Genomic DNA, 44,188 nt, shown 5'->3' with positions numbered 1-44,188 from the left:
CTGCCGGCTTAGGCTGGTCTGTGGTGAGATTATTGAATTATTGATTATGAATTAAAAATTACTACCGTGGCCCCATTCCTAATTCCAAATTATTAATTTTTAATTATTTTACGTTTAACACACTTACTTCAATTTTATTCACCGACCAGCTCTCATCGCACCTTTGGTCCTGGGCGTTCCACTGGACCAGTTCGTCCAGGCAGGAGATGGTGAGGGTGCTGTTGTTGTGGGAGATGAGTTTGCTGATGCGGTAATGGCTGGTCCAATTGGGAATGCCCGCATATTGGCACCTGCCCGGCAGATTGCCTCTTACCGCCCCGGTTTTGGGGACAAACTGTCTCACGTAATTCTCAGGATAGGATTGATAAAGGCAATAAGCGCTTTCGCAAGGGGAATTGGAAAAGGTGGTGTTCAGTACCTCCTGTTCATCCAAAAACATCCTCCAGATATCAGGTCCGCCCGGATCCTGCATATTACCATCCCATGAATCGTGCAAATATAAATCAATCGTAACTCTAACCATATTATGGGAGGGCAGATTTCTCAATTTAACGCTGAAGCCCTCATTGTTGAAAAACCCCAATACCGAATCCCCATTATAAAAGTCTATGCCCCGACTGGTAATAAAATCTTCCAGGTTACCTGTGGTAAAGTCGTTTGAATAAATGGTCTGTTCTTCCAATAACTCTTGCTGGCAGGAGAAAAATGCCATTATAGCCAGGCCGAAGGCCAAAATACTAAGTGATTTCATTTCAATTCAGGTACTTAGATAAATAATACCGACAAATATAGGAATAATTAGGTATTACATGATGGGAAAAAGGGATTACGTGGTGGTTGATAGGTTAAAGGGATTAAAGGATTAAGGAGCTTCGCCACGGATTGAGCACTTGCAGTTTTAATTTTTTTGCCACGAAGACTCTAAGACGCTAAGTTTTATTCTAGAGAGGCCTTCTTTCCCTGTGTGGCTCTTTTTTAAAAAGTTAATCCTATAATCCGTCCCGCTGCGCGTCAGCGCCAAGCGGGACATTCAACCATTCAACCACCTTGCACAAAATAATTATTCCGCTCAAATAAAATTCATCTTCCGATCAGTTTCGTTCTAAGTGCAGATTTCAGTATTTAAACAGGTTATTTCCTAAACTGATAAGCAATTGACTAAGCGTTAGTTTCTCATGAAAGTAAATAAACCTCTTCAAACCTGCAATTTAGGATAACTATGGTTAAATTTGCAGGAATTTTACTGCGCAACTATTCTCCATACTACATTTTTGCTTGAATCGTTACCCTTGCTAGGACAGCGGAAGCTGGGACCAACGGGGCGAAGCTGTGCGCGGATCGTAAAGTAAGCCCCTTCGCGGAAAAAATGGTCACGAAGGACACAAAGTTCAAAAAAAGTCGCATAGAGGCTTCTTCGCGGAGAAAATAGGTCACCAAGGGCACAAAGTTTAAAAATAAGGACACAAAGCCCCGACGCGGCGAGAAATTAGCCCACGAAGTCGCACTAAGTTTAAAAAGAAGTCGCACTAAGTTAAAAGGGGCACCAAGGGCACCAAGTTAAAAAGAAGGACACAAAGAGAAGAGATAGGACTCAAAGTTGATTAAAGTGCCTTTTATCCAATGTAGGCTCACTCTCTGAGACCTCTGCGCCTCCCGATACGCTCTACTACTCGGGACAAGTTCTGCGTTTAAAATTGGAAGTAACTGAGCAGTACAGCCGTGGAGGCTATTCATATAAAGTTAATAAAACTAAAGGCTTAACGTTCTTTGCGATTTCTTTCTTTTCTTTGCGGATAGTTTTCCTATTGGTGAATGCAGGTAGCTTAATCGTCAAACTTGACGTGTTAGGCTTTAAGTAACAAATAAATAACTACAGAAATCCATTTCTGTTTTCTCTATAAATAGTAAATGAAACAATTATCATTATTTCTCTTATTCTTTTTAGTAAGTGTAATAGCCTATGCCCAGTCCTTACAGGATATTCAAAACGTCAAAGTAGATAACCTTTCCGATGCGCAGATAGAGCAATTGATCAAGCGGGCGGAGCAGCAGGGAATAGGCGAGCAGCAGATCCCGCAGATGGCCCAAGAGAGGGGTATGCCTCCTCAAGAGGTAAATAAACTCCGCCAAAGAATTCAGGAATTGAGATCCGGTAGAAGAGGGGATCAAGCCCAGCAACAACGGGGTGATAGGAGAATGCAAGGTCGAGACAGTAGAACAGTGGAAGGGGAAGTAGATGAGTTGGAGGCCATATTTGACTCGCTCCGCCGCTCAGACCCTTATTATGACCTCACCCCCAAGCAGAAAAAGATTTTCGGTTATACCTTGTTTCATAACAGGGAATTGACATTCAACCCCAGCATGAACATCCCCACACCCCAAAATTATACCATAGGAGCGGGGGATCAGCTTTTAATTGATGTGTATGGGGCATCCCAACAGGAATATGACTTGACGGTCAATCCAGAAGGAAGGGTTTTTATTCCCAATGTGGGACCGGTTCAGGTGGGCGGACTTTCCGTGGAGGCTGCCACTTCTAGGTTGTCAAACTCCTTATCCAATATATATAGTGGACTGAGGGGATCAAACCCCAATACTTTCCTACAAATCAGATTGGGTAACATCCGCACCATTAAGGTTTCGATGGTAGGTGAACTTAGAAAGCCGGGAACTTATACCTTGCCCTCATTTGCCTCTGTATTTAATGGCCTTTTTGCAGCTGGTGGACCTAATGAGAATGGTTCATTCAGGCATGTGCAGGTGTATAGAGACAGTAAGATGATCGGTGAAGTGGATATCTATGACTTCTTGGTAAGAGGCGGACAGGATTCCAACATCATGTTGCGGGACAACGATGTAGTTATTGTGCAACCAGTGCGCAGACGAGTAGAAATTGACGGTCCGGTCCGTAGACCTGGACTTTTTGAAATTAAGCCTGATGAATCTCTAGAAGACCTAATTGAGTTTGCAGGAGGGTTTTCAGATAGGGCATTTCAAAACAGAGTGACAGTAAGAAGGTCCACTGGATCAGAAATGCAAGTGGATGATATAGGATCTGACTTTTATGCAACTTTTACCCCCAGAGATGGGGATGTATATAAGGTAGGGGAAATCCTGGAAAGATACGAGAACCGAGTACAAGTTTCGGGTGCGGTATTCAGGCCAGGGGAGTTTGCACTGACCGAGGGATTAACTTTGAAAGAGTTGATTGAAAAAGCAGGTGGACTTAGAGGGGACGCTTTCACCAATAGGGCCACACTGTATAGAACCAAAGAAAACTTCAAACAGGAAATTCTTTCCATTGATTTGGAGCATGTAATGGATGGATCGATCGGTGATGTTAAATTGAGAAGAGAAGATATCCTAAACATAGCCTCCATCTACGACATCAAGGAAGAATACTATGTTCAGGTCTCGGGTGAAGTTAACCGAACTGGGGTTTACCAATATGCAGAGAACATGACTGTGGGAGATTTGGTGGTGAAATCTCGTGGCTTTAAAGAGTCTGCTACTAACTCCTTTATTGAGATCGCAAGAAGGGTTAAAAACGACCCTAGTGGTAAGATCGCCGAGATCTTAACTATAGAAATTGACAAAGATCTTAATGTAAGGGCAGAGGATGCGGGTATTACCTTGGAACCTTTTGATCATGTCTTTATCAGAAAGAGCCCTGGTTTTCAAAGAGAGAAAGTGGTAAAAGTTGAGGGAGAGGTTTTATATCCAGGGGATTTTGCGTTGGGCAAAACTGATGAAAGGATTTCTGATGTACTAAAAAGGGCAGGAGGAATGAACCAGTTTGCTTATCCAAAAGGAGCCACTTTAATTCGTAGGACTGAATTTTACAAAACTCTTGAAGAGGAAGAAAGAAAGCTCAAAAATCTTCAATCTCTTTTGGATCATATTGATAGAGGAGACAATATTGACAATTCTGAAACTGAGGTTGAATTGCTAAGAAGATTGGAGAAGCGGGTAGAAGTATTGAGAGAAGAAAGGGACAAACGCCGTGAGGAGGATAAGGATGCCAATCTTGGATTTATTGAGGACCGGTATGCAGCATTAGATGGAGCGGATACAAGTTCGGTTAAGCTTTCCATTAGAGAAACTGAATTGGTAGGTATAGAGTTGGAAAAAATTATTCAGAATCCTAGATCTAAATATGACCTTATATTGCAAGAAGGAGATGTACTTAGTATCCCTAAAGAGTTGCAAACAGTAAGGATGAGAGGCGAGGTTTTATATCCCACCACTGCGAGGTATGATAACAATAGAAGTTTTAGAAATTACATTTCCAGAGCAGGAGGATATACTGAGCAGTCAAGAAGATCCAGATCCTATGTAGTATACGCAAATGGAGATGTGCAGAGGACCAGGTCATTTTTGGGATTGAAGTTTTATCCGAATATTGAACCTGGAGCTGAAATTATTGTACCTGAAAAACCAGAAAGACCCCCAATGCCGCCACAGGCATGGGTTGCAATCGGAACGGGGCTAGCCACTATGGCTTTGGTGGTAACTCAAGTGTTAAATAACCTTAATTAAAATTTGGCTATTCATTGGATTAATAAATGGAAATTACACTTAAAGAAATTGTTGAAAGAATTATTAGCCAGAAATGGTTAATTGTTAAAGTGGTGTTAGTTTTCATTCTCTTGGCATTAGTTATCATATTCACAACAACCAGAGAGTTTACCGCATCTTCAAAAATAATAGTGGAAAACCCTGGAGCCCAAAGGGGAATGTTAAGTCAACTGGGAAATCTTCCAGGCCTTAATCTTGGTAATTTAAATCAGAATGATAATATTTTATCTCATGAGATTTATCCCGAGATCATTAATTCCAATGATTTCTTTCTAACTGTTTTAAATTCAAAAATTGCTTTAGATGGAGATTCTTTAATACTTAAGGAGTTCGTGGAATCGGTTTATTCACCTTCATTGCTTCAACAGGTTAAAAAATATACCATCGGCCTTCCGCAGTTGTTTAAATCTTCCACAGCCTTAAATCATGATGGTAGTAGAATAGAGAGTGGCATTACTTTTTTAAGTGGTGAGGATGGAAGAAATATTGGCTGGTTGAGAAAAAGAATAAATTTAAATGTCGAAAGAGGAACCCGTATTACGACGATTTCATTTGAATCGCCAAATTCTGAAGTGTCAGCTCAAGTTGTGCAATTAACATCTAATTACCTTCAATCTTATCTTGATGAATACCAAACTCAGAAGGAGGTAAGGAATTTGGAATTTGTAGAAGAGCGGAAAGAAGAGGCTAGGAAACAATATCTACAAGCACAACAAGAATTAGCCAGCTTCAGAGATCGGAATAGAAATGTTATGTCAGAAGTATCAAGGACTAGAGAGGAAGTTCTGGTTCAGGATTTTAATTTGACTAACCGTATTTATTCGCTTTTAGCTGAGCAAACTGAACAGGCGAGAATTAAATCCAAAGAACAAGGTGTAATGTTTAAGGTTTTGGAAAGGGTTCAATTGCCAGCTCCTCAAACCAAACCTCAACCTGTCTTATTGTTAATGCTTTTTATTTTAACAGGTTTAATTTTATCTATTAGTTATATTTTATTCCCAATTATTTTCAATGAATTTTATGAGAAAGATCCAGATGGTAGATCTAAAGTCACAGTATGAGAAAATCAGGGACGAGGTAAATGAAGCGATACAGGAGGTTATAGATCAAACGGCCTTTATTAATGGCCCTCAAGTGAAGGACTTTGCTAAAGAACTAGCGGAGTTTAATCAAGTCAAGCATGTGATTCCCTGCGCAAATGGGACTGATGCGCTTCAGATTGCTATGATGGCGTTAGGTTTTCAACCTGGTGAAGAAGTTATTGTCCCGACCTTTACTTATGTGGCAACCGTGGAGGTAATAGCTCTGCTTGGGCTAAAGCCTGTTTTTATAGATGTCACTCCTGATACTTTTGAGCTTCGGGTAGATCAGTTAGAAAGCTGTCTTACATCTAAAACCGTTGGAATCGTACCAGTCCATTTATATGGCCAATGTTCTAATATGGAAGCTATCTTAGAATTTGCCAGTAGACACGGCTTGAAGGTTATTGAAGATACTGCTCAAGCCATTGGGGCAGATTATACTTTTTCTGATGGAAGAGTGGCAAAAGCGGGTACGATGGGTGATGTGGGTACCACCTCTTTTTTCCCTTCCAAAAATCTTGGCTGTTTTGGGGATGGAGGGGCTATGTTTACCAACGATGATGAATTAGCCGGTAAACTTCAAATGATTGCCAACCATGGACAGAAGAAAAAGTATTATCATGATAGTATTGGGGTAAATTCTAGGCTAGATACTCTTCAAGCAGGAATTCTCCGAGTTAAATTGAAACACCTCAACCGTTATTCGAAGTCTAGAAATGAGGTGGCTGACAAGTATGATAAAGCTTTTTCAAATCATTCTGATATTCAGACACCGGTAAGGGTGAAAAATTCAACCCACGTATTCCATCAGTACACGATTCAGGTAAATAATGGAAAACGTGAGGAGCTTAAGGCCTACCTTCAGGAGAAAGGCGTGCCGTCAATGGTTTATTACCCTGTTCCTTTGCACCAACAGACTGCCTATTTGGAATTTGGTTACAAGCAAGGAGATTTTCCAAATGCTGAGGAGTTATGTAGCAGAGTTCTCTCTCTACCAATTCATACAGAAATGAAAATTGAGGAACAAGATTATATTATTAACACCATAAAATCTTTTTTTGATGAATAATTATTTTGCCCATGAGACGGCCGTCATTGATGAAGGTTGTCGAATAGGAGAGGGTACAAAGATTTGGCACTTTACCCATATTATGTCCAAATGTAAGATTGGTAAGAATTGTAATTTTGGTCAAAATGTGGTTGTTTCGCCTGAAGTTGAGCTTGGGAATAATGTTAAAGTTCAGAATAACGTTTCTATATACACTGGCGTAACTTGTGAAGATGATGTATTTTTGGGTCCGTCTATGGTTTTTACCAACGTTACCAATCCAAGGAGTGCTGTCAATCGCAGGTCTGAATATTCCAAAACACATGTAGGAAAAGGAGCAACAATCGGAGCCAATGCAACTATTGTATGTGGTCATGATATTGGACCGTTTGCTTTTATTGGCGCTGGAGCTGTAATAACTAAGACCGTACCTGCATATGCTTTAATGGTGGGTAATCCAGCTAAACAAATTGGCTGGATGAGTGAGTATGGCCACAGGCTTGAGTTTGATCAGCAAGGAGTGGCTATCTGTAAAGAAAGCCAAGAAAAATATTTATTAGAAAATAATCAGGTAAGAAAAGCATAACATGAAAAACTTTGCCCTAATAGGAGCTGCAGGATATATAGCTCCAAGACATATGAAAGCTATTAAGGATACTGGAAACAACCTTTTAGCAGCTTATGATAAATTCGATAGTGTTGGTGTAATTGATGGTCATTTTCCAGAAGCCGATTTTTTCACTGAATTTGAAAGGTTTGACCGTCATGTTGAAAAACTTAAAAGGAGTGATAATAAAATAGATTATGTAAGTATTTGTTCTCCTAATTATTTACATGATTCCCATATTCGTTTTGGACTTAGAGTTGGAGCTGATGTCATTTGTGAAAAACCATTGGTATTGAACCCTTGGAATATCGATGCTTTACAAGAAGTAGAAAAGGAGCACGGTAAGCGGGTTTTTAATATTTTACAATTGAGGCTTCACCCTTCTATTATTGCTTTGAAAAAGAAGATTGATGAAGGGCCCTCTGATAAAATTTACGATATAGATTTAGCTTATATAACCTCAAGAGGTCATTGGTATTATACCTCTTGGAAGGGTGATGTTACCAAATCTGGGGGAATAGCAACTAATATTGGAGTGCATTTTTATGATATGCTCACTTGGATTTTTGGGGGAATCAAAGAAAATATGGTCCATGTTCATACTCATGATAGGGCTGCAGGTTATTTCCAACTTGAAAAGGCTAGGGTAAGATGGTTTTTGAGTATTAATGCTGATACTTTACCAGATGCGGTCAAAGCAAGAGGTGGAAGGACTTTTAGATCACTTACCATGGAAGGTGAGGAAATTGAATTTAGTGATGGGTTTACCGAATTGCATACACATAGCTATGAACATATTTTAAGCGGACAAGGATATGGGTTAGATGAAGCAAGGAATTCCATTGAGATAGTTCATGATATTCGACATAAAAAACCAATTGGGTTAAAGGGAGAGTTTCACCCTTTGGCACAAGGGGAGGTTGCTCAACATCCTTTTGAATCTAAATTTTAGTAGGATGATTGAAAGAAAAAAAAAGATTTTTGGGAAGAATTATACTTTTGTAGCAGAAGAAACTTTTGAGCTTGCGCTTTCAGAAAGCACGGCTCTATACCCTGAGAATTATGGGGAATATGAGGATGTATTAATTGAAATTCTATCGACAGATAATCAAGAGTTATTATTGTCAAGAAACCCTGAAATATTTTCTAAATATGAAAATTCAATTGGGACTAAATTTTCACAATGTAACGTTTATTGGAAAAAAGTAGGCAAGAAATTGGAAATCAGGGTCATTATGAATGAGGGATTACTGAATTTCAGCACCTTTTCTAGATTTAGGTCTATGGAGTTTCCAACTAGTGTTGAAATTTTTATGCAGATTCTGCATGAGCTGGTATTAATTCCTTCAGTATATTTTTTTGAGGATTTAAGTTTGGTTCATGCAGCAGGATTTTCAGTTAGAGATGAAGGAATTCTGTTGGCTGGTACAGGAGGAACAGGTAAAACTTCAGCATTACTTGCACTTCGAAAAAATGACAAACTTAGTTTTATTACAGATGATATAGCGGTGATTTCATCAGATGGTCTGGTATATCCAAATTTAGCTTGGCCTAAAGTGTATGGGTATAATTTATCATCTTACATTAAAAAAGAAGAATTACTTAGTGGTAGGTCTTTTTTGGATAAAGTTCATTTTGGTTTAAAGCTTAAAGTCAATCCAAAAAAAGTCAGAAGGAAAATCCGTCCAAATATTTTATATGCCAATGTTAATTTAGAGCCTGTTAAGCTTAGTAAAGTAATATATTTATTTAGGGATAATGTTGAAAAATTAGAATTCAGAAAACTTGATAAAAATAAAGCTATTGAAGCAGGTCTTAATGTTATTAAAACTGAATATGAAGTATTTAATAAATTTTTAGAGTGGGATAATTATAACAGTATTATTAAAAATGTGCACCCGATTCTTCGTCTTGAAGAAGTTTTTAAAAACTGGAATAATACTTTAAATTCAGCATTTTTGGATTCAGAAGTTAACTCTTTACATATTCCATATAAAATCCCTCATGAAGATTATCTAAAATTCATTGAAAACCAGTTGATTAATGAGTGATAAAAACTTATTATTAATCACTGAGGTTTTTCCTTATTCACCTGGTGAAGAATTCTTAGAAAAGGAGATAATTTATTGGGGAAGGGAATTTAAAGGTGATCTAATCATTCTTCCTAAAAGAAAGTCCAGGTTTAAAAGAGATATTCCCTCAAAAATTGTTGTAAATAACTCTTTAAACCAGCCTTTAAGTTTTATCAATTATTTTAGTATTTTTATAAAATCTCTAACCTCGAAGATTTTTTTAAATGAATTGTTGTACTTAATAAAAAATAGCAAATTTGAATTTAATAATTTTAAATCTGCTTTATATGCAACTATTAAAGTGTTTAAAATTCGTCATCATCTAAAAATTTTTATTAAGGATCTGGATACTCCTCCAAATGTATATTGCTATTGGAATGATAATAGTTCTTATGCGGCAGCTTTGCTCAAACAGGAAGGAATAATTAATAAACTTTTTTCAAGAATTCATCGATTTGATTTATATGAAGAAGAACGTAGAAATAATTATATGCCTTTAAAAAGGCAATTAATTCAAGTATTCGATAAAATTTTCCCTATTTCACTCGAAGGAAAAAATTATCTTATAAATAAATATTCGATGAGTGAAAAAAATATATGTATTCAAAAGCTAGGTGTGGAGCTTAACGGGTTCATGTGTTTGGCTAGTCCTAGAAATGTTTTAAAAATTTTGTCTGTATCTTATTGTGTGGATGTAAAGAGGATAGATAAGATAATAGATTCGGCTCGAAATTTGGCTAGCACTTTTCCTGATATTAAAATTCATTGGGATCATTTAGGTGGTGGCATTTTAGAAGAGGAATTAGTAGAATATGCGAATAAAATGATGCTGGCTCCAAACCTTAGTTGGAAATTTCATGGAATGGTTTCTAATAAAGAAATATTGAAATTTTATAGTGAAAACTGCATTGATGTATTTATTAATACTTCTTTATCTGAAGGTGTTCCTGTTTCAATAATGGAAGCATTGAGTTTTGGGGTACCAGTAATTGCCCCTAATGTAGGAGGCATTTCAGAATTAGTTGAACAAACTCATGGAATCTTACTTTCTGAAGCTCCTTCTATCGAAGAAATAACAAATGCTTTAAGAAATATTGAAATGTTTAAATCATACCCAGTTCGAAAAAATGCTTATGAGTTTTCTAAAGCCCATTATAATTCCAAATTGAATTATTCTAGGTTTATAAGTTTATTTAATGATGAGTTTTTTAGTGTTGAACGAAAAAACTGATATAGTTGATGCAATTTAAGTTTGGGGACACATTTGTCAAAAATATTTCAATTACTCTTTTTAGACAAATTTTTTCTGCTATACTTCAATTATGTTCTGTAGTTGTTCTGGCTAGGATTTTAGGGCCGGAAGGTATGGGTTTATATACCCTGACAATTTTAATTCCACAGTTTTTAATATCAATTCTTAACTTAGGCCTTCCTTCTTCTTTAGTGTATTATGTTGCTAATGGCTCATACACACTTAAGGTTTCTCTTTACCATACCAATAAGTTTCTTCTTTTTTACCTTCCCTTGGTATTAGTGGTGGCAGGTATTTGTTTGTTCTTTTTTTCTGAACAATGGTTTCCTGAACTTTCAAGCAAATTGATTTTTATTGGTCTGTTATGCCTTCCCTTTATGCTTGCTCAAAATGTTCAAATATCTCTTCTCCAAGCATTATCCGACTTCAAAAGTTTTAATCTCCTAACCATCCTTCAGCCCCTTTCTTTCTTACTAGGTGTTGGAGTTACTGCTTTACTTGGATCGGTAGATGTGATAGCTGTATTAAGGTTGTTTCTGCTCAGCCAGATTCTTGTTTCTATTGCCACTAGAGGAAGAGTGCTCAAGCTTGTTCCCCAAGCATTAGAAGAAAACTTTAACGACAGCACTTTTGAATTTCTTAGTAAAAATCTAAAATATGGCTTGAAAGCATTCTTTAGCAATATTACGGCTATGATAAATTATCGTGCGGACCTGTATTTGGTTGGACTACTTACTAATGCTGCCTCAGTAGGGATATATGCTATTGCTTTACAAATAAGTGAAAGATTGTTTATTATTTCTCAGGCTGTAAGTACAGTCCTCCTACCAAAATTAAGTGGGCTTCAAGAAAAAAAGGAACTGCAAGTGCAGATTACTAATGTAGTTGCCAAATGGTCATTTCTTATTTCCATTCTAGGTGGAGTGTCTTTATTCTTACTTACCAAGATGCTATTGGTGCCTTTTTTTGGAGAAGATTATCTGTCCTCTCTTCAACCTCTTGCCGTTCTTGTAGTAGCCGCTTGTTTTAGTAGCTATTCAAGAGTTCTATCTAATGCTATTGCTGCCAAAAATAAACCTGAATGGAATCTTTATGTTGGAATAATTACTTCGGTGGTAAATGTTGGTTTCAACATTTGGCTTATTCCCAATTACGGTATAATGGGGGCAGCATATGCCACTTTGGCTTCATTTACTTTGAATTTTTTGCTTAAAATTTTGGTTTATACTGGAATTTTCCAAATTAATTTAAAAAGCCTAATTGACTTTTCTATTGAGAAAAAAGTAATAAGGTCTTATATGATGAAAGAGTAAGAATAATGAGAGGGCTTCACTACATCATTATTTTGATTTGTTTGTTTTTCCCTATAAAACATTTTGAAGCTTTTCATTTATTGTTGATAGCTTTCACAGGGACTCTGTTGATCCTTCAAAAGAAATTTCTTTTAAAAGATACTGTTAAGGTATTTATTGGGCTTATCTTGTTTATTTGGGTTTCAAATTTTTTGAGGTCGATTTTTTTTACTGGCTATAATCTTCGAGATTACATTGAGGTGATTCGATTTATTCCTATGGTTCTTCTTTTATCTGGAGGATTTAAATTTAAGTATGCCATAGTTTCTAAAATATTCCTAATTTACGTTATTATTGATCTTTTTGTGAGTCTATTCCAATTTTTAGGTTCTGGTTTAGGTGATGCTTTGACCTCTCTATATGGTTCTCCCTTCCATATTGATGCTTCTCTTGGAATAAGCTCGAGAGCTTTAGGCCTTAGCAGTGGTCCAGGGCAACATGGATCTATCATGACTTTTTTTTACATATTTTTCCTATTTTCTTTTATTTATCTCGATAGAGGGAAGGTTCTGTATTTTTTTGGTGTTGTTTCTACTCTTATTGCTGTATTGCTCTCTCAATCTCAAACCTCCTTTATTTCAGTTGTTTTAATTTCTGGATTTATGATAGTTTATACTCTAGTAAAGGGTAATTCAATACAGAGAAAATATAGTATGGTTACACTTGGTTTATTGCTTGTTTCAGGGACAGCATTTTTTATAATTTTTTTTGATGAACTACGATACCTTTACACCCTAGTTGAATTTGGGTTGGAAAGAAACTCCTTTCAGCGTAGAGTTGGTAAAACAGATTTCGTATGGGGATTGGCTAAAGATAATCCAGAACTTCTTTTAATTGGGTATGGGAAAGATTTTTTTGGATCCCTTTCAACGGCTATGGATAATGAATATCTGTATATTTTCTTCATATATGGCTTTATTATTGGTATAATATTTCTTCTGGTTATATTAATTTTTCTTTTCAAGGTTTTCTTCCTTGGGAATTTATTTCCTGTTCAGTATTTGATGATAGGTTATTCTTTTTTGGTAGGGTTGATTTTTGCTTATCCGACTTCTTTTTTTACAGAACCAAGATTACTCCTTTTACTGACTCTTTATTTTTTATTGGATTTGACTGGAGTAAATACCAAGACACTTCTAACTTTCGACAAAGAATGAAAAAGATAATATTTTATTTGCCATTTGCAATAGATTTAAATAGATTTTCTGCTAGTCAAATAAGACCTGCTAAAATTCTGAAAAGTTTTAAAGATTCAGGGTATGAAGTATTTGAATTAACTGGGAATTCTTGCCAACGGCGAATTAAATATAATCAGTTAAGGGAGAATTTAAGTAATGGTGTAAAATATGAGTTCTGTTATTCGGAATCTTCAACCATGCCTTCCTTAATTACAGATGAGAATCATCTTCCTAACTCTCCTCTACTTGACTTAGGTATATTTAAATTGTTAAAGAGAAATAATATTTCCATAGGTGTCTTTTATCGTGATATTTACTGGAAATTTGATTCGTATAAAAAAAACGTTGGAAGATTAAAATATGCCTATGGCACTTTGTTTTATAACATAGATCTTTGGATGTATAGGAAATACGTGGATGTTCTGTTTTTGCCTTCATTGAGTATGGCTGAATATCTTTCACCAAATTTAAGGTGTAAAGTTCAAACACTTCCTCCAGCATGTGATTGTGGATCTGATGAAATAGAAAACGAATCCATTAGTGTTTTAAAAACTTCTAAGAATCAAAAGCTAAGCTTAATTTATGTTGGGGGTGTAACCCCACCCCATTACGACCTTGGACCTCTTTTTTTTGCCGCGAGTAGAAATCTCCAATATACTTTCAAGATAATCTGTCGGAAAGAGGAATGGGATGTAGCAAAAAAGTTTTATAAGTTAAGTAGCAATGTTGAAATTATTCATGCTTCAGGAAGAAGTCTTGAAATAGAATATAAAAACTCCGATTTATTTTTAAACCTTCGAAATCCAGATCCTTATCTCAATTTTTCTATGCCTATGAAAATATTTGAAGCAATTCAAGAAGAAAAACCTATTATAACTTCTAATTTATTTGAAATTGCCAAATTTGTTAAAGAGAATAATATTGGGTGGGTAATCGATGGACCGAATGATTTAGATGTTATTCTTACGTCCTTGGAAAACGACAGTGATATTCTCAAAGTTACCAAAGAAAATCTTAGAACCACTAAAGCATATAATACTTGGAAAATGAGAGTTGAAAAAATACAAACTTTATTAGCTAAATGAAAATTCTTACCGTTATCGGGGCTAGGCCTCAATTTATAAAAGCATCTGCAGTATCTAGGGCCATCCAACAAGTGGGGGGGCTTGAAGAAGTTATCGTTCACACAGGACAGCATTTTGATGAGAAAATGAGCCAGATTTTTTTTGATGAGCTATCTATCCCCGTGCCTAAATATAACTTGGATATCCATGGGCTCAATCATGGGGCTATGACTGGCAAAATGCTTGCAGGTATAGAAGAGATCATTCTTTTAGAGAAACCTGATTATCTTTTGGTATATGGAGACACAAATTCTACTTTGGCAGGGGCACTGGCAGCTTCTAAGCTCCATGTAAAAGTAATTCATGTGGAAGCCGGCTTAAGGTCCTTTAATATGAAAATGCCTGAAGAAATTAACAGGATACTAACAGACAGGGTCAGTCATCTGTTGTTCTGTCCCACTGAAACGGCAATGAATAACCTGGAGAAAGAAGGTTTTGACCAGATGAAACTTATTTATTTGAATTCCGGAGATGTAATGTATGATACCACCTTACATTACAGTCAATTGGTCAAATGGGATTCCCCTGTTTTGGAAAACTTTAAAAATGAATCATTCGTTCTTTGTACACTTCACAGGGCAGAAAATACAGATAATTTAGAAAGGCTGCGTAACATCATTGAGGGATTAAATAAAATCTCTCAATCCATAAAGGTTCTTGTGCCACTCCATCCTCGAACAAAAAATATAATTGAAAAGCTTCAAGTTCCGGTTCACTTTGAAATTATAGAACCCGTTGGATATTTGGATATGCTTGGTCTTATCCAAAGTTGCGCTCTGGTCATGACTGACAGTGGCGGGCTTCAAAAAGAGGCTTTCTTCTTGAAGAAATATTGCATCACCATGAGGGATGAAACCGAATGGGTGGAACTGGTGGAGAACGGATATAATTTTCTAGTTGGCGCTGATCAAGACAAAATGGTTGAAAAATTTTTGGCTCTTTCCCAAAAAGAAATCAATGATGGCCTGAATTTATATGGAGAAGGGACCGCAGCTGATTATATTGTAAAACAAATAAAAGCGACTATTGATGAAGGTCCTGGTTTTAAGTGATCCTTCTTCTATTCATACTGTAAAATGGGTCAATTCCTTAGCTGATCGGGAGCTGGAAATTGTTTTGTTTGGACTTGGAAAGAAGAACTCCCAGATTTCCTCTAAGGTGAGGCAGGTTCCATTTGATATCGAAGTGAGTAGAGGTAATCTTTTAAAGAAAGCAGGGTATTTAAAATCTTTTTCCCATCTTAAATCCGAGTTCCAGAAATTTCAGCCGGATTTAGTACACGCTCACTTCATCAGTAGTTATGGTTTGTTGGGTAAATTATTAAATCCCCCGAAATATGTGGTTTCCGTATGGGGGAGTGATATTTTCAATTTTCCACAAAAGTCACCTTTACATAGGGTTTTGGTTAAGAAGATCCTTAAATCTTCTCAGGTTGTTTTTTCCACCAGTGAAGTTATGAGGGAGGAAACCGGAAAATATACTAATAAACAAATTTTTGTTACTCCTTTTGGTGTTAACCTTGATAGATTTAAGCCTGGTGTGAAGAAAGAAGAAAGTGATGATACTTTTAGGTTAGGTATAGTGAAGTCTTTGGAGGAAATCTATGGAATAGATGTTCTTATTAAGGCTTTCAGATCAGTTGTACAGAATTATAAAAAACCCATCAGCCTGACGATTATCGGAAAGGGTTCTCATGATAAGCAGCTAAAGGATTTAAGTGAAAACTTATGTCTAGGTAATTATATTAAGTTTACCGGATATTTGACTCAAGAGGAAGTAATTAAATACCATCAAAAATTTGACCTTGAGATTTTCCCCACTATGGTTAATGAAAGCTTCGGCGTATCAGTGGTAGAAGCAATGGCCTGTGGTACGCCCGTAATTGTATCAGATGTTAGCGGGTTTAAAGAAGTAATCAACTATGGAGAATGTGGGCTGATTGTAAAGAGAGGTGATGTGAATGCATTAACAATGGGCATATTAAAGTTGATCGAAAATAAGCAATTAAGGGAAGAATATATTTCCAAAGGCCTAAATAGAGTACAACAATTTTATAATTGGGACTCCAATGTTGATTTGATGGTTAAGCATTACAAAGAAGTGCTAGCAAGCTAAATTCATGAAGATATTATTTTTGACTGACAATTTCCCTCCGGAACTAAATGCTCCAGCCACAAGGACCTACGAACATTGTAAAGCTTGGGTCAATGCGGGGGTGGATGTAACTGTAATAACTTGCTTTCCCAACTTTCCTAAAGGCGAAATATTTCCAGGATACAAGAATAAACTGTACCAGAAGGAAGAAATTGATGGTATTAAAGTTATTAGAGTCTGGTCTTTAATTTTTGAAAATAAAGGAATTTTTAAAAGATTCCTTGACTTCATATCATTTTCAGTCACTGGATTTATAGCAGGATTATTTGTGAGGAAAATTGATAAGATTATTATAACCTCTCCTCAATTTTTTGTTACCTTTTCTGGCTTCTTTCTTTCCCTATTTAAGCGAAAGCCCTGGGTTTTTGAAGTCAGGGATCTTTGGCCGGAAAGCATAATAGTTCTGAACAATTACAATAAAAATTTCATGTTCAGAGTATTTGAAAAGTGTGAAATGTTTTTTTATAAAAATTCTTCACAAATAATTGCTGTTACAAAGGGTATCAGGGATAATATTATAGAAAGGGGAATTGATGCTGATAAGATTATTCTTATTAGAAATGGTTTTTCCTTTGAAAATCTGCCAGAGGATATCCAGGATAAATCGGCCTTAAAAAAGAGTATTGGATTAGAAGATAATGAAAAGTTAATTTCCTATATAGGCACTCATGGCCAAGCTCATGCCTTAGACTTCATAATTAAGACAATTGCTAAGGTTAATGATTTAAATATTAGGTTTCTATTTATAGGCAATGGTGCTGAGAAGGATAATCTAATTCAACTATCAAGTGATTTGGGTATTTCAAGAATTACCTTTTTAGACTCAGTTCCTAAGGAGAGCGTATTTGAATTTATTAAATTATCCGATTGGGCTTTGGTCAATCTAAAGAATGATCCCTTATTCGAAGGAGCAATACCCTCCAAAATTTTTGAGAATGCGGCTCTTAGAACTCCTATTCTTCTGGGTGTAAATGGGGAGGCAAAAGAATTAATTAATAAATATCAAGCAGGTATAACATTTGAGCCGGAAAGAGAATCTGATTTTATTAGGGTTTTGCAGCTTATCCATAATGATGAATTAAATTATTCTGAACTTCAGAACGGGGCCTTTAAGCTTGCAAAAGAATTTGATAGAGGTAAATTGGCTCTCAAGCTGCTACATTCTTTAAATGGCGACTTAAAAATAACCTCCTTGGCTTAATTACATTTGAGTTGTAGGAGTTTCTCTCGGTTGTAGTAACTGAATTTAGGATGCCATGAAATATTGCGAATCGCCTTCAGAAAAAAGTTCTGAAGGCGATTTGTATTTTACAGGGTTTACGTGTTTAATTTTTTAGATTAATTTGGGCTTGGTTTTAAGGATTCGGTTTGTGCCACCTGTTTTGGGTTAAATAGTGCTATTTAAAAGGATTGCCTTTACTCGCATGTAAATTCTATTGACCGCTCGGTTTTAAAGGTTAAATTTCAAAATGCTAATATAGAGTATCTACCAATAGATCAATACTTTAAAGACACTTAAAGGTTCATGAAAAACTACCATAAACGAGGTATTGCAGATAGGTTTTTATTGTTAGATCTTTACGAATTCTCATAGACCTGGCCATCCAAAACAGGCTAAAATTTACTATCTTTCATTATTATGCTTAGTGCTTTACCTTTTTTCATTCAGGTTGGTTTGTTCCTGGTTGTGCCGATGCTGATCACTTACTATATGATCCCCAAAATTGTTTGGGTGGCAAGGGAGAAGGAGTTGGTGGTGAAGCCGGATCATAGGACATCGCACCACATCATTACACCGTCTTTTGGGGGGGTAGCTTTTTTTATCTGCTTTGTTATCTGCTACTCTTTTTTGAAAAGCTTTTTTCCTACAGCCCCAAGTACCTTTGTTATCCCGGCTGTTACGTTATTGTTTGTAGTTGGACTTAAGGATGATCTGATGGCCTCTTCTGCAAGGGCCAAATTTATTGGGCAACTGATAGCTGTCAGCATGGTTATGATGAGTCCTGATTTTTATCAACTGAATCTGCATGGCTTTATTGGGATATATGCAATCCCTCCTTACATATCCATTCCTTTAATTTTCTTTTTTATGGTTGGGTTTATAAATGCATTCAACCTGATTGATGGGGTTGACGGTCTTGCGGCTTTTTTGGGGATTGTAATGCTTGGAGCTCTTGCCTTTCTATTCAATCAGGCTGGTAATTACTTCTATGTATTGACCTGCATGATGCTCATAGGAATGCTGTTGGCCTACATCCGCTTTAATTTTTCTAAATCTCTTTCAAAAAAGATCTTTATGGGGGATACCGGCTCCTTGGTAATTGGATTTCTGTTGGCATTTCTTTCCCTAAAGGCTCTAACTTTGGAATGTAGGGGAATGAATTTGCCATGTTATAACTTGCCTCCTTTTTTAATATTGATTTTGGCTGTTCCTATTTTTGATACCTTGAGGGTGATGGTTGTAAGATATTTTCAAGGGAAAAATATCCTTTTGGCAGATAGGAACCACATACACCATATATTGATAGACCTTGGTTATACACATTTAAAAACTAGTCTGGTTCTTTCCTGCGCTAGTGCGGTTCTGATCTTCATTGGTTATCAGCTCTCTTTTTATCTCAATTGGCCGGCTATGATGATCTTTCTGCTGGGCATATCCTTAATAATGGCGGTCCTATTCCATAATCTCAAGCGAAAAGTCAAGCCTATGAAACTGAAAAGGAAAAAGCTGGATATTTTAATGAGAATGTTTTTTTAGGAAGCTTCGTATAAATTTTTTGCTTTTCATTACTGCCCCATTCAACCGTCCCAAAACGACGCTCGTGACTTATGCTTGGCGCTTATCGGACATATGGAATCCGTTTATGTATTGCGCACTGTGCCCTGAGCGCTGAGAGGGGATTCGCGGGTGATGTAGGATGTAGTGTCAGCCTCAAGAGTGGATTCCTGCCTTCTTCCTTCATGCCCTTCAGAGCAGCAAGGATTGGTCACGTTCTCAGCTCTGTGCACTGAGCGCTGAGAGGGGATTCGGCAATTCATGTGGTGTTCACTTCAATGCTGCAATCCTGTCATCTTCCCGTTACCCACTTTCATCCCGCGCAGTGCCCAGTGCTCCGCGCGCAGTGCATGCCCGGAAGCCCTGAGCGCTGAGAGGGGATTCGGCAATTCATGTGGTGTTCACTTCAATGCTGCACTCCTGTCATCTTCCCGTTACCCACTTTCATCCCGCGCAGTGCCCAGTGCTCCGCGCGCAGTGCATGCCCGGAAGCCCTGTGCGCTGAGCTCTGAGAGGGGGGGCGGGTGATGTAGTGTCAGTCAGCCTCAAGAGTGGATTCCTGCCTTCTTTCTTCATGCCATTCAGAGCAGCTTGGATTGTTCACGTTCTCAGCGCTGTGCCCAGTGCTCCGTGCACAGTGCACGTCCGAGATCTCGCCCCAATCTACTCGACCAACAAAGAACTGCCCCGTGAAATTTGCCTGGTGCTTCTCGGGTTATCCTTTTATATACTGTGCTACGTAGTAGATAATAGATTCTGAATTAGGGATGAGGGCTAGAATCACGAAAGTCCATATGTTGTCAACCAACGGATAAATCATGTCAGGTAAGGGGAGAATGGTGTGGGGGTATTGATGGGAGGGTGAGAAATATATAGAATTGGGTATGTTTCATTTTAACCCCAATTGTTATGGATTTTGTGTACCGATTGCCTAGCCTGGCTTTTGACCCGAGTGAGAAAACAGAAGTGCAGGCGAATTACCCAAAGTTGTTGAAGTTAATCCACTTATCCTCTCCTGATTTCTATGCCAGGATTAAAGATGTTCCCTATGAGAAACTTAGCAGCAAGGAATTATTGACTCTTCATAAATATCTTCTTCGAGGGCGGTATAGGCCTGTCCCATTTGGTCTTTGGGCCGGGGTGGGGCTGGGGAGCTTTGGAGAAGTATCTGCATTTAGTGAAGTGAAGACTAACTTTGTTATTTCCCATAATGAGGAAATTCTTCTAAACAATAAAATAAATGCTCTTTCCAAAGAGAGGTTGTATAAAGGAAAGTACTCAATTAATTCCAGCGCCTCCCTAGTGGGAAATCATGTCTACTTTTGGTCTAAGGATAGAAAAACCTATAAGTGGAAGGAAAACAGGTTGGATAGTAATCCCGTATTCCAAAAGGTCGTTCAGTACCTTCACCAACATGCTTATTTAGATTTTCAGGAGTTTAAGAAGTGGTTTGCCAATGTGCCCCTCAGAATAATTCGCCAATTATGGAAAAGTGTAATTGCATCCAAACTTATTATCCTTAAGCAGAGGTCTACCTCCAAAAGTAAATCATTTGTTAATGATGATTTCATAAACGTGGATGTCAAGCAACATTTGGATGAGGGCAATATGGTAGATCTTCATCTTTCCCACCAACTTAACCAATCTTATACTGTTCAGCAAAGTTTATTAATGCTCAATGATGAAATAGGTAATTTATTATACACGCCTAAATCACTTTATATAGAAAGCTTTAAGCAGGCGTTTTATCAAGAACATGATGATCGCTTTGTAACTCTTTCAGAGGTGATTAAACCATTTACTGAATTGAGTGCCCACTTTAAATCCAAGAAGTGGCATTATCAACAAGAAGTAAAGCCTAAGGGTTTTGCACATCTTTCTGCCTTCATAAAAACGGCGAAACCAGGAGCTAAGATGGACCTAAGTAAGAAATTGAAAAAGAAGAGCCTGGACATTGCACCAGAAACTACCGTTCTATATCGACTTGGCCCTCATGATACGCTAGTGTTAGATAATGTCACCTGTGGAAGGACTTTGGCATTGGGTGGAAGATTTACTTTAGATAATGACAAGTTTCAATTTTACAAAGATATTGCAAACACTTCTCTTTCAGATAGCTCAGTTATCTATGCTGATGTTAAATTTGACGAGTCTCCCCTCGTAAATAGATTAGCCACCCACATCAACTGTTTTCAGTACTCCATTCATGTGACTGAAAACGAGTTTGGCCAAAATTCTATACCGCTCCATTCAATTTATATAGGGGTAAGCAAAGGAAGAGTTGTTCTTTATTGCAAGGAAATGAAAAAAGAAATTATCCCAGTAATACAACATGCTGTCGATCCCCGACATATCTCACATCCATTAGGTCGATTAATGTGGGAAATTGCCAATCAGGACAGGGCTCGGCTGGTGACGGATATTTACAAACCTACTGTAAATACTCCTTATCTGCCCCAGCTCAACTGGAAAAATTTAATTCTCCGACCAGCCTCGTGGTTGATACAGGAAAGGGATACTTTAAGTCATAAAACATTTTTGGATGTAATGAAGAAGTATAATATGCCGGAAAAGATTCTAATTGGAGATGGAGATCAGGAGTTATTAATAGACACAGGGTGTAGAAAATCAATGGAAATCCTTTACCAAGAGGTCAGAAAAAAGGGAAGCCTGATTGTAAGGGATTGTCAATGGATCCACAATGAATCTTTTCTGAATCGTAATGGTCAGGCTTTATTTCCGCAATTTAGTATCAGTCTTCCTCAACAGAATTTCAATTATAGTAGCGTAAAGTTGTTTTTTAACCCCAAAGGAAAGCCGGACCCAGACTGGCTTTCCTTTAAAATTCGAATGCTTCCGGATGATGTGATATTTTTTCTTCAAGACACTTGGCTTGATCTTATTGAGAAGGATGAGGATTCGAATAGAATTAGTAAATGGTATTACTTGGCCTTTGAGGATGATTGCTATCATATCAAGTTAAGGATTAAGGTTGGCAAAGAGGCAAAAAATGATTGCTCTCAGCAGTTTTTACATTTGTTAAGCAAACTGCCAATGGTGAAGTCAGTCGAATTGCAGGATTATTATCCCGAGCCAATAAAGTATGGTCATGGAACAAGGCATATCTCGGAAAGCATTTTCTTTTTAGAATCCCAATATGCGGCTGGGATAGGTGATAGGGCCAGTATGTTTAATTGTAATTATGAGGAATTGTTTACGCTATTTGTGGAGCTGGGAAGTGAATTGATTACAAAGAGTGGACAGGCGCTGGAATGGAAAAGGCGCTACCAAAGTGAGGTAATTGGAAAACACGGTAAACTTGATAGGGTGCAGCAGTCTGAATTTTACAGAGATTTTGTAGCTGATAAAAAAATGCCTGCAAGATTTGAAACTTTTACGATTCATTATCTGAAGCTGATTCAGCAACATGAATATTGGGATCAAGAAGAGAAAGTGTTTACGTTGATTGAAAACCATATTCATATGTTTATCAATAGAATATTCCCGGAGAATCCCCAGGCAGTTGAACATTTAATATGGAGTGGGATTTTCAAGAAAGTAAATGAGTTTATTAATATACCTGTGGTAGCTGGTTATTTGGAGGATTAATGATGTAGGTTAACTTGCTAGTAGGGGCTCTCTGTAATGGGGAGCCTTTTTTACTTCTACGCGGTGGAAATGGGCCACAAAGCCTCTTCGCGGAATCCATAGGGACACAGAGTCTCGCGGAGTTTTAAATGAGTTTCACAGAGGCTCCTTCGCGGATTAAATGGGTCACAAAGGGCACGAAGTTAAATAATAAGTCGCACACTTGTCCGAGGAGCTTTTCGCGGATCGGGAAAGGCTTCTTCGCGGATGCAGATTGTCACTATGGGCACGAAGCTTTTTGTGAAAGGAAATAGGGGGAGGGAATAGGATTAGTGCGAAGTCGGAGACATTCGCACAACTGTAGAGGGGGGAAGGGGTTATAGGATTTTGGGTTTGAGGGTTTTGAGGAAGGGGGTTTTGTATTTTCTGCTTATGGGGATTTCTTGGCCGTTTTTTAAAGTGAGAAGGTTGGGTTTTATGGATTCAATGTTGGATGTGTTTATTAGGTAGGAGTTGTGAACTCTAATGATGTCATAATTTTTTAGGCGATCTTCTAAATTGGCCAATGAGCCTGGAATACTGTACTTAGACTTTTCTGTGTATAGCTCATTAAAATCTTGACCGGCATGGATGCAATGAATATCCTGGACCCTTATTTTTATCAGTTTTCCGCTATGGGATAAATATATTGCATCATCAGAAGGGAGTGGAGTTCTAGTATTGCGATTGCCCGTATTGTCAGTAATCCGTCTAACGGCTTTTCTCAAGGCGATTTCCAAGCGATCTGGCATTATAGGCTTTTCCAAGAAATCAACGGGTTCGGTTGGAATGATCTCTTTTGCCTTTACTTCCGTGCCACTGATAAAAATAATTGGGCATTTTGTAGCCAAAACAATTGCGGCTAATTCTGAACCGGAATATTTTGGCATCCGAACATCCAGAATCCCAATATCGATGACCCCTGAATTCATACCTAAAATAAATTCCTCTGGATTAGTGGTTGCCAATTTTAGTTTGAACCCTTCCATATCGGACACAAGCATTTTAACCAAATCCAATACATGCTGTTCGTCATCAATTATTGCCACATTATATTTGAATTCAGTCATAAAGTAGTTCTATTTTTAGATTAAAAACATTGTCATTTACGCGTTTTTCAAATGTAAAATTATCTCCATAATCATGTTTGAGTATTTCCAATAAAAAATGGTCACCTATCCCGTGGGAAGTGACATCAGGTTTGTCCACAATTTCATTTCGGATTAATATCGAAAGGATTTTTTTACCACAAGTAAAATGACTTGAAATTTGGATTAAGGCCGGGAATTCTGGGTTATTGACTACCCCGTATTTAAATACATTCTCTACCAGCCCAGTGATCATAAGCTTTGGGATATAACAGTCAGACAATAGGATATAATCAACTGTATTATTAAACTCAAGGTTTAGAGTGTCTTTGAATCTGCTTTGTTGAAATTTCAAGAAGGTTTCCAGGTGGTTGATTTCTGTTTTGATAAGCTGTGGTCCCTCATGGTAGAAAATGTATTTTAGCATTTGTGATAATCGTCCCATAGCATAAAATACTTCTTTGGAATGGGGGTATATGTCTGTGCAGAGGGAATTAAAGACATTACCTACAAAATGTGGGTTTAAGGCGAGTTCCTGTGATTTTCTTTCTACCCCATTCACTACTTTTTTCCAGTAACTTTCCTGAGCGCGAAGATTAGCCATTGCTTTTATCATATTGCTATAGAATGCCATGCCCAGCCCCAAACTTGAGAATAAAAAAAAGCGCCACGTCTCATGAACCCAAAGCTCTAGTAGAGAATAATTTGTGACACCGCTCCAGTGGGTAAAGAGGTACTTTGAAATGTACATTCCCATCAGGAGAAAGGTAAAAGAAATTAGGTGATCCAAATTCTTATCCTTCTGCAAGTAGATAAAAGCACCGCCTATCCCGCTTATATAAAATAAAATTATTACGAAAATTAGATTTATCAGGATGTAATTTACTTCAAAAGGATTTGCAATAAATTGCATTGAAAACTCTCCAAAGAATATTTTTACGCTCCAGCCAATTAAGTGAAAGTACCATTTTTTTACAATCAACTGATTAATAATGTCAGATAAGGGTATAATCTTGTTGTCTAAATTTTCTGCATTGTTTTCCATTGGCATACCTGGTAATTTGAAAAAAAAACACATTATGATACAGCTAAAAGATTTAGAAACCTTTTCTGCCATAAGAGTAGAAAGAACATGCAGGACATTTCCTATGACTATGCCTTCTTCAAAATTCCATCAAAGTTTATTTTGGAGTATTTTTCAAGAATGCACGACAACTACAGTTACCGGGTAAAAGTAAGGATTAGTTCCAAAAAGAAATCAATAACCATGTAAATCCACAGGATGGGTCATTGACTATGCTGAGAACCGGATAAAGATCCGGATTGGGCTAGCGCCCAAACAACCAAAAGTGCAGGGCTAGGATCCTGCACTTTTTTGTTTAATCAGCAATAACCTCGTAAAGATATTCCAATACTTTTTGCGCAGGGATGCCGTGAAAGCCTACATATTCCTCAATGGTCACTAAGTGACTTTTAGGTTTGTTGTAGAATACTTTAATCTCTCTAAGCACCTTATATGCATAACTTCGGCTTCTGCCAGTCATGGTCATAATATCCTGAGCATAAACTACAGCTCTTCTCCTGTTGGCCACGATTGAATATCTTGTCAGTACATAGTAGTTCGATAAGAAAATGTGAAGTAAGTTTCTTTCATAAGGTTAAATTTTATATTTAGTTACAAGTACAATATAACACTAAATGATTAAATTCAAAATAAATTTATTTGTTTGTCCGCAATAATGCCAGATGCCTTTTTTCCTTTGATTGACAGGAGGGAAGACCGAAGACCGAAGACCGAAGACCGAAGACGGAAGACGGAACATGTCCATTGAATTGATCACTTATCTTCTTTAGCTACTTGGCTCACAGCGGTAATTATAGTCCCTGCTGTGAGGATATAACCTCCGAGATTGACAATGGCTAATGGTATGGCTACTGGAGCACTCATGAGAGCAGTGCCTACCGCTATTAGTATGAGTCCTCCTTTTTGCAATTTTTTGAAAAATGGAGGAGTTGGGGATTCGATTCTATTTTTGATTTCTTTGTACATGGGTTGGATGTTTGGATGACGGATGTCGGATGACCGATGTCCGATGATGACTGAATGTAGTATATGTTTCGTGCGAAGTCGGAGACGTTCGCACAACGAGACCGATGTCCGATGTCCGATGATGACTGAATGTAGTATCTGTTTCGTGCGAAGTCGGAGACGTTCGCACAACGAGACCGATGTCCGATGTCCGATGATGACTGACTGTAGTATATGTTTCGTGCGAAGTCGGAGACGTTCGCACAACGAGACCGATGTCCGATGTCCGATGATGACTGAATGTAGTATATGTTTCGTGCGAAGTCGGAGACGTTCGCACAACGAGACCGAAGTCCGATGTCCGATGATGACTGAATGTAGTATCTGTTTCGTGCGAAGTCGGAGACGTTCGCACAACGAGACCGATGTCCGATGTCCGATGATGACTGACTGTAGTATATGTTTCGTGCGAAGTCGGAGACGTTCGCACAACCGGCAACTAGTTATGAGGGGGGATGTCGGATTCTTTCGGTCATCTTGAGGCGGTCGTCGGCTAGCCATTCTTTGATGATTTGCTGTTCTGTTTTTAATACAATGCATAGGTCGCGCAATTCCCTTTGCTCTACCCGCATGAGCCTAATGTCCAAGATCATCAGGTGCAGGAAATAGGAAAGGGTAGAAAGGAGGAGTGTAACCACCCCTCCAATCATCATAGACATATTTAATCCATCCATGATCGTTCGTATTGCACGAGGTTAAGAGCAGCATCTGGATAGCTCCGTATCTCCAGAATTACCTCCTCACCACCATCGATCACTGAATAGATCATTTCCTTTAACTTTTCAAAGGCATGTCTAGATTGCAGCCCTATTCCCTCACCTTTCAGTTTGGTTACAGGAGCTATACACCCTTTGAGCTCCTTTCCAGCATTATTAGCAGAATGGATCAGGATCAGGCTACGGCCAGGGACGTCTTTCAACGCTATATGCCACCCATGCCGCTCTGAAAACCTTTTTTCCAATACGTACACGCCTTCTGGAATACATGAAAATTCTTTCTCATTCCGTTTCCAAGGCAGCTCAATGGTATGACAGAGTTTGAAATCCTCAATAGTCATAGTGCCATTGGTACCGCCGGGCCAATACTCCCTTTCTAAATGGATCTTCATTAGGCAGTTTGGGTTAGGATCATTTTAGCGGCATTATGAGCACCGTTGTTCAGGGTGTAAAGTTTATCGTTGACTTCCTGAAGGAATTCGATACCCAATGCATAAAATTGATGGTTGCCTAAATCGAGAACTTTTGAAACCTCGACATTGAAGGCCGGCAGCTCATCGTTATCAAGCGGAAATGCGTCTGAAATCTGCATTTCTGTTCTGGACTCGCCCTGCTCGAAATCAACACCTACTCCTACCACAAAGAGTTTGAAGTGGGTAGAGCCTGAGGGGAAGGCCAGATATTTTCTTGGTACAAAGGCCTCAAACTGAATGTCCACCGAAGTATCTCCATTGTCAATGCTATAAGGACAATAGACTGTGGCTTCCATCATTGAATTGTTGCTGAATTGAAAGCCTTCAAACAGACTGATATCACCATTCTCAACTTTTCGCTCTCCTCTATTGGAGAAGCTATCGGTCTTCAGGACTTTGAGGGCCTGTGAATAGATTCTGTTGTGGGTTCGGATATCTCTGGCTCTGAGGGTAATTTCCCTAAAGGCATCTTTAAGGATTTTGCCTGCTCTGGCTGCCTGCGTGAATTCAGCGATGTTTTCCCGGGTCCGCTCAAACTGGGCATCGTTCATTATACGGTCTCTTGATACTCCGCCTTTTTGCCTGGCTTTATAGCCTGTTTTTGATTTGTAAAAAGTAACATCTCCGATGGTACCTTCCAATTTAATGAAACTCGATTGTCTTGCCATTTAGCTATGGTTTTATTTGTTTAACATGCCCAAATATTAGTCTAAATGGCTGATAATCAAACTGAAGGTGGAATCTATGGAATCTATGTATTCTGTGGAAAATATGGAATATGTGGATTATGGGAGGGGCTGGGGTCGCACTATCTCTGGGGATACCCCAGGGTTACCCCAGGGATGATGTGGGACTGATGGGGGGATGTTGGATGACCGATGTTGGATGACCGATGTCGGATGACCGGTGTCGGATGTTGGATGGCGGGTGTTGAGTCCGCGCCCGGCAGGAGATTACTTACGTAAGTAGAGACGTGGTTGTCCGTCCCGAGTTCCCTGCGGTCACCGGGACTGGGTTGTCATGGTTGTCATTGTTCTACCTAAGGTCAGTCACGGGCGGGGATGAGGCTGGATGATGTGGGGTGGTGCGAAGTCGGAGACATTCGCACAACGGAGGGGATGAGTTAAAAGCAGAGGGTGGAGTAGAGTTTGGGGGTGTGGGGTGGTAGGGGTGGTGTGGAGGAAAGTTGTTGGCGGTATCTTTTGAGGGAGCCATATTTGATGTGGAGCAATTCAGAAATTTCTTGGACAGATAGTACCTGCAATAAATTGGGGTATTGGTATAGGAAATATCTATATCGGTCTTTTTCCTCTATAGATAAAACCTCAATCCAAGAACGGTCAATTCTACGCATGTATTGATGGAGTTCGGAAAAAAAGCCTAAGTATATAGATTCAGCGGCAGTCAAAGCTTGGTACTGGCAGTAAGTCATTTGTCCATAAGTCATTTTTGTACGGCTTTCGATTGTTAATGGGGATCTTTCTCGTTTTTTGAATGAGGTAAAATCTTGGATGACTTCCCCAGGGCGATAAATTCTTTTCAGTTTATTATCCACATACACCGCTCCATATCCTTTGTATATAACCCTGATATAATCTTCTATATCGTTGCTATGTTTGATGATGGTTTTTGAGGCTACATGGGTAGTCTCAAAAGAACTTATTAGTGTTCCTCTATATTGGCTTGTAAGGCAGGCTACCTTATGACCGGCTTCGGTACTTAAGAATTCCAAAAAGTGATAGATTGATGTCATATGTTAGATGCTGGATGTCGGATGTGAGATGATGGATGAAAAATTTAAACGCAGAGACACAAAGAGAAATGTGTTGAGATGTTAAATGATTCATGGAACTAGTGCGAAGTCGGAGACATTCGCACAACCAACGACTATAAAAAGAACTGTGATTTTGGTGCCAGAATTGAGTGGGGGATTTATTTTGTCTCATTTGGTCCATAGTTGATTAGATTATATTATGATTGTTGTTCAACCTTCTCATTTACAGTATGTAGTGCTAATTTAGTCATAAATAAATGCAGAATGCTATGAGGAGGTATCAAATAATTTCCGAGGTTTTGGTCATGCTTTTATCAGGTATGTTTCTTTACACGGCAATAAGTAAGTTGCTGGATTTTGAGAAGACGCGGCTTGCTTTAGAAAACCAGGTTTTTCCTCTCTGGATGGCTGAGGGGTTGTTATATGGTTTGCCAATATTTGAGTTTGGAGCTGTGGTTTTATTGCTGATTCCCCAGCTTAGGTATATAGGGTTTTGGTTCAGTTTAGTTCTGATGACGGTTTTTACGGGGTATATTCTTGCTGTGATGATGGGGGTGTTTGACCGGGTACCGTGTAGTTGTGGGGGTGTGATTGATTCATTGAGTTGGGTTGAGCATTTGGGGTTTAATGTGGTGTTTATGGGTTTGGCGGGGGTTGGATTAATGCTGTCAGGTGGGGGATGTAGGATGACGGATGTCGGGTGACGGATGACGGATGTAGAGTATGCGCCCGCCCAGCAGGTGATTATTTGCATAATGAGTGGTGGATGTGGTAGTGCGAAGTCGGAGACGTTCGCACAACGGAGATAGAGAAAGAAAATTCAATACCTCTTCTGAAAGTGAGGGTCAGAAGCTCGCTGTTCCGGGTATTGGGTAGTAGTAGAGTAGGTTGGTGCATGGTGCATTGGCTAGTTTTATTTAACCCAACAGTAGGTAAGCTACTGTTACAACATTTAATAAAAATCATGAAAAAGCTAATTAAATCGCTTCCAGCTCTAGGATTGGCGTTGGCGGCATCGATGGCATTTGCGTTTAATATGCCACAGGAAAGACAGGGTGTCCTTAAGGGGCAATTGAGTAATGGTACTTGGGAAGAAATTCCCGAGGGAGTAAGTTACAACTGCACTACTATGTCAAATGTGTGTACGGCTGAGTTTGATGAGAATGATGATATAATTCTAGGTACTGAACGGCCTGGGGTTTATTCGAGGCCGTAGGATGGTGGATGACGGATGACGGATGACGGATGACGGATGACGGATGTCCGTTGACCGAAGTCGGATGTTGGGTGAGAATCTAACCGCAGAGGCACAAAGGACACAGAGAGAAATTTGTTGAGATTGTAGGATGTGGTTGGTTCGACGGCTTTTGGCTTGGGATTAGTGCGAAGTCGGAGACGTTCGCACAACGATGTCCGAAGTCGGATGTTGGAATGTGACAATTGGAAAAAAAAAAAAGGGCTCCTGATCAGGGCCCTTTTTGAATTTAGCGGGGGTTTTGGGGGATGCCGGATTGGGTGATTTCTATATCGGGAATGGGGAATGCGTATCGGTTGCTGCCGGGGGTTAGTTCGTGCATAACTCCTTCTCTTTCCCTAGTGATGACTATTCCCTGATTTTCAAGTGAGTTGAGCCTTTTAATGTCACCCCATCTCAACCCTCTCAATAATAACTGCTTTTCACGTTCTTCCAATACCCGAGATATCACATCTTTTTCCGCTTCTATCGGGGTGAATGAATCATCAAATCGTTTTTCTAACAGGCTGTTTAAATCTGCGATGGCGGCTGCTTCATCTCCCAACCAAGCGTAAGCTTCTGCCCGGTTCAAAATTACTTCGTCCACTGCTATTCCGCTGAATAGTGGCATTGTCCCGCTATAGCTTCCTACAAATTCTATTCGGTCCTCTCTCTGGTTAAAAAATAAATCTCTGCGCAGGTCTCCATCTGAATATTTTGCGTAAAAGCTCTCTGAAATTGTGGATCCCCAAAAGAGTTGATATAAGTAGGTAACCATTTCGCTATAGAAAATCGTTTCTTCATTGAATAATGAAAAAGGCATTCCCGTAGCTCCTTCATAATCCCTGTAATCCATCAAGGTGTTACCTAAAGCCAGGCATTGATTACTACTTTCAATTACCTGTGCGTAATTACCCATATATAGATGAACCCTTGAGAGCATACCAAAAGCAGCCCATTTGGATGGCCTGCTAGGGTAGGCTGCACGATCAAATAAGAGCGTGCTGGCTTCATTAAGGTCATTTACTATCAGATTGAAAGTGGAGGCAAGATCAGATCTGGAAATATCATTTGTAACCTCAGGTGCCGTTCGAAGAGGAAGACCTACAATTCCTTCAGCTCCCGTGGCTGGGTAGGGAAGAGCATATGTCCTAGCCAGTGTGAAATAGGCATAGGCTCTATAAAATAGAGCACTACCTTTTACATTTCGCCAATCAGCGCTTGCCTTTTCGCTTTCATTAAACCTCTCGAGTTCTTTCAAAACTATATTTGCGTAGAAGATCTGGGAGTATGCCAATCCCCATTCACCTGCCTCCATGCTTTCCAAAATGTCTTCACTCCAAAAATGGCTATTCACTTCTTCTACCAATACTTGGGGAAATAAACTTTCGGGTAAAGCGACATGGTCGGCTGCTAATTCAGGTAAACCGGCTTCTCTGTTCATCACTTGGTTGGTATTGTCCAACATAGCTTGGAGTTCGGATAGTTTGGTAGGGACAACCAGGGATCTGTCTGGTTTTTCGTCTAGGATATTCTGGCAGCTTAGTGTGGTTGCTGCAAAGATGGTTATATAGAGTATTTTAGATGTTATTTTCATGATTTTAACGTTTTTAATGGGTTGAATGTATTGAGCACTGGGCGTTGGGCGCTGAGCACGGAGCAGTGAGCGCTGGGCACGGAGCACTGAGCACTGGGCGCTGGGCACGAAGCACTGAGCGCTGCGTGGGATAGAGTAGCCCCTCCCGCCAGAACCGTGTAACTAAACCTTATGAAGAAAGTCGGCAGGAAGGGCATGTCTTAAATGTCTATTCTTAGTCCTAATGTCATGCTTCTCAGAGGGCGCATGGTCCTGAAGTCTGGATCCAAGGGGTCATCACTGGCTTTCCAAATCATTCCCAGATTATTGAGATAGCCGTAGATTTCAGCTCCTCTAAAGGGGAGTCGTGGAAATGTATTTCTATCCATGCGATAAGTAATATTCACATCCTGAAATCTGATATGATCACCACGCTCTACCAGGTCCGAACTGCTTCCATAGAAATTGTCCCGCTGTATATTTCTTGTAGCGGGTAGGGAAGGTACTGTAGTCACAAGTTCATCTCCAGGCTGCTGCCACCTGTCTGCAAAATCTCCATGTCCGACTCTTCCCAACAAGGGATCATCATATCTAATGGATGTTCTTCTATAGAAATAGCCCAGTCTGTAGCTGAGGTTCATGGAAACACTTAGCCCACCATATGAAAAGGTGTTTCTCAGTGCACCAAAATGTGTGGGTCTGCCTGGGCCATGATAGATTAAGTCGTCCAGCGTTGCTGTATTGATAATTGAGGCATAATTAGTGCTGATTTCTCCATCCAGAAATCCCCTAGGGTCACCGGTTTGAGGATCAAGTCCGGCAGATGGAAGGCTATATACGGCATACAGTGGCTTTCCTTGCCGTGGTGCGGGGATTTGGCCTGAAAGGTTTCCAATTCCTTGATTGAGGTAAACCTGTGGGGTGACCTCCGCTTCATATCCAATTACTTTTTCGTTTACATGAGAATGGAAGTAATCTATAGCCCAAGTGAAATTGCCCCTCACTGGTAGATAGCGGACGTTAAAATCAAATCCTTTGGTGGAAGTGGAGGCAAAATTTCCCCGGAATTGGGTAATTCCATTTGATGGAGCCACCGGTACTGCTCCTATGAGGTCTACCCCATCTTTGCCATAAGCTTCGAGGCTTCCGCTTAATCCTCCGTCAAAGGCGTCGAAGTCAAGTCCCAAGTTGAAGATTTTGATGCGTTCCCAGCGAAGGTCTGGGTTTGGGGGATTCATCAATGTCCCAACTCTTAGACCTGTGAGTTGGCTGGTGAGCTGAATAATGGAGGTGGTCAGTGCTGAAATGCTTTTATCGACATTTCCGTTTTCACCATATGTCATTCGCAATTTCAGGTAAGGTAGCCAGCTAGCCCCATAGAAGTCCTCTTCACTTATCAGCCAGGCACCTCCTATCGACCAAAGAGGGACAGCCCGCTGGTTAGCGTTGACACCAAATAGGTTGGAAGCATCGCGCCTTGCGCTACCCGAAAGGGTATATCTCCGGTCGTAGGTGTAGGAGGCATTTGCGTATTGGCTTATAAAGTGGTCGGCAGTACCCGATATGGTCCCGATGTAAGGGATTCTCAAGCGGCTGTTTTGGTTAATGAATTGAGGAAACAAAGTCATGTAGTCCACGGGGCTATTCATCCCTGTTTCTTCACTTACTCCATAATACCTGGTAGCGAATCCTGAAGTTCTGAGGGTTTTTACTTCAAAGCCACCAAGGGCAACCAAATCGTGTTTATCTCCCCAAGCTTTGGTATAATGAATTTGGGTTCTGACATTATGACTTTCCCCCGAAGTGTTGCCGGCGTTTAGGATTCCACCTACCGGAATCGGATAGCTGAGATTACCCAAATCATCCCGTTGAGTGTAGCGGTTGATCAGGTTACGGGCGAGGTAGCTGTTTTCTGAAAAATATTCGTCCCTGTTGGTACTGTTTTGCCAGTACTGGTACAAGGTTTCTACCTTAAGATCTGAGTTGATGTCATAGGAGAGATTGGTGTTAAGCCTGATGTCTTTTGCTTTTCTTCTATTGCTTATCTCATTGATTTCCTGAAGCGGTACTAAAGACCAGTCCAGCATCCCCAATTCCTGAGCATTGCGCTTAAATGGCTCTCTATAGTCTGATACTATGGGTAGGGGGTTGCCTGCTGGATCAACAAGCCTGCTGTAGGTATTGGGGATGGAGCCTGAATATCTTAGGCTTCCGAATCCATCATTTCCCGATTCCCTATCTGTTTCTGCGTAATAGACACCTGTGGAAAGGTTGAGTTTTCCTTTGAGCATGGATAAATCCTGCGTAGCACTGACGGTAAGCCTGTTCAGGTAATTGCCTACCAGTGACTCGGTATTGCGATCATTGCCTATTGACAGTGCATATCGCTGATTTTCCCCACCTCCTCTTACATTGGCCGAGTATTGCTGGCGGATTTCGGTTTGGTAAAGATGGTCCATATAATCCCTCCTGTTGTCGAAGGCCCTGAACTCATCCAGCCTTCTTGCTGCATCTGCCTCACTGATCAGTCCGTCCCTTCTTCCAATGAGCGTTTCCACTACTGGACTCAGGGGAGTTCTGTTGACGGAATTTTCTGCAGTGTTGTAAAAGCCCCTACCAAATAGCAATTCCTCCATATCCACAAAATCAGGCGAAGACATACGCTGTTGGTAAAAGAGGTCTGGTCGTTCTGCAGTGGTAACATTGGCGTTAATAGACACCTGTGGGCCTTTTTTGAAATTACCTCTTTTGGTGGTGATTACTATGACACCATTCCCTGCCCTTGCTCCCCAAATTGATCCGGCAGCAGCATCTCTAAGTACTGTGATTGATTCCACATCATTAGGGTTAATGTTTTCCAAGGGTCCGTCGTATGGAAAATTATCGATTACTATTAAGGGTTGGGTGTTGGCAAAGATGGTGCTTCGCCCCCGAATGCTGAGGACGTCTGAACTTTGGCCAGAACGGTTGAATATCAGACCGGGAGTGACATCTTCCAGTCTATCGATGAGGTTGGTGCTGATTCGGCGATTAACCAATTCGTTGTCCACTTGAACAAAAGAGCCTGTTGCCCGCTCTTTTGGTAGCTGCTGATATCCAGTGGACACGACATCGACTGCGTCCATGCTCAAGTCACTTTCCTGAAGTACGATATCTAACCTTTCCGCATAGGGCAGGCTTATCTCTAGGGAATATTCTTCATATCCGAGGAAGTTGACAATTAATATATAGTCGCCTGCTGCTGCTCTAAGGGTAAACTCTCCTTCGGCATCTGTAACGGCTCTGCGTTCGGATCCTTCAAGCGAGATATAAGCCCCTGGAAGGCCTTTTCCTTGAGAACCGGCCAGCACTCTTCCTCGCAGGAGGTGCTGATCTCCTTGGTTTTGTCCTTGGGCGACTAGGGCCCATGTCACTAAGAACAGTGACAGTAGTAGATGCTTTTTCATATTGATTTATTAATTATTGGGTTGCTGTTGATTATTGTACAAAGTACTATGTACCAGGTACTAAGTATTTCTAGTGTTAGACGCTTTGCTTTCAATTAGCTAATTTGGGAGGGCTTGGTCTATGACTTTGATAATTTGGATAGGGTCCCAGCCTATGCCTCGGGCTTTGATGATGCGGCCGTCGGGGCCGATGATCATTTGCCGGGGGAAGTCCTGAATACCATAGTGTAGGAAAAAGGGGTGCTTGTCACGGTCGGTGCCCGAATAGAGTTCGTCCCAATCCTCGGAACTGTATTTTCCGCTTTTCACACCGTTGTCCCAGGCTTCCTTGCTGGGGTCTATTGATATGGATAAAAGTGCGACTTTGGGGTGGTGGGCATATTTATCCTCTACCTGCTTGAGGATGTTTTGATAAAAGCTCGAACTTGCCGAGCACCCCGTAAACCAACTGTTGATCAGTACAAGTTTGCCTTCGTAATGAGCAATTTCAACCTGGCTTCCGGACCTATTCTCAAAATTGAATTCTGCCAATAGGGAACCCGGTTCAAATTTCATGATGTAATCATTTACTTGGCTTTTGAGCAGTGGATCCTGGATGGACTCTATTATTTTCGTTGTTTCTGCATCCGTAATGGTAGCCCCAGTATAATTCCTGAAAAGGTATTTGGCCAATAATTTATCTTTGATATCACCTTTATATAGTAGTGAGATTGCTTCGGCAACTGAGTGGTCATATAGATGGGCGTGAAACCTTGCCTTTTCGAAAAAATAATCCAATTGAAAGCTGCTTATAAAGATTGGAGAAATGGTGTCTTGCTGTCTTAGAATCTCTTCTTCAAATTCCCTCATGTCTGAGAGGAGGGTGTCTTGGTTTTCAGCATATCGTAATAGGGACTGCCAAAGCTGGTAGTGGCTCCACCACTCGCGGCTTAAGTAATCATCCCTTAGGATCTGCTTTCTAAAAGGGTCTACTGAAGAGGCTTCAATTGCTTCTGTGACATACTGGGGTAAACCTTTAAGAAGTTTATGGTTTTCTTCTTTTTGGTTTAGGAAGTATTCCTCCGTATCAATGAGCCACAGCTTTACTTTTCTGCCGAATCCCTTATCTTGAGCTTTTAAGAACTCCTGGTATTCTCCTTCTTGAGGGAACATATTGGTGTAATCGCGTGTGTGGACTACTGTTTCCCTATCAAAAAGCTCCCTGTCTTTTGCGATTTGTAGAGAAGCGTGGAGTTGGGCATAATCTCCTTGTGGGCCAGAGAATATCGTCCTTCCGAAGAGTTCATTGACTTGGATCTTCAGGCTATCGCCAGCCAAGACGGGGAGATGATCTAGGAAGGTGACATGTTCATTTCCTATTGTTAGGTAGCCATAGCTTTCAGCTGGGATATGCACTTCGAAATAGTAGCTATAGGGATTGCCTTTTTTTAGGCTTCCGGATTTGGCCTTTATTTTTTGGAAGTGCAATTGTGGGGAGTTGCTCACCAGATCAAGAGGTGTTTCCCAATATTTGATGGTAAAATGTTCAAAGGGCATTCTTGGCCTGATTTCGCCATATACCACCACCGGGGCCCCCTCCATTCGCTCGGAGGGGACTTTGGGATGATTGGCAACTTCTTGCCCAGCTAATATTTCGACTCTTCCCAATAGACATAGTAGTCCCAGGAAGAAAAAGATGGTTCTTTTTTTCATTGTATTGGTATTAGAGATGGAAATGCTCCTTCGCGGAAGGAAATGGGCCACCCGCCACGGCGGCCAGGCAAAGGGCACAAAGCTTCTTCGCGGAGAAACAATGGGCCACAAAGGGCTCTAAGGTTTAAAGAAGTAGCACAAAGGCTTCTTCGGGGGAAATAATGGGTCACAAAGGACACAAAGCTTCTTCGCGGAGAATCAAATGGCCACTAAGTCGCACTAAGTTTTAAAGAAGTCGCACGAAGCTTCTTCGCGGAATCCAATGGGACGCAGAGTTTCGCGGAGTTTTAAATGAGTTTCACAGAGGCTCCTTCGCGGAGTAAATAGGTCACAAAGGGCACTAAGTTTTAAAGAAGAAGCACAAAGCTCCTTCGCGGAGAATCAAATGGCCACTAAGGCGCACTAAGTTTTAAAGAAGTCGCACGAAGCTTCGTCGCGGAATCCAATGGGCCGCAGACTATCGCGGAGTTTTAAATGCGTTTCACAGAGGCTCCTTCGCGGAGTAAATAGGTCACAAAGGTCACTAAGTTTGAACGAAGAAGCACAAAGCTCCTTCGCGGAGAATCAAATGGCCACTAAGGCGCACTAAGTTTTAAAGAAGTCGCACGAAGGCTTCTTCGCGGAGATTCAAATGGCCACCCGCCACGGCGGCCAGGCTAAGTCCCACTAAGGCTTCTTCGCGGAGAATCAAATGGCCACTAAGTCGCACTAAGTATTAAAGAAGTCGCACGAAGGCTTCTTCGAGGCGATTCAAAAGGCCACCCGCCACGGCGGCCAGGCTAAGTCCCACTAAGGCTTCTTCGCGGAGTAGCAATGGGCCCAAGCTTGCCTGCTAAGGGCGAGGGTTTGGAGGTTTGTCGCTGAGTGGGCGGATGTGGAGCTCTACTTTAAGTTTGTTCTTTTCACCTTCCTCTTTGAGGATGACGCCGATGGCTTTGCAGAGGAGGACCGCTTCCTGTTGCTCTCTGGTCAGGGGCTTGGGTTTGGGGTCGGGGACGTAGGTGAAGCTTGGGCTTTCTTGCTTGCGGAATTCTTCCCCGAGCTGCCTGTCGCCAACGAGTAGCCAGATAATTCCGTCGAGTAGTTTTTTGATTGAGGTCATTTGTTTATGGGTTATTGTCCGCTATGCGGAGGGTTATGGTTTAAGGCTTAATTTTTAGGCATAAGTTTTCCATTAAGAATTGGTGCATTCTTTTTTTGATCAAATTCCGGATTGGTTTAAGGCTTATTTTCCCCGCTGGGGAAAGTTTATGGTTTAAAAACTCTGGTGCTCCCAGAATCCTAAACCATAAACGGCCGCTTTAGCGGGCTATAAACGGCGAAGCCAAATAACCGGTGCAGCGAAGCGGAGCCTCAATCCGGGGATTTGATCAGGTTTCTTTGTAATTGTTTAATGGATTGATGAAAGGAGACAGCGCAGCAGTTGAACGGGTTCATCATTGACCCGTAACGCAGAGGAGGATATGTGATATGTTGCTGTCCCATGGTACTCTATATATAATAGTGTCTTGAGAGATTGAGTACCAGGCATAAAAAGAGGCGTGGGACTCAGCTCAATCGAAACAAGGTACCTAGGAAGAACCCGTACACGAATAAGTGAGCCCACGCCAATGGCGTGAGCAACTTCACTCATTTTCTCGTGTACATTAGAAATTTCCTAGGTTTCTGTTTCGAGACAATAAGTGCGATGCTTCTATTTAAAGGATCGCAATACTAAGAAATATTTTCCTTATCCAATTAAAGGAAGAAATTTTGCTTAGTAATAACTAAGCGTAAATCTAATAAAGAATTTAGTAATTGCAAATAGTAATGGCAAAAAAATCTAAATTCGAATTAGCTGTAATCGAGCAGGTTAAGAGAGTTAGGGAATCTAAAGGGTTCTCTCAAGCGGATGTTGCCTCATTTTTAGAATGTGATAAGAGCTTTATTGGTCAAATAGAGAGCCCCAACTCTAACAGTAAATATAACTTGAATCATGTCAATCGATTAGCTTTTGAAATGAATTGCTCTCCACGAGATTTAATTCCTGAGACTGGTTTTTGGGAAGAGCTTTCAAAAAAGAAAAAATCTCCGAAAAATCCTTAACTGATAATATTAATGATATGTACCTCAAGTAAAAGTGGGATATGGATTACAATCGCATAAAGGAGGTTATTGTACTGCAAAAAAGTTCAAATAAGAAACTAGCTGAATATATGGGGGTTAAAGAGCCTACTGTTTCCAATTGGTGTACAAATACTAAGCAGCCTTCAATTCCGGATCTTTTTAAAATTGCGAGATTTTTAAATGTTGATGTAAGAGAGCTTTTGGTCTCGACTAAGGAATGAGCTATTTACCACTACCATGAGCAACGAATGGCATATAAGGACCAGAAATTTATTAATCAAGTCGGGAAGAAGGTTGCAGAAATAAGGAAATCGAAATCAATTTCTCAGGAACACCTTGTTGAGTTGACGGGATTTACTCTAAGCCAAATAGGGAGAATTGAAAGAGGTGAAATCAACACTAGTATAAGTCATCTCTCAAAAATTGCCTATGCATTAAAAGTTCATCCGAAAGAGTTGTTGGATTTTGATTTAAAATAATCCTGAATACTTTCCCTCCCTTTTTTTCAAAATGAGGTTATGGGTAGATGGAAATAATCCCATGTATTTGGGTAAGAAGAGAAAACATAATTCAAATTAAATGGACAAGAGACAGAAAGCCGAAAAGGAAATTAACTACCTTCATGATTTAATGGATAAGGTGGACAATCTTAAAATGGAGAATCATATAAATTGGAAAGAAAAGGCTGACGAATTGGCAAGTCAGACAAGGCTTTTTCAGATTGAATACTCACGTGACTCCGACATAAATATTAAGGACTTCGTTCAGCAAGCTTTAAACCTGGAAGTTAGAGTTCAAAAATTTAGAAAGGATTAATATAATTAGCTATATGCATACGGGATTGCTATCCCATCGGGGTACTTTTTTCTCACAAGTAGGTTTAGATGGCAAACTTTTCTTTGGAGGACGAGATCTATTAATAGTTTACTTCGCTTTTAAACTTTGATTAGCTTAAATTACCCTAATCAGGGTATTGTAGAGGAGGAAGAAATTAGCTAATCTTGAGTGAGATTTGGAATGCATTTCTCACATTTTTAAAAATCAGGGTTTACAGAGCATTTCAAAACACCGAACTTCCAGCCATATTACATTTGTTTCGGATATAAAGGACCAAAAAAATGAATCAAGCATTACTGACCCGCTTGTTTAAGTCAATTGAAGGAAATAAAGAAACTCCTTTGATGAAGATCGCTTTTAATATTGTTAATGAAGAGCGCAAGAAAGGTCATGTACATTTGGCTGATAAGCTGGAGCATATCCTCATTGACAACCTTGGCAAACAAAAGGAACAGGAACTAAGACCAATTCGTACTAACGAATTTAAGCTGCCTGTTGACCGGAGATATAGACTGCCACTAGCTTCTCATATTCCGCATGAACAGCTAAGGTACCACATGGTATTATCCCCGGAGGTGGAAAGCAAAGTTCAAAGAATTGAGAAAGAATTTTTGGCTCAGGATAGACTGGCCCATCATGGTCTGAAACCAAGGAAACGAATTTTATTCTATGGGTCTTCAGGTTGTGGGAAAAGTATGGCTGCAGAAAAGATTGCTTGGGACCTCGGATTGCCGTTTTACAAAGTCAGGTTTGATTCCATCATTTCTTCCTATCTAGGAGAGTCAGCGGCCAATCTCAACAAACTGTTTGAAAGCATTGAAGATTATCCTTGCGTACTTCTTCTGGATGAATTTGATATTATTGGAAAACAAAGAGACCTGAAATCAAATGACGTTGGAGAAATTCATAGAATTGTCAATATCCTTTTAGGTTTGTTGGAAGAATACAATGGTAAGGGACTTTTGATCGCAACCACCAATCTGGAAGGAAGTCTGGATAAAGCCCTCTTTAGAAGATTTGATGATTTCATTGAGTTTCCTAAACCTACTATCCCAGAAATAAAAAAGCTCCTGCAAAATTCTTTTTCATCCCTACATCTTCATACTGATGTAGACCTAAACGAATTTTCGCAGTTAATGGAAGGGCTTTCTTTTGCAATTGTAGAGAAGGTCGCTCATGATGCTGCAAAAAAATCAATCATTCATTCACACAAAAGTATCAGCTCGGAAGATATTAAGAACGCCTTAATGGAAAATCGTTTTTTAAATACTTAAGATAATGGAACAATTTCCGCATTTGAAATTTTTTCAGGTAGTTGAGGGAAAATCCAGAGGATTTGGAGGCGGAAGTGAAAGTGAGACAACTACACACATAAAATCCCATCGAAGGGAGCATGTCGAATTTTTAACCACAAGTATTGACTCAAACCGGAGAAAATGGCTTGAGGACTTTTCCCAAAGAGAAGGTCTGGCGCCTCTAGATCCTGATGTTCAGCCAATCCTCTTGGAAATCAATCCTAAGAAACTAAAGGAAACTGGTTTTAACCTTCTCAATTACAACATAGAGATCATTTCAGAAAATGATGATGGGTATGTTGTAGCCGCATCTTTGGATAATCTTTATGCTCTTGAAGAAAAAATCAATGGTTTTCTGGAAAAACAATACGGTACTGGAAACGTTGCAGAGTTTTGGAATATCATTGAAGGAAATAGAACAAGTTGGAAGCCTGAGCATATTTTATCAGAGACACTTTTTGAAGAGTGGAGTGAAATACAAGACAGTACCGATTATCACTTAGAGGTAGGAATTGCTTTTGATAGACCCACTCCCAAAGAGCCAGATATTTCTCAAAAAGGAGGAGTAGCCCGGCATCAAAAATACTGTGGGAATTTAGAAGAAAGAGACAATTTACTTTTGGAAAGACAATCTCATTTTGAGGAATTTATCTCTCACTATGGCATCATTGAAAGTTCTTATATAGAACTGGAGGACAGTTTCAGCTGTGAAATCGTAATTTCTGGCAAGGGACTGAAAGATCTGGTTATAAATTACCCTTTTGTATTTGAGGTCAACGAAAAGGATGAGATTGAAATCCATACAAGTGACCCCGGAACCTCTTTGGGAGAAAGTTTAGATATTCTTCCACCTGACGAGGACTCCCCTATTATAGGAGTTATTGATAGTGGGATCCAGGAAAATCATAGGCTATTGGAAGGTGCCATAAGAAGTTCCATTTCCTATATTCCCACTGATCCTTCCACTGCAGACTTTGTAAATCCCAATGGGCACGGGACCCGGGTTGCAGGGGCTATACTATATCCTACAGGCATTGCCGGATTAACTTCTCCATACACTTTGCCTACTTTTCTCCGTAATATTAGGGTTTTGGATAGCACCAATAGTCTCTCGCATCATTATCCTGCCTCTCTTCTTCAAAGAATTATTGAGGACGATGGAGACTGCCAATTATTTAATTTATCAATATCTTCAAAAGCAGTATTTAGAAAGAAGCATATGTCTTCATGGGCTTCAGCTATTGATGAATTGATTCACCATGAAGGGGTAAATTTTGTTCTTGTCACAGGTAACATATATCGGGATTCGATCAAACAATACCTTGCTGATGGGTTAGAATACCCTGTTTATTTAAGCCAACCTTTTTGCAGAATAGCAAACCCCGGGCAAAGTGCCTTTGCAATTACAGTAGGCAGTATTAATTCTGCTGAATTTGAGGATCAAGACTGGTTATCATTAGGCAGAGAAGGTGAGGTCTCACCTTTCTCTAGAATAGGACTTGGCATTTGGGACATGACAAAACCAGATGTTGTAGAATTTGGAGGAGGGCTTGTAGTATCCAAGAACTCTATTCGTCATATAAGTCAAAAAGAAGAATTATCCCCTGAGCTTCTGAGATCCACATTAAATGGTGGACCAGCAATTTCAAAAGATGAGGTCGGAACTTCATTTGCTGCTCCAAAAGTAACGCATATACTGGCACAGTTAAAAAAATTATACCCAAGTGAAAATCACAATTTACTTAGAGCGCTTTTGGTCCAAGGAGCTAGGTTACCGAGAGGTTATTTTCGAGAGCCTGACCTTGAACACATTAAATTTTTGGGATATGGTCTTCCTTCTCTGGAGAGGGTGACTAGAAATACAGAGCATCGGATTACTTTCTATAACACTTCTAAAATTAAGGCTGAACAAGCTCATGTATATAAAGTAGATATTCCAGAGATATTGAGAAAACCCGAGGACGATTTTGAAATCTTAATTGAAGTAACCTTAGCCTTCACATCGAAGGTTCGGCGTACAAGACAGCGGTTAAAATCCTATCTGGCAACTTGGCTTGATTGGGAAAGTTCAAAATTGGAAGAATCATATGATCAATATAAAAGTTACGTACTAAGAGAGATCGAAGGGACAAACACCGAATACGACAGTGATGCCCGAAGAAGATTAAACGGACTACCTTGGAAATTAGGTGGCCAAACTAATCATGGTGAAATTAAGGATTTGAGCAGGACGAATTCAACGGTTCAAAAAGACTGGGCCATTATCAAATCTTATGAATTACCGGAGGAATTATGCATCGCTGTAAAGGCTCACAAAAGCTGGGATAAAAACCAAGAAGAAGTGCCTTATGCAGTTACCTTCACAATTGAAGTCTTAGGAGCTAATATCCCAATATATGAGGTGATAAAAATTGAAAATGAAACAGTTATTGAAACCTAACAATTATAATTTCTCGGTCCCTGAGCGCGCATACTAAGCGAAGCGAAGGAAGATCGTGTCCTTTATTTATGTTCCAAGCACTGTGCACTGTGCACTGTGCGCTGAGAGGGGATTCCGCAATTGATGGGGTATTCACTTCAAGCGTACTATCCTGCCATCTTTCCATTACCTTCTTTCATCCCCCCAGTGCCCAGTGCTCAGCGCGCAGTGCATGACCGGGAGCTGGGTCCCTGAACGAAGCCGAAAGGGAGCCGAAGGGCCAGCGTATTTTTGATCCCCCAACCTTTCTCAGAATTTACATGGTGCGTCCCTCTGGGACTTACAGGGGGAAGTTGGCTGCAGACCGCCGGTTGTCACCGGCGGTTATTATATCGGCCGCTCCTAGCGGAGCTGAAAGTGGGTTGAAGGGTTGAGGTTACCTGTCGATAAATGGTTGAGCGGAACCGAAACCATCTGATTCTTTAACTATATAGTTCGATCCCTGAGCGGAGCCGCAGGGGGGATCGGGTATTTGTTCACGTTCCAAGCGCCGAGCACTGAGAGGGGATTCCGCAATTGATGTGGTATTTACT

At 39.9% G+C, this 44,188-nt stretch carries 36 protein-coding genes; 23 read left to right on the top strand and 13 right to left on the bottom strand.

Annotation, left to right across the window (positions count from 1 at the left end; translation table 11 throughout):
• Positions 1-103: 103 nt before the first annotated feature.
• The gene (locus tag KIH41_RS16390) at positions 104-751 is read right to left on the bottom strand and encodes a hypothetical protein (protein WP_246539191.1); all 648 of its coding nucleotides are present in this window, start codon (positions 749-751) and stop codon (positions 104-106) included.
• A gap of 1,157 nt (positions 752-1,908) precedes the next feature.
• Here KIH41_RS16390 and KIH41_RS16385 point away from each other — a divergent pair.
• From KIH41_RS16385 to KIH41_RS16315, 15 genes are all read left to right on the top strand, one after another.
• Positions 1,909-4,539 (top strand): SLBB domain-containing protein, encoded by a 2,631-nt coding sequence (locus KIH41_RS16385; RefSeq protein ID WP_214163075.1) that lies wholly within the window; start codon positions 1,909-1,911, stop codon positions 4,537-4,539.
• Between the two features lie 26 nt (positions 4,540-4,565).
• Complete coding sequence (locus KIH41_RS16380) at positions 4,566-5,639, top strand: Wzz/FepE/Etk N-terminal domain-containing protein (protein ID WP_214163074.1); 1,074 nt, start codon at positions 4,566-4,568, stop codon at positions 5,637-5,639.
• Positions 5,599-6,729, top strand: a complete 1,131-nt coding sequence (locus KIH41_RS16375; protein ID WP_214163073.1) for a DegT/DnrJ/EryC1/StrS family aminotransferase — start codon at positions 5,599-5,601, stop codon at positions 6,727-6,729. Before KIH41_RS16380 ends, KIH41_RS16375 begins: the two co-directional genes overlap by 41 nt.
• The gene (locus KIH41_RS16370) at positions 6,722-7,294 is read left to right on the top strand and encodes an acyltransferase (protein WP_214163072.1); all 573 of its coding nucleotides are present in this window, start codon (positions 6,722-6,724) and stop codon (positions 7,292-7,294) included. Before KIH41_RS16375 ends, KIH41_RS16370 begins: the two co-directional genes overlap by 8 nt.
• Before the next feature lies 1 nt (position 7,295).
• On the top strand, positions 7,296-8,267 hold the full coding sequence (locus KIH41_RS16365) for a Gfo/Idh/MocA family protein (protein WP_214163071.1): 972 nt from the start codon (positions 7,296-7,298) through the stop codon (positions 8,265-8,267).
• A gap of 4 nt (positions 8,268-8,271) precedes the next feature.
• Positions 8,272-9,366, top strand: a complete 1,095-nt coding sequence (locus tag KIH41_RS16360; protein WP_214163070.1) for a hypothetical protein — start codon at positions 8,272-8,274, stop codon at positions 9,364-9,366.
• Positions 9,359-10,618 carry a glycosyltransferase gene (locus tag KIH41_RS16355; RefSeq protein ID WP_214163069.1) on the top strand — a complete coding sequence of 420 codons (1,260 nt, stop codon included), beginning with the start codon at positions 9,359-9,361 and terminating at the stop codon, positions 10,616-10,618. Before KIH41_RS16360 ends, KIH41_RS16355 begins: the two co-directional genes overlap by 8 nt.
• Before the next feature lie 8 nt (positions 10,619-10,626).
• On the top strand, positions 10,627-11,952 hold the full coding sequence (locus tag KIH41_RS16350) for a flippase (RefSeq protein WP_214163068.1): 1,326 nt from the start codon (positions 10,627-10,629) through the stop codon (positions 11,950-11,952).
• Positions 11,953-11,957: 5 nt separating this feature from the next.
• On the top strand, positions 11,958-13,148 hold the full coding sequence (locus KIH41_RS16345; protein ID WP_214163067.1) for a hypothetical protein: 1,191 nt from the start codon (positions 11,958-11,960) through the stop codon (positions 13,146-13,148).
• The gene (locus KIH41_RS16340) at positions 13,145-14,254 is read left to right on the top strand and encodes a glycosyltransferase family protein (protein ID WP_214163066.1); all 1,110 of its coding nucleotides are present in this window, start codon (positions 13,145-13,147) and stop codon (positions 14,252-14,254) included. Before KIH41_RS16345 ends, KIH41_RS16340 begins: the two co-directional genes overlap by 4 nt.
• Positions 14,251-15,345: a non-hydrolyzing UDP-N-acetylglucosamine 2-epimerase gene (wecB, locus tag KIH41_RS16335; RefSeq protein ID WP_214163065.1), complete on the top strand. Its 1,095-nt coding sequence runs from the start codon at positions 14,251-14,253 to the stop codon at positions 15,343-15,345. Before KIH41_RS16340 ends, wecB begins: the two co-directional genes overlap by 4 nt.
• The gene (locus KIH41_RS16330; RefSeq protein ID WP_214163064.1) at positions 15,323-16,408 is read left to right on the top strand and encodes a glycosyltransferase; all 1,086 of its coding nucleotides are present in this window, start codon (positions 15,323-15,325) and stop codon (positions 16,406-16,408) included. Before wecB ends, KIH41_RS16330 begins: the two co-directional genes overlap by 23 nt.
• A gap of 4 nt (positions 16,409-16,412) precedes the next feature.
• On the top strand, positions 16,413-17,648 hold the full coding sequence (locus tag KIH41_RS16325; protein WP_214163063.1) for a glycosyltransferase family 4 protein: 1,236 nt from the start codon (positions 16,413-16,415) through the stop codon (positions 17,646-17,648).
• 438 nt (positions 17,649-18,086) lie between these two features.
• A complete protein-coding gene (locus KIH41_RS16320; protein WP_214163062.1) occupies positions 18,087-19,205 on the top strand; it encodes an MraY family glycosyltransferase in 1,119 nt (372 codons plus the stop codon).
• 927 nt (positions 19,206-20,132) lie between these two features.
• Positions 20,133-22,832 carry a thiopeptide-type bacteriocin biosynthesis protein gene (locus tag KIH41_RS16315; RefSeq protein WP_214163061.1) on the top strand — a complete coding sequence of 900 codons (2,700 nt, stop codon included), beginning with the start codon at positions 20,133-20,135 and terminating at the stop codon, positions 22,830-22,832.
• Between the two features lie 356 nt (positions 22,833-23,188).
• Here the strand turns inward: KIH41_RS16315 and KIH41_RS16310 are convergent, their stop codons facing one another.
• The 8 genes from KIH41_RS16310 to KIH41_RS16275 all read right to left on the bottom strand — a co-directional run bounded on the left by KIH41_RS16310 (position 23,189) and on the right by KIH41_RS16275 (position 28,969).
• Positions 23,189-23,920, bottom strand: a complete 732-nt coding sequence (locus tag KIH41_RS16310) for a LytR/AlgR family response regulator transcription factor (protein WP_214163060.1) — start codon at positions 23,918-23,920, stop codon at positions 23,189-23,191.
• Positions 23,913-24,983, bottom strand: a complete 1,071-nt coding sequence (locus KIH41_RS16305) for a histidine kinase (RefSeq protein WP_214163059.1) — start codon at positions 24,981-24,983, stop codon at positions 23,913-23,915. Before KIH41_RS16305 ends, KIH41_RS16310 begins: the two co-directional genes overlap by 8 nt.
• Positions 24,984-25,317: 334 nt before the next feature.
• Positions 25,318-25,530 (bottom strand): hypothetical protein, encoded by a 213-nt coding sequence (locus KIH41_RS16300; protein ID WP_214163077.1) that lies wholly within the window; start codon positions 25,528-25,530, stop codon positions 25,318-25,320.
• Between the two features lie 245 nt (positions 25,531-25,775).
• Entirely contained in the window at positions 25,776-25,988 is a 213-nt protein-coding gene (locus KIH41_RS16295; protein ID WP_214163058.1) for a hypothetical protein, read from the bottom strand.
• Between the two features lie 482 nt (positions 25,989-26,470).
• Positions 26,471-26,701, bottom strand: coding sequence for a hypothetical protein (locus KIH41_RS16290; RefSeq protein WP_213946563.1), 231 nt, complete (start codon positions 26,699-26,701; stop codon positions 26,471-26,473).
• Positions 26,689-27,135, bottom strand: coding sequence for a DUF5675 family protein (locus tag KIH41_RS16285; RefSeq protein WP_214163057.1), 447 nt, complete (start codon positions 27,133-27,135; stop codon positions 26,689-26,691). Before KIH41_RS16285 ends, KIH41_RS16290 begins: the two co-directional genes overlap by 13 nt.
• Complete coding sequence (locus KIH41_RS16280) at positions 27,135-27,884, bottom strand: hypothetical protein (protein ID WP_214163056.1); 750 nt, start codon at positions 27,882-27,884, stop codon at positions 27,135-27,137. The genes KIH41_RS16285 and KIH41_RS16280 overlap by 1 nt, the downstream gene beginning before the upstream one ends.
• Positions 27,885-28,339: 455 nt before the next feature.
• A complete protein-coding gene (locus KIH41_RS16275; RefSeq protein WP_214163055.1) occupies positions 28,340-28,969 on the bottom strand; it encodes a cyclic nucleotide-binding domain-containing protein in 630 nt (209 codons plus the stop codon).
• Between the two features lie 290 nt (positions 28,970-29,259).
• Between KIH41_RS16275 and KIH41_RS16270 the strand changes: the two genes are divergently transcribed.
• Positions 29,260-29,694 (top strand): MauE/DoxX family redox-associated membrane protein, encoded by a 435-nt coding sequence (locus KIH41_RS16270; protein ID WP_214163054.1) that lies wholly within the window; start codon positions 29,260-29,262, stop codon positions 29,692-29,694.
• Between the two features lie 260 nt (positions 29,695-29,954).
• Positions 29,955-30,206 carry a DUF6520 family protein gene (locus KIH41_RS16265; RefSeq protein ID WP_214163053.1) on the top strand — a complete coding sequence of 84 codons (252 nt, stop codon included), beginning with the start codon at positions 29,955-29,957 and terminating at the stop codon, positions 30,204-30,206.
• A gap of 268 nt (positions 30,207-30,474) precedes the next feature.
• On the opposite strand, the gene KIH41_RS16260 is transcribed toward KIH41_RS16265, so the two are convergent.
• The 4 genes from KIH41_RS16260 to KIH41_RS16245 all read right to left on the bottom strand — a co-directional run bounded on the left by KIH41_RS16260 (position 30,475) and on the right by KIH41_RS16245 (position 38,040).
• Positions 30,475-31,821, bottom strand: a complete 1,347-nt coding sequence (locus KIH41_RS16260) for a RagB/SusD family nutrient uptake outer membrane protein (protein ID WP_214163052.1) — start codon at positions 31,819-31,821, stop codon at positions 30,475-30,477.
• Positions 31,822-32,021: 200 nt separating this feature from the next.
• Positions 32,022-35,246, bottom strand: a complete 3,225-nt coding sequence (locus KIH41_RS16255) for a SusC/RagA family TonB-linked outer membrane protein (RefSeq protein ID WP_214163051.1) — start codon at positions 35,244-35,246, stop codon at positions 32,022-32,024.
• 99 nt (positions 35,247-35,345) lie between these two features.
• On the bottom strand, positions 35,346-36,938 hold the full coding sequence (locus tag KIH41_RS16250) for a thioredoxin family protein (RefSeq protein ID WP_214163050.1): 1,593 nt from the start codon (positions 36,936-36,938) through the stop codon (positions 35,346-35,348).
• Between the two features lie 832 nt (positions 36,939-37,770).
• Entirely contained in the window at positions 37,771-38,040 is a 270-nt protein-coding gene (locus KIH41_RS16245; protein WP_214163049.1) for a hypothetical protein, read from the bottom strand.
• Positions 38,041-38,747: 707 nt separating this feature from the next.
• Here KIH41_RS16245 and KIH41_RS16240 point away from each other — a divergent pair.
• The 6 genes from KIH41_RS16240 to KIH41_RS16215 all read left to right on the top strand — a co-directional run bounded on the left by KIH41_RS16240 (position 38,748) and on the right by KIH41_RS16215 (position 43,616).
• Positions 38,748-39,023, top strand: a complete 276-nt coding sequence (locus KIH41_RS16240; RefSeq protein ID WP_214163048.1) for a helix-turn-helix domain-containing protein — start codon at positions 38,748-38,750, stop codon at positions 39,021-39,023.
• A 41-nt stretch (positions 39,024-39,064) separates the two neighbouring features.
• Positions 39,065-39,265: a helix-turn-helix transcriptional regulator gene (locus tag KIH41_RS16235; RefSeq protein WP_214163047.1), complete on the top strand. Its 201-nt coding sequence runs from the start codon at positions 39,065-39,067 to the stop codon at positions 39,263-39,265.
• A 27-nt stretch (positions 39,266-39,292) separates the two neighbouring features.
• The gene (locus KIH41_RS16230; protein WP_214163046.1) at positions 39,293-39,523 is read left to right on the top strand and encodes a helix-turn-helix domain-containing protein; all 231 of its coding nucleotides are present in this window, start codon (positions 39,293-39,295) and stop codon (positions 39,521-39,523) included.
• A gap of 100 nt (positions 39,524-39,623) precedes the next feature.
• A complete protein-coding gene (locus KIH41_RS16225) occupies positions 39,624-39,860 on the top strand; it encodes a hypothetical protein (RefSeq protein ID WP_214163045.1) in 237 nt (78 codons plus the stop codon).
• A gap of 302 nt (positions 39,861-40,162) precedes the next feature.
• Positions 40,163-41,155, top strand: a complete 993-nt coding sequence (locus tag KIH41_RS16220) for an AAA family ATPase (RefSeq protein ID WP_214163044.1) — start codon at positions 40,163-40,165, stop codon at positions 41,153-41,155.
• Positions 41,156-41,159: 4 nt separating this feature from the next.
• On the top strand, positions 41,160-43,616 hold the full coding sequence (locus tag KIH41_RS16215) for a S8 family peptidase (RefSeq protein WP_214163043.1): 2,457 nt from the start codon (positions 41,160-41,162) through the stop codon (positions 43,614-43,616).
• The last annotated feature ends 572 nt before the right edge of the window (positions 43,617-44,188 follow it).

It is taken from the genome of Litoribacter ruber (genome assembly GCF_018500185.1).
In the GTDB taxonomy this organism is placed as follows: domain Bacteria; phylum Bacteroidota; class Bacteroidia; order Cytophagales; family Cyclobacteriaceae; genus Litoribacter; species Litoribacter ruber.
Note: the sequence above shows the minus strand (reverse complement) of the source record. Positions and strands in the feature narration are given on the sequence as shown.

Excerpts from the sequence above, each read along its gene's own strand:
- KIH41_RS16390 (WP_246539191.1), bottom strand. The coding sequence starts at position 751 with ATGAAATCACTTAGTATTTTGGCCTTCGGCCTGGCTATAATGGCATTT.
- KIH41_RS16385 (WP_214163075.1), top strand. The coding sequence starts at position 1,909 with ATGAAACAATTATCATTATTTCTCTTATTCTTTTTAGTAAGTGTAATA.
- KIH41_RS16380 (WP_214163074.1), top strand. The coding sequence starts at position 4,566 with ATGGAAATTACACTTAAAGAAATTGTTGAAAGAATTATTAGCCAGAAA.
- KIH41_RS16375 (WP_214163073.1), top strand. The coding sequence starts at position 5,599 with ATGAGAAAGATCCAGATGGTAGATCTAAAGTCACAGTATGAGAAAATC.
- KIH41_RS16370 (WP_214163072.1), top strand. The coding sequence starts at position 6,722 with ATGAATAATTATTTTGCCCATGAGACGGCCGTCATTGATGAAGGTTGT.
- KIH41_RS16365 (WP_214163071.1), top strand. The coding sequence starts at position 7,296 with ATGAAAAACTTTGCCCTAATAGGAGCTGCAGGATATATAGCTCCAAGA.
- KIH41_RS16360 (WP_214163070.1), top strand. The coding sequence starts at position 8,272 with ATGATTGAAAGAAAAAAAAAGATTTTTGGGAAGAATTATACTTTTGTA.
- KIH41_RS16355 (WP_214163069.1), top strand. The coding sequence starts at position 9,359 with ATGAGTGATAAAAACTTATTATTAATCACTGAGGTTTTTCCTTATTCA.
- KIH41_RS16350 (WP_214163068.1), top strand. The coding sequence starts at position 10,627 with ATGCAATTTAAGTTTGGGGACACATTTGTCAAAAATATTTCAATTACT.
- KIH41_RS16345 (WP_214163067.1), top strand. The coding sequence starts at position 11,958 with ATGAGAGGGCTTCACTACATCATTATTTTGATTTGTTTGTTTTTCCCT.
- KIH41_RS16340 (WP_214163066.1), top strand. The coding sequence starts at position 13,145 with ATGAAAAAGATAATATTTTATTTGCCATTTGCAATAGATTTAAATAGA.
- wecB (WP_214163065.1), top strand. The coding sequence starts at position 14,251 with ATGAAAATTCTTACCGTTATCGGGGCTAGGCCTCAATTTATAAAAGCA.
- KIH41_RS16330 (WP_214163064.1), top strand. The coding sequence starts at position 15,323 with ATGAAGGTCCTGGTTTTAAGTGATCCTTCTTCTATTCATACTGTAAAA.
- KIH41_RS16325 (WP_214163063.1), top strand. The coding sequence starts at position 16,413 with ATGAAGATATTATTTTTGACTGACAATTTCCCTCCGGAACTAAATGCT.
- KIH41_RS16320 (WP_214163062.1), top strand. The coding sequence starts at position 18,087 with ATGCTTAGTGCTTTACCTTTTTTCATTCAGGTTGGTTTGTTCCTGGTT.
- KIH41_RS16315 (WP_214163061.1), top strand. The coding sequence starts at position 20,133 with ATGGATTTTGTGTACCGATTGCCTAGCCTGGCTTTTGACCCGAGTGAG.
- KIH41_RS16310 (WP_214163060.1), bottom strand. The coding sequence starts at position 23,920 with ATGACTGAATTCAAATATAATGTGGCAATAATTGATGACGAACAGCAT.
- KIH41_RS16305 (WP_214163059.1), bottom strand. The coding sequence starts at position 24,983 with ATGGAAAACAATGCAGAAAATTTAGACAACAAGATTATACCCTTATCT.
- KIH41_RS16295 (WP_214163058.1), bottom strand. The coding sequence starts at position 25,988 with ATGTACAAAGAAATCAAAAATAGAATCGAATCCCCAACTCCTCCATTT.
- KIH41_RS16290 (WP_213946563.1), bottom strand. The coding sequence starts at position 26,701 with ATGGATGGATTAAATATGTCTATGATGATTGGAGGGGTGGTTACACTC.
- KIH41_RS16285 (WP_214163057.1), bottom strand. The coding sequence starts at position 27,135 with ATGAAGATCCATTTAGAAAGGGAGTATTGGCCCGGCGGTACCAATGGC.
- KIH41_RS16280 (WP_214163056.1), bottom strand. The coding sequence starts at position 27,884 with ATGGCAAGACAATCGAGTTTCATTAAATTGGAAGGTACCATCGGAGAT.
- KIH41_RS16275 (WP_214163055.1), bottom strand. The coding sequence starts at position 28,969 with ATGACATCAATCTATCACTTTTTGGAATTCTTAAGTACCGAAGCCGGT.
- KIH41_RS16270 (WP_214163054.1), top strand. The coding sequence starts at position 29,260 with ATGAGGAGGTATCAAATAATTTCCGAGGTTTTGGTCATGCTTTTATCA.
- KIH41_RS16265 (WP_214163053.1), top strand. The coding sequence starts at position 29,955 with ATGAAAAAGCTAATTAAATCGCTTCCAGCTCTAGGATTGGCGTTGGCG.
- KIH41_RS16260 (WP_214163052.1), bottom strand. The coding sequence starts at position 31,821 with ATGAAAATAACATCTAAAATACTCTATATAACCATCTTTGCAGCAACC.
- KIH41_RS16255 (WP_214163051.1), bottom strand. The coding sequence starts at position 35,246 with ATGAAAAAGCATCTACTACTGTCACTGTTCTTAGTGACATGGGCCCTA.
- KIH41_RS16250 (WP_214163050.1), bottom strand. The coding sequence starts at position 36,938 with ATGAAAAAAAGAACCATCTTTTTCTTCCTGGGACTACTATGTCTATTG.
- KIH41_RS16245 (WP_214163049.1), bottom strand. The coding sequence starts at position 38,040 with ATGACCTCAATCAAAAAACTACTCGACGGAATTATCTGGCTACTCGTT.
- KIH41_RS16240 (WP_214163048.1), top strand. The coding sequence starts at position 38,748 with ATGGCAAAAAAATCTAAATTCGAATTAGCTGTAATCGAGCAGGTTAAG.
- KIH41_RS16235 (WP_214163047.1), top strand. The coding sequence starts at position 39,065 with ATGGATTACAATCGCATAAAGGAGGTTATTGTACTGCAAAAAAGTTCA.
- KIH41_RS16230 (WP_214163046.1), top strand. The coding sequence starts at position 39,293 with ATGGCATATAAGGACCAGAAATTTATTAATCAAGTCGGGAAGAAGGTT.
- KIH41_RS16225 (WP_214163045.1), top strand. The coding sequence starts at position 39,624 with ATGGACAAGAGACAGAAAGCCGAAAAGGAAATTAACTACCTTCATGAT.
- KIH41_RS16220 (WP_214163044.1), top strand. The coding sequence starts at position 40,163 with ATGAATCAAGCATTACTGACCCGCTTGTTTAAGTCAATTGAAGGAAAT.
- KIH41_RS16215 (WP_214163043.1), top strand. The coding sequence starts at position 41,160 with ATGGAACAATTTCCGCATTTGAAATTTTTTCAGGTAGTTGAGGGAAAA.